Origin of the sequence: Paenibacillus massiliensis subsp. panacisoli DSM 21345 (assembly GCF_000426545.1) — a bacterium.
In the GTDB taxonomy this organism is placed as follows: domain Bacteria; phylum Bacillota; class Bacilli; order Paenibacillales; family Paenibacillaceae; genus Paenibacillus; species Paenibacillus panacisoli.
In genome coordinates, this window is sequence record NZ_AUFO01000031.1 from 1 (window position 1) to 57,671 (window position 57,671).

The following is a 57,671-nucleotide window of genomic DNA, read 5'->3' on the forward strand; positions in this document are numbered from 1 at the left end:
TATTAGCTACCGTTTCCGGTAGTTATCCCAGTCCAGAGGGCAGGTTGCCTACGTGTTACTCACCCGTCCGCCGCTAACTCTCAGGAGAGCAAGCTCTCCATCAAGTCCGCTCGACTTGCATGTATTAGGCACGCCGCCAGCGTTCGTCCTGAGCCAGGATCAAACTCTCCAATAAAGTTATTGAAAAGAGCGATAGCTCATTTTGAATCTGACGAGATTCATATCTCATTGTTTTGCTCCAGTTTTCATACAGTCAAAGACATGTACCAAAAACCTTCGCACTGGATTTTGCTTGACAAAATCCGCTCACTCGTTGTTCAGTTTTCAAAGATCAACTTTGTTTCCTTCACCAAGCAACTCTCGCTCAGCAACTTTTATATCTTATCATGCCCTTACCAAGTTTGCAAGCATTTATTTTAATTTCTTTTGGCTGTTAACCTTGGAAACTAAACACTGCTTTGCCGCTCTGATTTCTCAGTGCTTTCTTGGCCGGAATTAGAATATACCATGTGCATTAATTTAATGCAACACTTTTTTTCAAAAAAACTGCAACCCTTTTAATTATCATGTTTAACACCGATACATTCCCCTCATCAAATAACAAAAAAACCGCAAGCAACAATGCAGCTTCCCGTTGTTACCACGGGCTATTGCAGTGCTTACGGCTTTGATATAGAAGAACTCGCTCATAGCGAGCATTCCCATTACGTCCTTTAGCTATACCTTAATAACTTCTACTATTCAGCAGAATCACCCACTGCTCATTCCTTTCATGTTGCAGGTCAGGTCCGACTGATTATTACCCAATAATAATCCGGCCCTCAGGATGACGATACAGCTGCTTCTCTTTACGCGGACGAAGTGCATATGCGATTGTTAACGGCCCAATCCGGCCGACGAACATTGTGAAAGCGATAAGAATCTTTCCTATATTACTCAATTCCGTAGTTACCCCCACAGACAAGCCAACCGTACCAACCGCTGAGGCAGCCTCGAACATGAGCGACAGGAACGGCGCATCCTCAATCACTAGGAGCAGCATAACAACCACCATAAAGATCATGAGCGTAACCATGATAATGGTCAGGGCCCTCATTAGCAGATCCCGTGGAACACGATGACGGAAAAATACAATATCTCGATTGCCCCGAATCATCGCATATACTGCCCCGATCATGAGCAGGAAGGTTGTAGTCTTGATTCCACCGCCGGTAGAACCGGGTGAAGCCCCAATGAACATCAGCAGAATGAAGAAGAACTGAGTTGCCTGCCTAATCTCCGTAATATCAATGGTACTGGTACCCGATGAACGTGTGGACACAGACTGAAAGATCGAAGCATAGATCTTCTCGCTCCAGTTCAACGAGCCCAAGGTGTGAGGATTGGTGAATTCGAACACGAACAGAACTAGGGCTCCAATCCCGATCAACGCACCGGATACATAAAGCACGAGCTTGGAATGGAGTGACAGACGCCGGGTCTTGCGATACTCGAATAGATCATTCAACACTACAAAGCCTAACCCACCCGAGATAACCAGCACCGAGGCTACCAGATTGAACAGCCAGTCTCCCGTATAGAACTGAAAGCTATTCCCGAATAAATCAAAGCCACCATTATTGAATAAGGATACTGAATGGAACAGCCCGTAATATATCGCCTGACCCAATGGCATTTCTGTTGCCCACCGCAGCGCAAGTATGACAGCAGCAATACCTTCAATGGTAAATGAGAAGATCATAACCTTACGGACGATGCGGACGATCCCTTCCATGCTCTCTGCATTAATGGCCTCTTTCAGCAGCAGCCTGTCCCTGAGCGACAAACGCCGCCCTAGCACCAATGCAAACAGCGTAGCCATAGTCATGAACCCCAGACCGCCAATTTGCATCAACACGACGATTACGGTCTCTCCGAAGACGGTGAAGGTAGTCTCAACATCAACGACAACCAGTCCAGTCACACAAGCTGCTGAGGTCGCAGTAAAGAAGGCATCCACCCATTGGAGGGTTACTCCATCCTGGGTCGAGACAGGCAGCTTCAACAGCAATGTGCCAATAGCGATAGTTATGAGGAGCCCAAGCACCAGAATAATAGGCGGCGAGGCCCAGCGGGTAATTTTGACGGTGAGCTTCATAGCTGCCTTCTCTCCATCCATTTTTTCAAATCTATACTTCATTACATACGTTATTTAAGAAAAAAGAGGAACAGGGCATGGACGCGACCTGCCTGATCCTCTTCTTTTACATATCATACGAGTTACAGTAAGCATCTTTAATTATGCTACTCTACTCAGAGCTAATTATTCTACAGAACGATTACGCATATGCGGGAACAACAGCACATCGCGAATGGAAGCTGCATCCGTCAGCAGCATGACGAGTCGGTCAACACCGATACCGAGGCCACCTGTTGGCGGCATACCGTACTCAAGCGCACGGATGAAGTCATCATCCATTTCATGAGCCTCATCATTGCCTTGCTCACGCTCCACCAGTTGCGCCTCAAAGCGCTGACGCTGATCGATTGGATCATTCAGCTCTGTGAACGCATTAGCGTGCTCACGCGCTACAATGAACAACTCGAAACGATCCGTGAAGCGAGGGTCTTCCTCGTTCTTCTTTGCAAGCGGCGAAATTTCAACAGGATGTCCTGTAATGAACGTCGGCTGAATAAGAGTCTCCTCTACGAATTGCTCGAAGAAGGCATTCAGGATATGACCAAAAGTCATATGAGGCTCTACAGCCACCTTGTGCTCCTTAGCCAGTCGATGCGCCTCTTCATTCGTCATGTGCACTCCGAAGTCCACACCCGTGACTTCTTTGACCGCATCTACCATAGAGACACGACGCCATTGCGGAGTCAGATCAATCTCACGCCCCTGGTAGCTAATGTGCTGGGAGCCCAGAACCTCTTGTGCGATGTGAGCGATCATATTCTCAGTCAGCTGCATAATGTCTTTATAGTCCGCATAGGCTTCATACAGCTCAATCATCGTGAACTCAGGATTGTGACGTGTGGAGATTCCCTCGTTACGATATACGCGACCGATCTCGTATACCTTCTCCAATCCGCCGACGATCAGACGCTTCAAATGAAGCTCAATGGCGATCCGCATGTACAGCTGCATATCCAGCGCATTGTGATGCGTAATGAAAGGCTTCGCAGCAGCCCCACCAGCAATCGAATGCAGAGTTGGTGTCTCCACCTCCAGATACCCCAGTGAATCCAGATAACGACGCATGGACTGAATGATGCGGGAACGTGTAATAAAGGTCTTCTGAACCTCAGGATTCATAATCAGGTCTACATAGCGCTGGCGATAACGCAGCTCAACGTCCTTCAGACCGTGATACTTCTCAGGCAGTGGATAGAGGGACTTGGAGAGGACCTCCAGATCCTGCACCTTCACGGAAGTCTCGCCTGTCTTCGTCTTGAAGACAGTTCCCGTCACCCCGATGATATCCCCGAGATCCAGCATGGTGAACGCCTTGTACTTATGCTCAGGCACCGTATCGAGACGCACGTAGATCTGGATGCGTCCGCTCAGGTCCTGGATATGGGCGAAGCTAGCCTTACCCATTCCACGCTTGGCCATAATCCGTCCGGCAAGGCTCACTTCAATATGCTTCTCTTCCAGCTCTTCTTGTGTCAGGTCATTATACTTGGCAAGAATCTGCCCCGCTTCCTCTGTACGGACATACTTGCGCCCGAACGGGTCAATACCAAGTGCTCGTAGCTCGTCCAATTTGGCACGGCGAACCTGCAAGAGCTCACTGAGCTCTTCCCCGGTCTGCTGATTGTCCTGATTCTCCTGGTTCATGTTGTTGTCCTCTTGCATCGCTAGGTCAACTCCTTTATTTACTAGCGGTTCAGACCGCTTGTTATTCGATACGCTGTATGCCAGATCGTATGCCAGATCCCATCGTCCGCGGAGCTTCGTCTAATATCATCAAAGTATGTACTTCCCTGATATCATGAGAAAAAAAGCTTCCCTCAGGAAGCTTTTCGTAATTCCGAAGTTATGGTGTTACTTCTTAATATCCACAATCTTATATTGGATGACGCCTGCAGGAACAGTCACATCAACGACAGTCCCCTTTTTCTTGCCCAGAATGGCTTTACCTACCGGACTTTCGTTGGAAATCTTGTTCTGAAGTGGGTTGGATTCTGCCGTTCCCACAATCGTATATTCCATTACATCGCCAAATTCAAGGTCTTCCACAATAACTGTGGCACCGATCCCTACCGAGTCAGTATCAATCTCATCACTATTGATAATGCGTGCGTTGCGCAGCATTTTCTCCAGTGTAATAACGCGGCCTTCGATAAAAGCCTGTTCATTCTTCGCATCCTCGTACTCGGAGTTCTCACTGATGTCACCGTATCCGATGGCTACTTTGATCCGCTCCGCTACTTCGCGGCGCTTAACCGATTTCAGATTCTCAAGCTCTTCTTCCAGCTTCTTGAGACCTTCCTGTGTAAGAATGACTTCTTTATCGCTCATCAACCGATTCTCCTGTCATGGAAAAAGTTAAATGTGCAGCTCATGCACGTTTCGTAACACTATATGCCGTTCTGAGAAAATGAGAACATTCTCTGCAGATGTCTTACTTGAATTCCTCTTGTGGGCTCACCACATCAGAATTTTATACTGAAAGATTATATGGCAAGGTTTTCAAAAAGTCAATGAAGCCTATCAGGATACTTTCGCTTCTTCTTCCTCTGCCGTCTCCAGTCCTGCTACATATTGTTCCAAAATCTGAACCATCTCATCACGCTTTGTTTCCTCCATGATGATGTCCTTGACGCGCGCAGCTCCCTTGAGTCCCTTTAGATACCAGGCCATGTGCTTGCGCATCTCCCGTACAGCAACAGCCTCACCCTTGAGCGCCACGAGTCTGTCCATATGCAGAATGGCTACACGAATCTTCTCTTCCGCCGCTGGATCAGGTAGCAGCTCCCCAGTCTCAAGATATTGAATGGTACGGTAGAGCATCCACGGATTACCAAGCGCTCCACGTCCGATCATGACACCATCACAGTTCGTCTCATCCAGCATCCGGCGTGCATCCTCTGGCGTAGCGACATCACCATTGCCAATAACCGGAATGGATACCGCCTCTTTGGCCTGTTTGATGTAGCTCCAGTCAGCCGTTCCTGTATAGAGCTGCTCACGCGTCCGGCCATGCACACTTATAGCCTGTCCACCGGCGCGCTCAACCGCGCGGGCATTCTCTACCACGTAGATGTGCTCGTGATCCCAGCCGATACGCATCTTGACTGTTACGGGCTTCTGGACAGCATCCACTACTGCCGACACCATTTCATAAATTTTGTTAGGGTCCAGCAGCCAGCGTGCGCCAGCATCACACTTCGTTACCTTTGGTACAGGGCAACCCATATTGATATCTATAATATCGGCATTTGTCTCCTGATCCACAACCTTGGCTGCTTCAACCAGTGTCTCCCGATCACCGCCAAAAATCTGCAGACTGAGCGGCTTCTCACGCTCGTCGACGAACAGCATCTCACGCGTGCGCTTGTTGCCATGCATGATCGCCTTGTCGCTAACCATCTCAGCACAGACTAGTCCCGTTCCGAATTCCTTTGCGATCAAGCGAAAAGCCGGGTTGCAGACGCCGGCCATCGGAGCCAGCACAACCTGATTCTTCATTTCGATTGAGCCAATCTTCAGCATGTTGTCCTCTTTCACCCCTTTAGCTCATCTTCCGGATTCAGCTCCTGGCTACTAACGCCCAGAGCTGCCGCAATTTTATCAACGATCTGAGAAGTTGCCTTGCGATTACCTCTCTCAATGGACCCAATTAATACTAAGGATAGACCTGTCTTTTCAGCTAATTGCTGCTGCGTGTATCCCTTCAGCTTCCTGAAGGCTCGGATTCGATATGCGAGACGCATGTTTTCCACAGCCGGACGCCTCCCTTACCTTCCACTATCTCTAGGGCAGTCTGTACTAGATGATGGAGCACAGGCGTGTCAGCCGCAACAACATCCGCTAATGGAACGAGGACAAAAGCCCGTTCCTCCATTCGAGGATGGGGAAGCTCTAGTTCTTCCGTCTGAATACTCTGATCCTCCATCCACAGCAAATCCAAATCCACTGTGCGAGGGCCCCAACGAATGCTACGCTCGCGTCCCAGCTGCTGTTCTACTTGCAGCATACAGGCAAGCAGTGCCTGTGGAGACAACGTGGTAGTTACTGCAATGACCATATTTAGAAAAGCGGGCTGATCCAGATACCCCACAGGATCTGTCTCGTAGATTCCAGAACAGCGCAGTAGTTGAACCTCATCGTGCGCATCCAACAATGCAATCGCAGAGCGCAGCGTCTGTTCCCGATCTCCAAGATTAGCCCCCAAAGCAATATAAGCCTCTGATGATTCAGAGGTCGGATAAGCAGTCATGTACATGTCTCACTTTCTTGTACGATACAGCTCCACCGTCACACCTTGGAAATGGATATCAAAAGGCGGATGCGGCTTCGTGACCCTGACGGTCAGTGCATTGACACTAGTATAATTGTCCAGTAGGGAAGATGCAATACGTTCCCCCAAGGCTTCAATTAATTGGAACGACTCTTTCTCTACAATCGGCTTCACCAGTTCATGCACCTCGGCATAATTGACGGTCTGATTCAGATCATCCCTCTCACCAGCTGCCCGCAGATCAAGCTCCAGCTCCAGGTCAATATAGAAGCGCTGACCAAGCTTACGCTCCTCTGCGAATACACCATGATACCCATAATACTCCATGCCGCGGATTATGATTTTATCCATCTTAATGCCCCCTTAACTAGTTAACGATGTATGTCCAGTACCTCACTGCAGCTTCAGCTACACTACACACTCAGATCCTTCTCAAGTCTTGCGAGGCATACAGCATCGCATCACTCATACGGACTGTTCTCGCGATCTTGCCCACATCATGCACGCGTACAATCTGGCACCCCTGCGCAATACCGAAGGCCACCGTAGCAGCTGTCCCCTCCACCACATCATCAGCAGGCAGATCAAGCACCGTACGAATAAATCGTTTGCGTGATGTGCCCAACAACAGCGGGTATCCCATTTCGCCCAGTTTATATAGGGAGGCCATGACCTGCAGGTTCTCATCATGATTTTTGGCAAAGCCGATACCGGGGTCTAAAATAATCTGTTCAGGCTGCACACCAGCAGCTTCGGCAAGCTTGATGCTTTCCAGAAGATCTGCTTCCATATCGTGTATCAGATGGGTATACTCCCGATCATGTCGATTGTGCATGATAATTACGGGACACCCGGCCTCAGCTGCTACGCCAGCCATACCAGAATCAGCCTTCAACCCCCACACATCGTTGATGATATGGGCCCCTGCACGCAATGCCTGCTTGGCTACCTCAGCTTTGTATGTATCCACGGATAACGGAATATGCGGCGCCTCCCGCTGCAATAGCTCAATGACAGGCATAACGCGTGACAGCTCTTCGTCCAGTCCGACAGGATCATGGCCTGGACGCGTAGATTCACCGCCAATATCAATGATATCTGCCCCTTCCTCGACCAGTTGTAGTGCATGACGCAGAGCAAGCTCCGGGGTCTGATGACTCCCACCATCGGAGAAGGAGTCTGGGGTTACATTCAGTATGCCCATGATCATTGTGCTCTTCCCTAGCCTTAGCTCGGTTGGACCGCATGTGTAGCTTCGTTCATATATGACGGGTGTCATTTTACCCCCACGCTTTCTTCTGATAGTCTTCTAGCAGTTCTTCTGTCATCAGCCCTGGACGCCCGTTGCCGATCACATAAGTTCTCCCCTCCGGGTCAGAGAGTGAGGTCACAGGGCTAATCTCCTGAACTGAAGTCGTAAGAAAGACCTCCTCTGCCTCCATAAGCTCCTCCCAGGTGTACAATCCCTCATCCACTTGAATCCCTTTGGCACCTGCCAGTTCCATGACAAAGCCCCGTGTAATCCCTCCCAGTGCCCCCGTATCGAGAGATGGTGTACACAATCTGCCCTGCTTCACAAAAAAGACATTGCTCACGATCCCCTCGGCAACAATGCCCGCATCCGTAAGCATCAGACCTTCCGTCTGTAGACCATTCACTGCTACAGGGTACCGATTGAGCTCACGCTTCGCGAGAATATTATTCATATAATGCAACGATTTCAATCGCACGCCGCTTTCTGGTGTATTGCGCCGGGTATGCAGCAGGCATAGCGACTTAGCGCGAGCACTTGTTTCAGTAGGCACAGGTGGTAATGATTTTGCGAACAACACCTCATTCGGCTGCAGATAATCCGTTCCTGGCAAGCCTAAGGCGTACTCTCCTGCCGATACAGTGTATCTTACATAAGCATCCTGCAGGTCATTTGCGGCCATGAGCTGTGCAATGAGCCTCGATAGGGATGCTTCGTCACTAGTATAAGGAATACCCAACAGCTGACAGCCTTCCTCCAAGCGTCGCAAATGTCGATCCAGCAGGAAAGGGCGCCCTCTGTAGGTTCTAAACGTCTCAAATAGTCCCATGCCGTACAAAAAGCCGTGATCACTTACGTGAATCACGGCATCAGCGGCCTTTGTCAGGACACCGTTCAATCCAATCATCTGCATCGCTTAAACCCGAATACTACGCTGGAGGAAATTGCGCAAAATCTGGTGTCCATAATCGGTAATAATGGATTCGGGGTGGAATTGTACCCCCTCCACATCATACTCCTTATGGCGTAATCCCATAATTTCACCTTCAGCGGTCTCTGCGGTTATCTCCAGACAATCAGGCAAGCTGCTCCGCTCCACCAATAACGAATGGTATCTTGTTGCTGTGAACGGCGCAGGCAGCCCTTCAAATACCGACTGGTTCTGATGATGAATTGGTGACGTCTTGCCGTGCATAAGACGCTCTGCACGAATGACGTTGCCCCCAAAAGCCTGGCCGATGGCCTGATGCCCGAGACATACACCGAAAATCGGTATTTTCCCTTTAAAATGCTCAATCACATCAAGGGTTATCCCCGCTTCATTGGGTGTACAAGGTCCAGGCGATAACAGAATATGATCCGGTCCCAGCTCAGAAATCTGCTCCAGGCTGATCTCATCGTTACGCTTCACAACGATCTCTTGCCCCAGCTCACCCAAATACTGCACCAGATTGTAAGTGAATGAATCATAATTATCAATTACCAGAATCATCAGCAATTCCCTCCTAATTTATGCCTTTTGAATATTGGCATGCTCGACTTCACTGTTCTCAACTGCCTTCATCACTGCTCTAGCTTTACTACGGGACTCGCGGTATTCTCGGTAAGGATCAGAATCAATGACAATGCCAGCACCAGCTTGTACATAACCCATTCCGTCCTTGGCCACTAACGTTCTTATAATTATATTTAATTCCATATCACCGTTATAGTCAATCCATCCCATGGAGCCTGTGTAGGGACCACGACGAACGGGCTCCAGCTCCTCGATAATCTCCATCGTCCTGACCTTAGGCGCACCTGTAATTGTTCCACCTGGAAATGTTGCCGCAATCAGCTCATAGGCGCTATGTCCAGCTGCGAGACGCCCTTCTACTTGGGATACCAAATGCATCACATGCGAATAATATTCGATGGTCATTAGCTCCGGGACCTGTACCGAGCCATACGCCGCCACTCTCCCGATGTCATTACGCTCCAGATCCACCAGCATGATATGCTCGGCACGTTCCTTCTCATTGGTCCATAACTCTTCAGCCATCGCCTTGTCCAATTCAGCGGTCGATCCACGCCTGCGAGTACCTGCAATCGGTCGGGTACTGATCTTCTCACCGCTCAGCTTCACCAATAGCTCTGGCGACCCGCTTATCAGCTGGAAGTCTGGCGTGCGTAGCAGACCCATATAAGGGGATGGATTCATCAAGCGCAACCATTCATACACTTCCTCTGGCGCGGAATCCAGCTCGCGCTGTTGCCGTAACGAGAGGTTTACCTGAAAGACATCGCCTTGTGCAATATATTCTTGAATACGGGTTACCGCCTGCTCGAAATCCTGCTGCGGAAAGGGAGTAGCCCATTCTTCTGTTGCTACGTTATCCGTCTGATGTGTCTGATGTGTCTGTTGTGTCTGTTGTGTCTGCTGAGCTAGCCACGTCTCTCGTCTGGAACGCTGGGTCTGCTGTTCGACTGGCAATGTGGTAATGTCTTGCCATAGCTTCTGCATTCTCAAGGCCTGTTGCTGCGCGTTGGCATACATGGCCTCAAGCTGACTGTCAGACACCTCGCCCTCTGAATCCGATAGACATACGCTGACCGCACAGGTGATGACCTGCTGATGGTGATCGTAAATCCACACCTCATTCAAACGCATCCACAGATAATCAGGCAGTCCTAGATCGTCAGTGGCCTGCTCTGGAAGTCGCTCCAAGGAACGTACGACATCGTAGCTCAGGAATCCGACACAGCCTCCATGATAATAGGGCTCGTCCTTAAGCCGAGGAGCACGATACGGAGTCATCCACTGCTTAAGCACTTCAAGTGGTTGTCCCTCATTGACACTCTCCCCGTGGTGCACCAGATCCTTCAGCTGTGCATGTAATCCTTTGCCTGACAGGATCTCGACAGGCTGCAATCCCAAATACGTATACCGTCCGTCCTTGCCGCTCTCCAGCACAAATGCATAATCAGAAGCCTGCTCCCAGGCCCGACTCCAGGTGGAAGGGAGTGCCGCAGCCTCTGTCTTCAGCAGGAAGGGAAGTACATTAGTTCCTTCCTGCCACCATGTCCTCCACTGCTCCAGTGTAATTACATCCTGTATACTCATGAGTCATTCCTCAATTCCGCCATTCCGGCTCATCTGCTTATCTCTTTATATCATGAGCAACTGGTGGAAATCTATCATAAGAAAAACCCCCACCCCTGTCACTACAGCGGACAGAGATGAGGGTATGGCTACAGATCACTATGGAATTAAGCCTCGAAGTTGTATAGTGGCGTACTCAGGTAGCGTTCTCCGTTACTAGGGACAATGGCAACTACGCGCTTGCCCTTACCCAGCTCCTTGGCTACCTTGAGCGCAGCGAAGACCGCCGCACCGGAGGAAATACCGGACAGGATGCCTTCTTCCTTGGCTAGTTGACGCGCTGTCTCGAACGCTTCATCATTCTCGACATGAGTAATTACATCGTAGACTTCCTGATTCAGGATTTCTGGAATGAAGTTCGCGCCAATCCCTTGAATTTTGTGAGGGCCAGGCTTACCGCCTGCCAGGATCGGAGAAGCAGCTGGCTCGACAGCCACTACCTTCACCCCTGGGAATTCCTTCTTGAGCACCTCTCCTGCGCCTGTAATTGTACCACCAGTACCGATCCCTGCTACGAAAGCGTCAAGGCTACCCCCGATAGACTGTATAGCTTCTACAATCTCAGGACCTGTAGTCTCACGGTGGATTTTCACATTAGCCTTGTTCTTGAATTGCTCTGCTGCAAAGTATTCTGGATTCTCCTTCAGAATCTCCTCGGCCTTCTTGACAGCGCCGTTCATCCCCTCAGACCCCGGAGTAAGTACCAGCTCTGCACCGTAGGCGCGAAGCAGGTTGCGACGCTCCAAGCTCATCGTCTCTGGCATTACAATAATTGCTTTATAGCCTTTAGCAGAGGCCACCATCGCCAAGCCGATTCCCGTGTTACCGCTTGTTGCTTCTACGATCGTTCCGCCTGGTTTCAGAAGACCATCTTTCTCCGCTTCCTCTACCATGCTGACAGCGATCCGATCCTTAACACTCGCACCCGGATTCTGGAACTCCAGCTTCACGTAGATCTCTGCACTATCCTCCGGCACGATACGATTCAAGCGAACAAGCGGTGTTCCACCAATCAGTTCAGTTACGTTATTAACGACTTTCGGCATAATCATGGCCTCCTTGGCAATAAATATATAGCTGTGATATTAAGCTTGAATGAATGCTCCAACGCTTCTGTGTGTAAAGGATCAATTCCCGAGTAATCAGGTTGGTTTTGAGATAATCATAACAAAGTTACCGTTTTGTTGTCAACTGAGAGGAAGAAGAAAGTACGATATTATTTTCAAAATGAGAAAAAGCACACCAAATCGAATCATCGACCTCTTCAGTGCGCTTTGTACCCATCATCTTCATCTGTATTTGGCCAGGCTTGAGAAAAACAAACTTATAAACTCATGTTCAGTGCGGTGCTACAACGAAGGCTGATCATCAATCAGACGAGCCCCGTATTTGGCACGTAGACTCTCCTCCAATTGATCGAGTGGCCCAGCCTGCTGGAGTGCCAGCTCTTCACGGACGGCTTCACGAATCTTGTTCGGGTTCGTCTCACCATCGGTTCGGATACCCTTAACGTACACAATGGCGAATCCTTCATCCAATGTGATGGGTCCTGCAATATCACCAGGACTTAGTGACTTGACAGCCGACATGACCTGCTCCGATATGAAGGGATCGCCTTCATCTAGCCAACCCAGCTCCCCGCCGATATCCTTGCTGAATTCATCAACGGAATACGTCCCTGCCAGCTCCTCGAAGGACTGCCCTTGCTCTAACTTCGTCATCACTTGCTCGGCATCGGAAGCCTTGGATAGCTTGATCCACGACAGGTTCATCTGCTTGTGCGGTTGAAAATCAGCTGCATGTTCCTCTAGATACCGATCAATCTCCCGGTCATCCACCCGAATGTCCAGCGTAGCAATCTTCTCCAGGCTAAGCCGGTAAACAGCCTCAATCCTGAGATCATCACGCGAAAGACCGAACTGGTTCTGCATCTCACCATAATAAGCCTCTGGGGACTCGTACCCTTGCATCTGCCGACTCAGCTTGTCATCTATTTCATCCTGCGTAACCTGGATACCCCGCTGCTTGGCTTCCAGGGTGATGGCTTTTCGGTTCAGCATTTCCAGCAGCGTATTGGTACCGTACCGCTTCTTGAGCTCTTTAACCCATTCCTGTTCCGAAATGGATTCCCCACCGATTATAGCGGCTATGCGAGACATATCGTCCGTATTGTCCATTCCGGTCGTATCTGCATCATTCCGGGCAGGCTGGAACCCTCTATACACCATACTACCCAGCACCACAACACTGATGGTTAAGACAACGACAGCCGCTAACAACCCTTTTTCCTGTCTTGTCATCCCATTTGATCTCTCTTCCCGTAATTTATGCCTTGGCTTGAATCAATAGCTGTTGCAGCTCGTCTTTATCGAACTGGAAGGCTTCATTACAAAAATGGCACACGACCTCTACCTGCTCATCGTCCTCGATCATTTGCTCCAGTTCACTTTGTCCCAGACTGATCAGCGTAGCCTCTACGCGTTCTCGCGTACATTGGCATCGGAAGTGAATGTCCATCTCGTCCAGCACCTGAACATCTGGCAGCATCCGATGTAGCATCTCTTCCAGCTCCAATCCCTCATCCAACAGGGAAGTGACTGGCGGGAGTGCTCCTACAGCATGTTCAATGGCCGTAATCTCCGCATCGTTCAACCCAGGGAGCAATTGAATGATAAAACCACCAGCGACAATCACCGAATTATCCTCGTTCACCAGCACACCCAGCCCCACTGCCGATGGCGTCTGCTCAGATTTGGCAAAGTAATACGTAAAGTCCTCCCCCAGCTCTCCCGAAACAATCGGAATGCTTCCACGGTAAGGCTCCTTCAGCCCCAGATCCTTGGTAATGTTAATGAATCCAGTAGTACCGACTGCACCTGCAACATCAAGCTTACCCAAATGATTGCTAGGAAGATGCACATGTGGTTCATTGACATAGCCCCGGACCTCACCCTTGGCATTGGCATCCGCCACGACCTGACCAATGGGTCCGTCTCCCTTCACCTGAACGGTTAGCTTCTCCTCACCCTTGAGCATAGCGCCCATCATGGCAGCGGCCGTGACCGTCCGCCCTAATGCAGCAGTAGCTGTAGGAAAGGTATCGTGTCTTCTCCGCAACTCCTCTACCAGCTCGGTAGTTCGGATCGCAAAAGCACGCACCCGTCCTTCCATCGCCGTGCCCCGGATCAACCGATCTTGCTTCTTCTCCATACCTGTACAGCTCCTTCTCTATGCACAAATGAAATTCATTGTATATGTCTCTAGTTTGTACTCATTATAGACGAAAAACACCACCAAGGCCAAACCAGACAACACTGGTCAGGCGTGGCGGCTCGGTGATGGAGATGCTGTTAGCATCTCAAGCGGTTCTTAGTCCCGATTGCGTTCAAATATAATACGCAGCCCATCCAGCGTCAGCAACGGAGCAATCTCCTGAATGCTGGTCGTTTCCCCTGCAATCAGCTCGGCAAGGCCACCCGTGGCAATCACGGTTGGCTCAGCTTGCATCTCTTGACGGATACGAGCTACGATACCATCTACCTGACCTGCATAGCCGTAGATAATACCGGACTGCATCGCACTGATAGTATTGCGCCCAATCACCTTCTTGGGCTTCTCCAGCTCAATACGCGGTAGCTTCGAAGCACGCTGATACAACGCCTCCGTCGAAATTCCAATGCCAGGCACAATGACACCACCCAGATAATTGCGCTGATCATCAATGCAATCGAAGGTAGTCGCTGTACCGAAATCCACGACAACCAGCGGTCCACCATACTGCTCCACAGCCGCTACAGCATTTACGATCCGATCCGCACCAATCTCACGCGGGTTCTCATAGCGGAGGTTAAGTCCGGTACGAATGCCAGGCCCTACGATAAGTGGGGTTTTACCAATATATTTGGTACACATCTGCTCCAGGACCTTGACCAATGGAGGAACGACAGATGAGATAATTACACCTTCAATATCCTGAAAGGATATGCCCTTCATACCAAATAAATTATGGATAAGGACTCCGTATTCATCCTCGGTAGACTGCCTGGATGTCAGAATTCGATAGTGATGTAGAAGCTCACGATTATGATAAATACCCAGCACGATATTTGTATTGCCTATATCTACTACAAGAATCAATGGGGTACCTTCTTTCTTTCATGTTAATATCCAATTGCAACCATGCTGAATCAGCTTAAGCCTATCATGCCATGATGTCAATATGATACCACAACTCATATTTGGTACATCCTTTCAAATGTACACAACGTAACCGTGCGTGTCAATTTTTAAATCACAAAGGATTTTGCGTATACGAGCAACCTCTCGACGAAGTCGTACGTAAAAGCCACTAAGATAGAATGATGAAATTGCGTGATTTATATTATGGAGGCATAAGCAAGGGAGGATATTATGGATTCACGAGAGAGACTGAATCAGGAGCTGGATATCATCAAGAGATGGGAACAGGAGCAAAAGGATACTGTATGGTGGGACAAGCTGGGGAGACTGCCTTTTGCCCTGCTCGACCGGGTTCTACCGAAGGGCTTGAAGGACAAGCTTGCCACAGCCTTGAATGAGGTTGGGAAGTTCGTACAGGATGGTGGGAAATATCTCGTACAGCCCTCGCAAATCGTCAAGCTGCTGCAGGAAGAGGCTGCCAAGGCAGGCTACCTGAATTCTTCAACCGATTCTTCAGAAGATCAACCAGCGGAGCATTCGACAGAGCATTCAACAGAGCATCCAGTGGATTCTTCAGCAGTTCTTTCAGCAGACTACTCTTTCGCAACCGAACAGAGAGGGAAGAAGGTCAACAGCTCTCAGGAAATAGTACAGCAGCTCCCACTTGATGTGCTCGACCAAGCAGCTCAGCATATCACGGAACGCAGAGTAAAGTTCGCCGCAGCTCAAGGGGCCACTACAGGGATTGGCGGGGCCGTGACCATGATCGCCGATATTCCACTTGTCTTGGGATTGTCTCTGAAGGTTCTGCAAGAAATGGCCCTGTGCTACGGCTTTGACCCTGATGAACCACAGGAGCGTGTCTTTATCGTGAAGTGCCTCCAGTACTCTTCTGCAGACATCGTTGGCAAACAGGCGATTCTTGAAGAACTAGTGGACTATGACAACCCTGAGCGACAGGTACAAATTATCTCGCAAATTCAAGGATGGAGAGAGGTTGTGCTGTCCTATCAAGAATCCTTTGGTTGGAAAAAGCTGTTCCAGCTTGTCCCCATTGCAGGTATGTGGTTCGGCTCGGTCAGCAATCGAAATACGATCCGTGATGTTGCAGAGGCTGGACAGATGCTCTATAAGAAGCGTTTGATACTTCAGCGCTTGGATGAAGCTAATTCCTGATGTCGCATGACGATGATTGCATGGTGCTGAATAAATGAATATAGCCCCTGATGCTCTCACTCCGTGCATAGAGACCAATAATAAAAAACAAGGCAGCCTCATTACTGAGACTGCCTTGTACTATTTATTTCAACTTAAGCATTCGTTGGTGGTGTTCCGCCTGAGTTGTTGGAGTTGCCATCTTCGTCATCAGACTTCTTCAGCAGATCTCCAGAACTTTGCGTTCCTTGATTCTCTTCGTCCTTGCCCTGAATACGGACACGAACATCTCCGATGTTATCAATCGTAGGCTCTCCTTGCTCTGAGCCTGGATCGCTACTGGAGGACGAATCAAGGGAACCTGTCTCGATCAGCTGCTTGATCTGATCGAGCTCCAATGTCTCCTGCTCAAGCAGCGTCTGTGCAATGAGATGGACTTCCTTGGAACGTTCGGTCAAGAGGTTCTTCGCCCGCTCATAAGACTCAGTGATGAAGCGGTTCATCTCCTGATCAATCTCATAAGCGATCTGATCACTGTAGTTCTGCTCATGACCGATGTCACGGCCCAGGAACACCTGACCCTGTGAGCTTCCGAACTGCATTGGACCAAGTCTCTCACTCATACCGTATTCCACGATCATGCTTCTTACAATACCTGTTGCTTGCTGGAAGTCGCTATAAGCGCCTGTTCCGATCTCACCGATGAACAGCTCCTCCGCAACACGTCCGCCTAGGAGTCCCGTTACTTTATCGAGGAGCTCTTGCTTCGTAGTCAGCATGCGGTCTTCCTTCGGCAGCATGATGACATATCCGCCAGCACGCCCACGAGGAATAATTGTTACCTTATGCACCATATCGGCATGCTCCAGGAAGTATCCCAGAATCGTATGACCCGCTTCATGGTAGGCCACAATGCGTTTCTCACGATCACTAATGACACGACTGCGCTTCTCGGTACCGACAATGACACGGTCAATGGCTTCGTCCACTTCCAGCATGGAGATGTCCTTGCGGTTACGGCGAGCAGCGAGCAACGCAGCTTCGTTCAGGAGGTTCTCAAGGTCCGCTCCTGTAAATCCTGTCGTACGCTTCGCAATTACATTCAGCTTGACGTCCTTGGTCAGCGGCTTGTTGCGGGCATGTACCTTCAGTACCGCTTCACGGCCTTTGACGTCTGGACGGTCTACTGTAATCTGACGGTCAAAACGTCCTGGACGAAGCAAGGCTGGGTCCAGAATATCTGGACGGTTCGTCGCCGCAATGATGATAATGCCTTCATTCGGACCGAATCCATCCATTTCGACGAGCAACTGGTTCAGCGTCTGCTCACGCTCGTCATGGCCACCGCCAAGACCCGCGCCACGCTGACGACCAACCGCGTCAATCTCATCAATGAAGATGATGCAAGAGGAGTTTTTCTTCGCATTTTCGAACAGATCCCGCACACGGGATGCACCGACACCGACGAACATTTCAACGAAGTCGGAACCAGAGATACTGAAGAACGGTACTCCAGCTTCACCAGCTACTGCTCTCGCCAGCAAAGTCTTACCTGTTCCCGGAGGGCCCACAAGGAGTACCCCTTTAGGAATGCGAGCGCCCACAGCTGCGAACTTGCGAGGGTCCTTGAGGAATTCCACGACTTCGACAAGCTCCTGCTTCTCTTCGTCAGCTCCTGCTACATCCTCAAAGGTAATGCGTTTCTTCTCTTCGTTATACAGACGGGCTTTGCTCTTGCCAAAGTTCATCACTTTGCCGCCGCCACCCTGGGCCTGATTGAACAAGAAGAAGAACAAGATAAACATAATAATCAACGGAACAATGGAGGTCAGGAACGTGAGCCAAATGCTCTGCCCTTCCATCTTCTTCTGCTGATAATCAAATCCATTATTCTCGCTGTATGCGACAAATTCATTAATCGCTGCATCCGTTGGTGGAATATACAGTGAGAAGTCTTCCGATTTCGCCTCACTCGGCTTCTGCTTGTAAGTACCTGTTACTAGAAATGAGAAACCTTCGTACTGAACGGTAACACTCTTGATGTTGTTAGCCTTCAGTTCGCTGCGAATTTCGTTATAACTAGGGAGATCGGCAGTTTCATTACCTCGAATTACAAATTGAGAAATGCCCACCACGACTAAGAAAAGTATCAAATAAAAACCAGAATTCCGGATGAACCGATTCATCCCCTACCTCCTCTCAAAACACTCAAGTTATTTTACCATAGCCTGTAAGATGTTCTCAACACACATACTAGTACAGTCCTAGGACTGTAGTACGGGATGTTAGGTGGTGTAAATCTCTGGCTTCAATACCCCTATGTATGGAAGGTTGCGGTAGTGCTCACCATAGTCCAGACCATATCCGACCACAAAGGCATCAGGCAGTGTAAATCCTGTGAAATCAGCCTCCAGATTGACCGTGCGGCGAGCAGGCTTGTCAAAAAGGGTTACAACCGTAACCGAGCTTGCATTCCGGCTCTTCAGGAGTTCGATCAGATGACTGAGCGTCAGGCCACTGTCAATAATATCTTCGACAATCAGCACCTCACGTCCTTCGACGGATTGATCCAGATCCTTAATGATTTTGACTACACCCGACGACTTTGTCGAAGCTCCATAGCTGGATACAGCCATGAAATCAAGCTCAAGAGGGACTGTAATATTCTTAACCAAATCAGCCATGAAGATAAAAGCACCTTTCAGCACACAGATCACCAGCGGATTCTTTCCCTCATAGCGTTCGCTAAGAATGCCGCCTAGTTCCTTGATTTTTGCCTGAATTTCTTCCTCGCTGATCAACACTTCCTGAATATCGTTATACAACTGAGTGAACCTCCTAAATATATACTATGAACGCAGCAACCGGGCGATTACCGATTCACTTTCCGCTCTTGCGGGCGCTCCCTGTACGCCATGACATATATATAACCGAAGATGTGCTTTCTTGCACCGGGGCATGAATCGAGCGCCGGATACCTGGAAGCCACACAATTGTACCCGAACCGTCGCATACCACAGGAATGGAGGATCTTACGGAAGGAGGAATTTTGGCATCTATAAAAATATCTTTAACCTTTTTTCTTCCTTTTAACCCCATAACCTGTATGGAATCTCCCGGTCTTCGTGTACGAATCGTCAACGGAAATATGAGCTGCTCCGCATCAAACACAGCATCATCGGCATTAAAAGGTACTTGTATACCCTTCTCCTGCTCGCGCAAAAACCATGATAAACTGCTCTTCTGCGGTAATTCCAGGGTTCCCTCAGCTTGATTGAGCTGAATCTTGTAATTATATTCGGTACAGGAGCTTAATGGTTCGCTGTAAAAGCTGGCTGTATCGTATTCCCGGATACATACTGCCATACCTCCCAAATCCAGACTCCATGTCGTAGGCTTATCTTGAATAAAGCCCCGCCGCACGGCTTCAACTTTGTGAAAATCTGCATTTTCATGATCTGAAGGCAGGTAGTTTAATATTAATTTAATCACTCTCCGTTGTAAAGCGAGGGTTAAGCGCCGAAAGGCCGGAAGATCAATGGTCATTTTGTCTGGCTCCCGCCTCACCAGGTCCGAAAATACACGTTCAGCCTCTTCCCCCATATGGTCGTCCTCAGCACGCAGTACCTCTGCAAGCCGGTTCAGGGACTCTGTCAGTTGAATATTATATTGCCCCAAATAAGGAAGTACATCCATACGGATTGCATTTCGTCTGTATTTGTTATGCTCATTGCTGCTGTCCACTACATACGAGATATGCTTCTGCTCACAGGCACTGACCAATTCCGTCTTGTACATACGAAGCAGTGGACGAATCAGTTGCACATTCTTCTCCATGCGCACAGGCCGCATTCCAGCAAGCCCTGTCGTACCACTCCCTCGTAGTAGATGCAGCATCACGGTCTCAGCCTGATCGTCGCCATGATGAGCCAGCGCAATGCTTTTGGCCCCGTACTGCATGGCAGTCTCATGGAGGAAACGATATCGTAGCACACGCGCTGCCTCCTGTGGTCCCTTGCCTGAGCTCTTCATGTAAGCCGGCACCTCCAGCCTAGACATGACGAAAGGGATATTCAGCTGATTCGCAAGCTTGCGCACAACTTCAGCCTCTTCATCTGACTCCTCTGGCCGAAAGCCATGATGAGCATGTGCACAGATGAGACGCAGTGGCGTATGCAGCCTTGAGACCTCCTCTAATGCATGCAAAAGAGCCACAGAATCCGGTCCCCCGGACACTGCGACTACTATACTGTCTCCAGGTGCCCACATCGCATGCTCAGCCGAGGACCTAAGCACATGCTCCACAATGCTATCCCACATTCGTCCTTCCATAGATCGTCCTCTTTTCTATACCTGATCTAACATCAACCAGAAATACGTTGGAATTCGTTATGTATACTCCCGCTGGCTGCCTTCATTTCTGACATGACAACAGACGTTACGCTACGCTGTCGATTTCCAATTGTCCACTCGTACTAGCGCAACGCCAGCCAGATCGCTCCTGCCAGCAGGGAAAGTGATACCGTAAATGCATAGCCCAGCCACCGTGCCTTATATCTCTTCCTGGTCCCGGGGCTCTTGGCGTGAGCAGCCGCCAGCTGCGACCAGGTTCTCGCTGCCTGTCGAGTGTCCTGGTGCTCACCACGTACTGCAGATATAAGCCACGCTGCATAGGGTCTCAGCACCTGGCTATGCGCAACAATGGAGGTGAGATCAGATATGCTCCTTAACTGTGGCAGCTTGCCTGCCGCTACCTTAAGAGCATCCGCCTCCATAATATGAATGCCCAGCAGAGCGAATGAGAACAAATCATATTGCGGATCAGCATTGCGCCCTCCTGCGTTCCAGAAGCCTCGATCATACCACTCGGTAAATTGCTTCACACTGCGGCCTGCACGAGTAACGCCTCCATAATCAATGAGCTCTGCTTGTCCATATGGACTCACCAGAATATTCTGAGGCTTCAGATCACCAAAGATCCATCCCTCATTATGAAGCTCGGCCAATTGCTTCAAGACACCAGCCGCTGCCACCCCATACCATGTAACCCCTCGCTGGGCCACAAAACGATGAAGCGGCTCGCCCTTTACATATTTCATCACATAAAAGGGAACATCACCGTTCATCCTTGGATAATCATCTACTTCAAATAAATAGGAAGGAACGCCGTTCGAATGCAGTGCTCCGCCCTCCGACTGGAGCGTGGTTAGCACATTGATCTCGGACTGGATATCCATGGGATCCCTCCCGAGCTTCAGAGCATAGTGCCGATTCCCCCCGGCTTCCTTCACCAAATACACAGTTCCATTGGCTCCACGTCCCAGCATGCGCTGGACGACATAGCTGCTTCGCTTCCACCTGCCTGTGATGGTAGTCCCCGGCGCAAGACCGGGATCAGACGACGTAGTCACCAAGCATCCCTTCTCCTTTGCCGTAAGTTTCTTCCAAATGCTGTTGTCCCTCTAGTGTATCATATCGGAAATAATCAATCACTTCTAAAATGGCCGGTCCGGTCGGTGTCGCCCCCTTCATCTGCAGCTTGCCAAATATCGTCTTGAGAGCGGCGGGGTCTGAGGTCCACTCCACGGTTCGAACTACATCCTGCCCCGATCGCTGTCCAGGAAAATGAAATACGGAAATTCGGCTACTTCCCATTCTAGCCTGCAGGCTCAAATTCAGATCACGAATCGCCTCCTCCACCGCTGCCAGCTTCGGCTTCATACTCGCGCTGGCATCAATCAGCAAAGCCACCTCCAGATTGCTCGTCTCGGTCAGCTGATCCACCACCTCTACTACTTTGGCACGCTCTGGTGGTGGCAGCTCTTCTATACTGCCAGGTCCATTTTCACCGAGAATATGTCTAAGCTCTTTATTCACAGCGTGCTGAATGGTCTGAACCACCGTCTTGCGAGTCATCATCTGGATTGTCTGCGCAAGCTGCCTGGTGCCCACAATTCGACTGAACCCACCTCCTGCCTTGGCAATCTCCTCAATCTCTACACTTCCCAGCTCACCAATAGTTCCATAGTCAATGACTCCTGCAACGTTGACCGTAATTCCTTGCTGTAGTGCATGAGCCGCTGCCATAACCGGACTTGCTCCTACGTTGGAGCATCCGTCTGTAATCAACAAAATTTGTCTCATACTCTTCACCTCCGCTATGATCTAGCATGAATCTATCTATCATCTAGTATTCCCGAATGATCGATAGTTCAAACTTGGTAGCTTAGTGAAGTTTCGTGAAGGCTTCATGACGAAGCCAAGGACTGGCATGACGACGCAAAGGTAGTACAGAACGCGCAAGCTCTTCTAGTGCCACTCTAGCTCACCGTGCGTGGTCGCTCCATTCGGCTCAGACCAGGCATATGCAGGGTTGCCCATTCCGGTCGGTAATGATCTACCTGACTGACGACGACCGTCATGTCATCTATGATCTGATTTTGTTGATAGCGAATAACCCTCTCTAATAGCAGGTCTGCCATACGCTGCGGATCATCGTCCTCCAGCTCCATAATGAGCCGTTTCATCCACAGCTCTTTATTGACCGCATAGCCTGGAGCGTCGTAGATCCCATCAGTCATCATAATCAGAGTATCTCCTGCCTGGAGTTGAACCGAGATGAGATCGACCTCAATATCCTGAATAATCCCGATCGGCAGATTGCTAGCCGAAATAGGGATGACCTCATTGCCCCTCTTGATAAAGCTCGGCGTAGAGCCAATCTTCATAAAGGTGGTCTTCGCGGTATACTGATCAATCAATGCCATATCGACAGTTGCATACATTTCCTCAGGAGATCGCAGCAGCAGTACGGAATTGACCGATTTGATCGCAAGACGCTCGTCCATTCCTGATTGCAGCAATTGCTCCAGTATATTTAAGGCTGCGCTGCTCTCCTGTCTGGCTCGCTCACCATTCCCCATTCCATCACTGAGTGACACCGCATACGTGCCATTCCCTAGCTCAGAAGCATTGAAGCTGTCCCCGGACAGAATATCCCCTCCCTTGGCCGCAGAAGCAATGCCCGTAGTAATCTCAAACGTCTTGGCCGAGCCAAAGGTTACCGTAGCCAGCCCCTGCCTGGCGTCGGTCATGGATTCCCCCAGCACAGCTATATGCTCATCCAGAATATCGGACAGCAACGGTGCGATCATCTTCCTACATTCATCAAAGCCCTGTGTATAGGCATGAACAATCTCAATCTCTACCTGTCCCGCATCCAGATTAATGATCTCAATACTGCAAATGGAGAGTCCCAGCTTGTCCAGCGCATCCCGTATTTGCTCCTCTTGGCGGTACATGGCCTGTGTCTCCCGCTGAATCTCGCGTGCCAGATCATCCATCACCTGCGATACGCCTGACAGCTGCTCCGCTACGAGCTGACGACTATCGAATACCTGGCGCTTCCACTGCATATTATGCTGATATAGACCGTATTGCTGCTTCATCACCTGAAGCACAGCTTCTGTCTTGGCGCAGCTTCGGCTCCACTTGGCAGGCATATCCGCAGGCTGTATATCCGGTTGATCCTCAATGGTACCCATCATCTCTGTCATGAATTGATAGGTCTGCATGAACTTCCGGTCCCAGCACTGCTCCCGCTTGAAGCAGGAGGCACAGGTGCTGTCGGCTACAGCGCTCATGAAGTGCTCCATCTCATCCTCTCGCTGGGTTTGATCTGCCGCGGTAATCTGATGGAAGCTCCGTGCCAGCTGGCGGAACACCTCGGAGAAGCGACTGACGCGTTCCGCCGTCAGATCGCGGATTCGCTTGGCATATTCATGCTGCGAGCGGGCGTGATCCTGGGTACCGGGGACATATTTAGCGATGGCAGAGAATAGACTCTTTGGCGTCAGGAGGAAACATAGGATGGCAATACCACTCTCCCATGTTGATGTAATGACATCACTAGTGCCGTCCAGGTAGACAGTCAATATAGAGGAGCCGAGTAAGAGTCCGACCGCCACCCCAATCTTGCGCCCTTCACGGAGCATCCCTGCAAGCAGCCCCGATAATGCCAGTAGACTCATCTGGACGATCGCTGATATGTTGGCCAGACTCAGGATCAGACCCATTATGACCCCGACAGACGCTCCCAAGGGCGCTCCACCAACCAAGGCAAATACTAATATAAGATATCTGGACAGCACATGGTCCAGGGATACGGAGTATACGCTCCAGCCGACGGCTCCCGTCATGACGGAAGCTAGCAGAATAATCAGGCATAGAATCTCTTCATTCTTCAGCTGTGCAACCTTCTTGCGATAGGTGAAGAGTGGAATTGCCTGAATGAACACCAATGTCAGCATGAAACTGAGGATGGCGTCGGTCGTCATCATCATGAAGGCATACCATGACATGGACGGACCGATAACGACGTGGAACAGATTCACCATGAAGACAGATACGAAGACCATGATCGGAATATAGGACAGATCCGGCTTGCCGTAAGTGCTGATTCCTTTATTGAGGAGGAAGAAGATAAGCAGCTGGAGCGCCACTACCCACACGGCTGGATAAGGAGCGAACAGACTACCAAGTAGCAGAGACATGCCCACTGGTATCATCAAGTCACGCCGCATAAAGAGAATAACCCCGAAGTAAGCTGCTGCAAAAGGGGATAGCTCATCCAGAATTGTAGCCCTTCCGAGCAAGAAGCCCATAGCCGAGAGTAAGAGTGTCCATTTCTGCGCATCCAGTGCCTGTATGATCTTGAAGGAGTAGAGCCAATCTACCAAGCGGCTGGTTAGTTCAGTTCCGCTTTTTTTATTTTTGGCTTTGCTTGTTCTCAATCCTGGAAATTGAAGCACATTCCACTTGTTCATCATTTTCAGGCACCCCATTCAACAATTTGATGGTTCCTATCTTAACCGGGACAAGCTGTGAAAGTTTGTCAGAAACTCTCCATGATGCCAAAGAAATTTCCGACAAAAAAAAGACGCATGCGAAACAAGGAGAAAAGCCCGCTGATCCCCTACGCTTGCGTTCTCTTCCTTCCCCTGCCGATCATGATCAAGCCAGTGAATGGCGCTTTCTGCGGCGTCGGCACAGGCGAGTCGACTGGATTTTGCCCAGACTTATCTGGATTACCGTTGTATGATGTCGGACATTTCTATAGACACGACAAAAAAACCGCAGTAGCCGATGGGCTCTGCGGTTCTTCTATATTGATCGGTTTGTGTGCTGTGATGAACGCCATACTTAACGCGGTTATACGCGCTTCGCTCCGCGCCCTCCACGTTTTCCTTCGGTGTTCTTTTTGAGCGAGGAAATACGTTCTTCACTATCCTTCAGGAAGCGTGACATTTTATCCTCAAATGAAGGTTTACCCGCTGCAGGCTTGAACGACCGTCCCCCACGATCACGGTTAAATCCGCCACCGCCACCGCTACGTCCTTGCCCTTGACCACCACCGCCAAAACGTTCTCCTGGACCGCGGTCCGGTCTTGGGGCTCGTGGTGGTGGAGATTCGGAAGCCGGTTTATCTACAGCCTGCTTGATGGAAAGTCCGATTTTCCCGTCCTTGTCAACATTAATGACCTTCACCGTCACGACATCATTAATCTTCAGGTGGTCGTTGACATCCTTAACATAGTTATCGGCGATTTCCGAGATGTGAACGAGACCCGTGACACCTCCAGACAAATCCACAAATGCTCCAAAATGCGTGATGCCTGTCACTTTGCCCTCTAACTTGGTGCCCACTTCAATTGCCATAGAATAAAATGATCCTCCCTTAAATATATGCAACCGATTTTTTCAAAATCACGCTGTGGTGATTTGATTATACAAAATGGCTTAACTTAGGTCAACTAAGCAATGCCTATAATGGCGCCTATTTCTGTTCATTTAGAATGGGTGTTTCCTCAGGCTTGTACAGTCCATATCTGCTTCTTGCAAGCTCGCCGATGAATTCAGGGTCCTGAAGTCGATTCACCTCATATTTCAGTTGATTCTCAGCAGCCTGTGCAGCCTGTTGTGCAGCAAGCTTCTGCTGCAGTGCACTATTCTGCTCCTGCATACTGAACGACTGAGAGAAAAAGGTGAATATCGTCCACCCGGCAAACAATACTACTGCCGTCAACCAGATCATGATTCGTCTGCGTGCACCAGTGTGCGACTTGGATGCTGATGAAGATGAAGTTGTGCCGACAGACGAATGTCTCATGGATTGTACCTCCTTCTGCGCATTAGTAATATAATCATGTTCTTGTCCACCATTGCTGTAGCCAGTTCCATACCCGAAGCAGCCATCGTGGCTTGGGGAATTTGGTCTGAATCAGTACGACCAGCGGACGAATGATCCACCACCCTAGCTTAATGAAAGGCCGAAGCAGCACAACCATAGCTCGACCGATCAGGATAACCAGTCGCCACAGTCCGATGACTAGCGCTCGCGTCAAGCGATATATCCCCAACAGTGGCTGTATAATCAATACATTAAATATTCTGCACAGTATATAAATAAACCTGTTGATGACCTCTATTAACATTACCACAAATCGCTGAGTCGTAACACTTAACAGCCAAAAATAGAAGCAAACTCCTAAAACTAGTCCTAAAAATACATAAAACCTCAATTGTCCCCTGTTACTCTCATACAGCATGTAGAAAATAAACAGCGCAGACAGTATCCAATACAGCAGATCCAGGATATGCACCGTCCACCTGGCGAAGCGGAAGCGACCAGACAGCACCCGGTAGCTGTCGAACACGGCTCCCATAGCTGCTCCAGATAGGGTCATCCAGATCAAGGTAATCCACTGTGTGTAAGGACTCATTTAAATAGCTTGCCGATCAGGCTTTTGTTGCTCTTGGGGCGAGAACCGGGATCCAGATAGACAATGGAGTTAATCGTGCCCTCGATCGACAAAAGCCCTTCCTCTAGGCTGAGGTTTTTGATATGTAAATTTTGCCCGCGAATAGTTAAGTGACCAAGCTCAGTCTGGAGCAAGAATTCCTCGCTGTCAAAGCTCTCTACGTTGCTGACTCCCGTCAGGTCCAGTAGCTTGCGGTTCTGCATGTGCAGATCATGCTTTTTCGGCTTGCTGTGTTCCATCATGGCATGTACCCCTCCTTCTGTTGATAGCTTATGGAAGGGGGGCTGCAAATAGAACCAATATTATATGTCGGCTATAATCTTGACGTTTTATAGGGACTGGTAGAACCTAATTCAGCGAACAGGTTTTGCATCAATACGAAAAAGAAGCATTCCTCTTTGTGCAATGAACTTGCAACGAAGGAATGCTTCTCCTTACCAATCGATTCCGTTATCCTTGGCAATCGGTTCTTCTTTAATCAGCGTGTACATCCCTGCCGCCTCATCCTTGCGTGTCGTATCCGCAAGTCGTTCCACTCGCACCGTGACCAGCTTCTGTCCAAATTGGACCGTAAGCTCATCACCTACCTTGATGGAGCTGCTGGGCTTGGCTTCACGACCATTCACCATCACTCGTCCCTGTTCTGAGACGTCCTTGGCAACGGTACGGCGCTTGATGAGCCGGGATACTTTCAGGAATTTATCAAGACGCATTAATTCACTGCTTCTTTAAGCTTGTTACCAGCTTTGAATGCAGGAACCGTGGATTCAGGAATTTCGATGGTGTTACCCGTTTGTGGGTTACGGCCTGTACGACCAGCACGTTTGCGAGTCTCGAATGTGCCAAAGCCAATCAATTGAACTTTGTCACCGCTTGCGAGCGCGTCTGTAATTTCTCCAAGAAAACCGTTCAGTACGGTTTCAACATCACGTTTAGTCAGTCCGCTTTTGCTGGAAATGTTGTTGATCAGATCTGTCTTGTTCATAGATTAAGAGCCTCCTAGAATTAAAAAGAAATAGATTCAGCCTGGTAGCAGGTTGTACGTCTTCCCTGTCGGGAGGATTTCCAAACCAAGCCTGCTTGGAACCTTGTAAACTGAACAATCGGCAGCCTGGGATACGTCCAGGAGCACTGAATGTTTAGAATTACTAAGATCAAGTATTCTTGATGTCTTACCGAATTCCTGCAACACGATATTACTTTTTTTTACGAGACGGGTCAACAATAGCGTATTTTTTTAGGTATTTTTCAGTATATCCGTTCCCATCTTTTACATACATTGATAGCTAACGCCGCTAATTGTCAGATGACAGAGCCCGCTTTGCTTCCTCCCAATAACGGTCCATTTCCTCCAGTGTGCTTCGCTGAGGAGTCTTTCCCTGCTCCTGCAGACGGCGCTCAATATAGCGGAATCGTTGGGTGAATTTGAGGTTCGTACGTGCCAGTGCCTCCTCCGGATCGGCGTCTATGAACCTTGAAGCATTTACTGCAGCGAACAGCAGATCGCCAAGCTCCAGCATCTGCTCTTCAGCAGTCTGCCCTTCCTGCACCGCTCCCCGCAGTTCTTCCAGTTCTTCTCTTATTTTGGAAAAAACATCCTCAATTTGCTCCCAATCAAAGCCGACCTTTGCCGCTTTCTTCTGCAGCTTATAGGACTTCATCAAGGCAGGGAGGTCCTTAGGAATGCCATCCAGTAACGAGGCCTCCTGTACATCTGTTCCCTTCAGTCGCTTCTCCTCAGCCTTCATTTGCTCCCAGCTCTGCAAGGCCTCTTCAGCATTGTCCGCGGTCTGCTCGCCAAAAACATGCGGATGGCGGAAGATTAGCTTGTCGTGTAGACCTGCAATTACGTCATATACACTGAAGGTTCCCACTTCCTCCTCCATCTGGGCATGAAGAAGAATCTGCAGCAATAGATCGCCAAGCTCCTCCTTCATGTGCTCTGGATCATCCTCATCGATCGTCTCCAGTACTTCATACGTCTCTTCGATCAGGTTTTTGCGAATGGAAGTATGTGTCTGCTCTCGATCCCAAGGGCACCCCTCAGGGCTCCGCAGGATGTCCACAATCTCGTGCAGTCGCTCAAAGGAATGTCTCCGCAGAAACGTATCCTCACTCCGTGGAATGAAGACAACCGACAGATTGCCATATCCCTGCACCCGATCCAACTCGTACAGTGGTATTCTGTGGATCTGCTCCTCACCGCTTACACCAAGGGCGTGTCCCACGATGACTGGATAATCATCCGGATAACGCTCCATAAGGCATAGTTTGACGTCTGAGGCGGTGAAGCTGTCATAGACCTGTCCAATCAGCGTATGTAGACGCGGCTGAAGCCAGCTGGCATCCATACTGCCTGCGTCCAGAAGCTGGAACCCTTCAATCGGGTCAAAGCCGAGTCTCACGAAGGCTTCGTCCAAGAAGCTCTCCCCACCCAGAACATGCAGCTCAATACCTTGAGCCGGACAACGCTCTCTCAGTAGCTGTACAGCCGCCTCCGCCACCATCGGATGACCAGGAACAGCATAGACGATGCTGCTACCCTCAGCCCCTTGTGAGGCTTGTGTGATTAAGCGCTGTGCTATCTCCTCATATACCTCAGGGAAAGAATCCTTGGCCTCATAGACGTCGTCAAAGGATTCAGACTTAATGTTGTAGTCTTCCAGAACGGCGGTCACCGGGTGCTCCTTGGTACGGAGATACAGGGTATCCGCTTGTTTCAGTCGATTCAGGATGCCGATCGTAAGCTGGTCAGGGTCACCTGAGCCAAGACCGACTATTGTCAGGGTACTGCTCATGGCCATCCTCCTATTCGCCTAAGCAATTTTTAGCTGAGCATGTTACATAAAACCAAAGAACGTAGTCAGCAGGATATTGATCGAAACGATTTTATCCATCCATATTTTGTATTGAAAAAATGACTGAAATCGAAAGGCTAAGCTAAATATTTCAGTCGTATAAAAGGCTTTGCATATCATCAAGTATCACGTCTGAAACAGAACTCGTGTGACTATTATCTTACCACATGTGGCTTCAAGCTTGTCTTGCATCGCCTTTAAGCCTTTCATTGGCTGAGGCGGGTGACCAGCCTCAGCTCAGCATCCGCAGGCCGCGCAGCAGCTTCACCAGCGGAGAGCCGAGCTTCGGCAGCTGCAGAAGCTCAGCCTCGGTCAGTAGCCGCAATCGAACAGCGGCTAGCATGAACCCGGCGGTGCCTGCGGCTACGCCCAGCAGGCTCTTCGCCATCGCGGCCGTTCGGCTGTCGGCCGCATAGCCCAGGGCACCCAGCGCTGCGCCGGTGCCCCAGGAGACCGAGGCCGCCGCGAGCACCATGGCGGCCAGCATGACCGCCGGCTTCAGCACACCGGCGGACCAAGACGTACGCAGCCCAGCCAGGCGGGCCAGCTGCGCAGTGTTGAGCGCAGCCGCCAGCGTATAGGCGGCTGCGCCTGCAATGGCGGCGCCTGTCGTACCCCAGATGGGCACGAGCAGCACATTCAGCGCCGCCTTCACCGCGGCGGCGGCCAGCAGGTGCAGCGCCGGCGCACGGACGGCACCCAGCCCTTGCAGCAGCGCCGCCGAGATGATGCTGGCTGTCCCGCCGGCTGCGGACAGCGCGAGCCAGCTCATGACATCGCTGCCCGTGGCATCCTTGTACAGCATCTGGTTAATGGGCTCTGCCAGGATAGCCAGACCCGCCGCAGCAGCCAAGCCGAGCAGCCAGGACCAGCGCAGCGCCAGACCGCTCTGACGTCGGATCAGCTTATCATCACCCCTGAATTTGGCCTCGGCCAAGGCCGGGATGAACAACGCCGTCAGGCTTGTCGCCAGCATCATGACCAGCTGTACCAGAGGCAGACCCCGATTATAGATACCGAAGGCAACCATAACCTCCGCTTCTCCCAATCCCTCCTGCTTGAGCAGACGCGGGACCGTGAATGTATCAACCATCAAGATGAGCGGAATCGCAAGGCTACCTAGGCATACGGGGAGCGCATAGCGCATTAGTGACCGCAGAAGCTTGAGGGCCCCTGGCCGGGACAACTCTGATCCAGGCAGCTTCTCAATTTGTTCATACTCTGGCTGAGCATAGCCACGCTCTCCGAACCTCGATACGCGCCCTCTGAGCCCTGCATGCCCTCTGGTTCCCGATACGTTCTCTTGAGCAGCCTTATCCATATCCCTATCAGAGTGGCCTGTACGCTCTGACTGATACTTATGCTTGTCAGCTAACCCCACTTCTGAGGTAGCCGCCACCTCCGGCGAATAAGGTGGTCTCGTCGTACGAGAACGGCCATGACTGACCCGCAACCAGTAGAACAGCATAATACAGAGGCCTGCAGCGCCGCCAGCCGCAGAGCCCAGCATGGCTCCAGCTGCAATCCAGTCCGGGGAGAAGCCCTGACCGATCATATACAGCAGCAGCACAATCATCACTGTCACGCGGATCAATTGCTCCGTCACCTGAGACACAGCAGTAGGGATCATATTCTGCAGTCCCTGAAAATATCCACGCATCGCAGCCATGATCGGGATGAACAGGCAAGCTGCCGAAGCCGCCCGAATGGAAGGAATGACGTGTGCATTATCAATCCATTTACCCAGGAGTGGAGCAGACACATACGTCAGCATTCCCAGGACCAGACCGATTGTACCTAACACCATGTAAGCTAGTCTGGCTACCCTTTTCCCTCCTTGCTCGTCCCCGGCTGCTTCGTATTCTGCTACGAACTTGGAGATGGCTACCGGGAAGCCAGCAGCAGCTATGGTAATCAGCACGGTATAGAACGGATAGACCGTATTGTAAATGCCAAATACTCCATCGCCGCCAATATTCTGCAAGGGAATCTTCTGCAGTGCACCGATGAGCTTGGTGACTATGGCAGCCACTGTCAAAATCAGCGCTCCTTGCAGCAGCTTTCCTGCCTTATCGTTCTTGCCCATGACGGCCTCCTACTTGCAAGGTTATAACTGAACTTTGCATGAATATACCCTGCTCATACTCTGGATTTTGCTTCCTAGCCTGTTGCACTTTTCTTAGCCATCCATTTCTATGCTTGTCGTACTATGTAAGAATCACAATCGCTACTGTCCCTAACTAGCAGCTACACCCCTCTTATTATAGCGTCTTCCGTAGACATACAAAACTCCCGAAAGACTAGAGGCCTCCGGGAGCGCTACAGTTGCTTCATTTTGTTATTGTTCCATCTGCTTGCCAAGGAATGCAGCAGCTGTCTCTGCCATTTTGGTCTCCATCTGTGCCATGGTCACATTCTCGTCCTTATTAAGCAGGATTACGGCTCCAATGGGGTCACCCCCGGAAATAATCGGCGCTGCCACAAATGACGAGATCTGCTCCGTGTTATCCTTCGCGATCTCATAGGCGCCAGCTGAGGTCTCCAGCAGCGTCTTGCGATTCTCCATGCATTCCTCAATTAGCGTACTTATGGACTTGTCCAGGTATTCCTTCTTGGATCCACCAGCAACGGCAATGAAGCTGTCACGGTCTGATATCATCGTAATATGACCTGTACTTTCGTACAATGATTCCGCATACTCCTTCGCAAAATCACCCAGTTCTCCAATTGGCGAATACTTCTTCAGAATTACTTCTCCATCCCGATCCACGAAAATCTCGAGCGGATCTCCTTCGCGGATACGCAGTGTTCTGCGAATCTCCTTCGGAATGACTACCCGACCCAAATCGTCTATGCGTCGAACAATGCCAGTAGCTTTCATGTACATGTTGCCCCACTTTCTAGGAAGATTAATTACTACGGCCCTGCCTCAAAACGGTAATTATTGAAGTCTAACCATAGTATTCATCCGCTCCCAATTCATTATACATGCGATTCAAGAACTGGCCCCGAATAGGAAAAGGCGCGGGTTTCCGCGCCTTTCTTGTCCAAATGATCACCAGGTGTGGTTGCTAGGTGTTGCGTAGACCTACCGAGTGGGTATTATTTCCCTTCTGTTGCATCCTTAGCACCATCATTGGCTGCATTGCTTCCATCCGTCGCGTTGCCGCCTGCACCTGCATCACCAGGTTTATTCTCGGTGCTGCCTTCAGGAGTAGTAGCACCACTGTTCTCTGGCTGCCCCTCAGTTCCTTCTGCTGCCGGAGCCTTAGGAAGATCGATGCTCTTGATTTTTCCTTCCAGTTCGGTGCTCATGAAGTTCGTGATCGTGTCAGAAGCCAGCTTGTTCTTCAGACCATCTTTCTGCTCTGCAGTCAGCTTGTCGAAGCTCGCCTCATTCCGGGATTCCACCTTGATGATGTGGTAGCCGTACTCTGTCTCTACTGGCTCACCGATCTCGCCCACTTTTTGTGTCTTAGCTGCTTCCTTGAAGGCCTCTACCCATTGTCCCACTGGCGAATTTTCATACAATCCGCCGTTCTCAGCAGAGCCTGGGTCCTCAGAGTATTTCTTGGCAATCTCCGCAAAGTCTGCCCCATTATCGAGCTTGTCCTTCACTTCTTTTGCCAGCTTGAGCGCTTCTTCCTTCGGACGCTCTTTATTGGTCTTCGGATCTGTGAAATTAATCAGTACATGGCGCACAGATGCAGTTGTGAACTGGTCGATGTTGGTCTCGAATTCCTTTTTCACCTGCTCGTCCGTCACCTTGTTCGTCTCACTCTTGATTACAGTCATGATCCGTGTCATATAATTCTTCACATCTTGCTCGCTCAGCTTCTGATCCGTCAGCATCTTCTGGAATTGCTCTTCACCGACCGAATTTTTGAAATTCGCGAACTGCTCTTCCGCGCTCTTGGCTCCATCCTGCTGCGCTTTTTCATCTGCTTGACCTGCAAGATACTTATACGCAATCTCTTGCTTCACGATAGTCTCGCGGAACTCATCCATAGCCAGCATTTGTTCATACTCTGGATACAGCATCTTCATCATGCCCAGCTCCAGATTGAATTCATTTTCGGTAATTTGACCACCGTCATAAGTGGCAACCACCTTGCTGTTATCCTGCTGCTCCTGTGTCTGATCACCCTTCTGTCCACAAGCAGCTAGCAGCGATACCGCCGCTACTACTGCAAGCGTCAGCAGCAACGTCCTCCAGGATTTCAGTCTATTTGACAACATCCAAAAGTTCCCCCTTTAAATTAAAAGCTTCCTTCATGGAGCTTAGGAATTCCTCAAGCAGTTCCATAAGCTGACGATCGCCTAGACCCGCGCCTTTTATAGCAACGGTCATAGGAACCCCTTGATCAAATTGTACACGTCTTTCGAAGCGATTGCCAATCTGGGCAATTCCGGAAGGCTGAATCGCCTTTTCCTGCCCTTCATAGAAGCGCAAGACCATCTGATCAGCACGCTGAGTAAGTGACTCGATTCCATAAGCTCTTCCGTACACCTTGATCCTTGCGACTGCCAGTAGATTCACCACCGCCTCCGGCAAGTCCCCGAAACGGTCCACCAGCTCCTCCTCCAGCTCTGTCGCCTCCTGGAAGCTACTGATTGCTGCTACCTTCTTATAGATCTCAATCTTCTGAATACTATCGTAGATATAATCGCCAGGGAGATACGCATCAATGCTCAGATCAATGCTGGTCTTCCAATGCTGTGTCTGCTCAGGCTCTTCCCCGAACATAGTGACCTTACGTTTATTAATCTCTTCAGCAAGCATCTGTGAATATAGATCAAAGCCGACAGAAGCAATGAATCCGTGCTGCTCTGCTCCAAGCAGATTACCCGCTCCACGTATAGAGAGGTCCCGCATCGCAATCTTGAAGCCTGAACCGAGCTCTGTGAACTCCTTGATCGACTGCAGACGCTTCTCTGCAACCTCTGTCAGTACCTTGTCCCGCTGGTAGGTGAAATACGCATATGCAATCCGATTCGATCTGCCCACGCGGCCACGAAGCTGATACAGCTGAGACAAGCCCATCTTGTCAGCATCATGCACGATAAGGGTATTCACATTAGGAATATCTACACCAGTCTCAATAATGCTGGTACTCACCAGCACATCATATTCACCATCCAGGAAGTCCAGAATGGTCTTCTCAAGCTCCGACTCCGACATCTGTCCATGACCGATTCCCACGCGGGCCTCAGGAACCAGAGCATTGATCTCGGCAGCCATTTCCTGAATGCCTTGAACACGGTTGTACAGGTAATACACTTGACCGCCGCGAGCCAGCTCCCGTTCAATAGCCTCACGTACCAGCGCCTGGCTGTGCTCGACAACATATGTCTGGACCGGGAAACGATTCTCTGGTGGTGTCTCAATGACCGACAGATCACGCACTCCCAGCATAGACATATGAAGCGTACGTGGAATCGGTGTAGCCGTCAGCGTCAGCACGTCCACATTGGTCTTGAGCCGTTTCAGCTTCTCCTTATGAGTTACACCAAAGCGTTGCTCCTCATCCACAATCAACAGACCTAGATCCTTGAAGATCAGGTCCTGCGACAGCAGGCGATGCGTACCGATAACAATATCAACGGTACCCTGCTTCACACCTTTGATCGTCTCATTCTGCTCCTTGCGTGAGCGGAAGCGGCTGAGCACCTGGATATTGAACGGGTAGCCGGCGAACCGCTCTACGAACGTCTCATGATGCTGTTGAGCCAGAATAGTAGTCGGTACAAGCACAGCGACCTGCTTGCCCTCGATAGCCGACTTGAAGGCTGCCCGAATGGCAACCTCTGTCTTGCCATAGCCTACATCACCGCACAGCAGACGATCCATGGGACGACTCATTTCCATATCCTTCTTGATCTCTTCAATTGCACGAATCTGATCACGAGTCTCGTCATAAGGGAACATGCCCTCGAATTCATGCTGCTCTGGTGTATCCTTCTCGAAGCCATAGCCAGGTGAGGACTGGCGATCAGCATAGAGCTTAATGAGGTCATCAGCAATATCCTGAACGGAGCTGCGCACTTTATTCTTGACTCTCGTCCACTCGTTGCCACCGAGCTTGTAGATCTTGGGCTCCTTCTCCTCCGAACCCACATACTTCTGGATCAGGTCAATCTGCTCAATCGGTACCGACAGCTTGTCACCGCCTGCATACAGAATGTGCATGTAATCCTTGTGTATGCCACCGACCTCTAGCGTGCCGATGCCAAGATACTTACCAATCCCGTGATTCTGGTGAACGACATAATCGCCGATCTTCAGCTCGCTATAGCTCTTGATCCGCTCAGCATTGTCTACATGGCGTCCTTGCTTGCGCGCCTTACGCTGCTTCTGCGAGAACATCTCACCCTCAGTAATGACCGCCAGATGTATGGACGGCATTTCAAAGCCGCTCTGCAGGTTGCCGATCAGCATCGTTGGTTCTGGAATATCATAATCCTGCAGCACACGGCGAATCCGATCAAGCCGGTCCTCTCCGTTAGCCAACATAATGACCTTGGTACCCGCCTTGATCCAACGCTCCATCTCCGACTTCAGGACGTTCATCTGTCCATGAAAATCCTGCATGGCACGGCTGATGAAGTTCAGAATATTCTGCGGCTGCGTATGCGGCACCTGGCGCAGGAACAGGGACATGAACAACGTCTGGAAGCGGCGTTGATACAATATGGTATCGCTAGATGCCCCTAATTCAAACTGGGGTAGCGTCTTGCCGTTCTGCAATAGATGCAGATTCCACTCCGATTCATCACGCTCCAGCTGCTTGGCCGTCTCCAGCATCCGTGCTGGCTCGTCAATGACCAGAATCGTGTCCTCAGGCATGTAATCCAACAGCGTCTTATGCTCTGGATATAGAAGAGAGGCATATTTATATATTTCATCAAAATACACCCGCTCCCGTAGCAGCTCAATCTCCTTCTGGATTTCCTCCTTCAGACGTTGCTTCGCTTGCCGGTCCGTCGTCTTCTCGATCTGCTCTCCCAGTAGCAGTGCGGCCTGATCAGCTGCACGATTCATTCGAGCCGGATCAGCAATAAGCTCCCTGCACGGAGCTACCGTAATGGCCTGTACACGCTCAATAGAGCGTTGGTCTCCCGGATCGAAGGTACGAATCGAATCAATCTCGTCATCGAACAGCTCGATCCGATAGGCTAACGGAGTCGTCATTGGATAGAAGTCGATAATTCCTCCACGCACACTCATTTCGCCTCGGGATTCCACCCGTTCTACCCGTTGATAGCCTAATTCCACCATACGCAGCAAGAACGAATCTAGCTGTACGCTCTCTCCCTCTTTCAGCTCAATCCTAGCCGACGCCACAGCCTCTGGCACAGGAAGATAACGGCGAATACCCGAATAGGGAGCTACAACTACGCCACGAAAGCCTTGAGCACATTTCATCAGCACATCGATTCGCTGGGACAATGTCTCAGGACTGGATACGGCAGCTTCAGCAGCTACCAGCTCATTGGCTGGGTACAGCAGTACTTGATCAGATGAAAGCGCTTCCTGCAAATCATCCATGATTTTTTGTGCAGCGAACATATTATGCGTCATAATAAGGACTGGCCGCTTCGTCTCATAAGCTAGTGCTGCAATGAGCAGCTGACGAGCAGACCCGGATAGACCAGAAATAAGCTGCTCCTTCATTCCTGATGAAAGTCCGGCAGCAACTGATCCAAAATCGCTATCATTGGAAAAATCCTGAATAAGTGCTTGTAACAAAAAAGGCACCCCTTTTTACATTCATTTCATTCATACTCATCAATATCACTTGGAGGCATATGTATACGCCAGAACATATAAAACTCAAAAGAAGCCTCGGCAGCGCTGCCAAGGCTCCACAAGGCCAAGCTCATCTTGCCATGGTCAGGAAGACGGGGCCATCATTGTGCCATTTGGTTCTTATTGTAGCGGGTTGGCTAGGAGGCTCAGCTCCGGATGATCCTCGAGATTCTCCCTACAGTAATCGCAAGTGATACGAACCGTAATCTCGCCGCTTGAATTATAGGCTATTATATCTCGCCGCTCGGACGGGGTCAAGAAATGGAAGCCGAGCCGTTCCTCTGATATATCGGGAGCATCAATTCGTCCAATGAACGTCCGGCAATGTCTGCATACATAATTAACTGCCATACATCTATATGCCTCCTGAAAGTCTTTTATACTGAACATGCCACATTCATGAATGATGTAGCCATGCCCATACTCTCAGTATGCCCGGAAAATGCCAATTTAGCCCTACCCGGTCATTGTGATGATCCCTCTCATTCTTACTCTCTGTTAATCGTCCTATTTGTTGAGCATTTACTTGTTGAATTTGGCCATCGTTCTTTCAAACGTCTCATTCAGACTGAATTCCAGAGCATCACAGGTCTCTTCAATCATGGAATCCAGTTGCTCCTTCTCTTTCTTGGGGAAGGTGGAGAGCACATAATCCACAATGGCATAACCAGGCTCTGGGCGCGAGATCCCCATCCGAATGCGGTTGAACTGCTGAGTACCTGTGTGCAGAATAATCGACTTGATTCCGTTATGTCCGCCTGCACTGCCTTGGTAGCGAAGACGAATCTTGCCGATTTCGGTGTCCAGATCATCGTATACGACGATTAAATCATCAAGCGAAGCCTTATAATAATCCATATAGGCTCTGATGGACTCTCCAGACAGATTCATGTAGGTCATTGGCTTGATGATGACCGTCTTCACCCCGCCAATCATTCCTTCACCCACCAAGGCCTTGCATTTACTCTGATTAACAGCAATGCCGTGGCGTGCAGCCAGCCTGTCCAATGCCATGAAGCCGACATTGTGTCTAGTTTTCTCGTATTGTGGACCTGGGTTCCCTAATCCGACAATCCATTTCATTGCGGCTTCGCCTCTCTTTGCAGTTATTATTTTTTTGATACAATAGTCTGTAATCTGTATATTGAATATATTGCATATTCCAGCTCTGAATAGGAAGGTGACAGCACATTCGAGACCCGTCAGATACACTATCATATGACAGCCATTTTCTGTACCATCTGAAGAACGCCGTTCCTGTCCAGGTATATGATGACACAGGTAAGCATGTTGAACTTGGGCTCATAGCCCGGTTCAACGAATATTTCGTGGAGATTGGCGGCACTCTCTATCACCGCAAGCGATTCGTCTTTATCTCACGTCCTGGCTTTTGATCAAGCGGATAATCCAGCATCACATATTCACCATGCTAGCCGCACCATACATGTATTACCTGCAATCCTATGAGACACGCCGATAGGGGTTACTTTTTCCTGAATGGAAAAGTAACCCCTACGTCATACCCCGGTCTTCTTATTCGATTTCAAACAGCTTACTAATGGACAGTTCTTCATGAACACGGATAATGGCTTCACCCATTAACGGCGCCACGGAGAGGACCTTTAACTTACTCGTCGGATTCGGATGAATGATAGGAATCGTATCGGTTACCACCACTTCTTTGAGTGGAGCATTCTCAAGACGTTCCATAGCTGGACCCGATAGCACGGGATGGGTACAGCACGCGTAGACTTCCTTCACGCCGCCTTCCTTGAGTGCATTCGCTCCAAGAACAATTGTACCAGCCGTATCAATAATGTCATCGATCAGGATGGCTGTCTTGCCCTCAATGTTACCGATGATATTCATCACTTCACTTACGTTGGGCTCTGGACGACGCTTGTCAATGATTGCGAGCGGGGCATTCAGGAAATCAGCCAGCTTGCGCGCCCGGACTACACCACCGTGGTCAGGAGATACGACAATGGGATTCTCAATCTGCTTAGAGCGGAAGTATTGAGCCAGAATAGGTACACCCAGCATATGGTCAACCGGAATATCGAAGAAGCCTTGAATTTGCATGGCATGCAAATCCATTGTTATGACACGGTGTGCACCGGCTTTCTCGATCAGGTTGGCCACCAGCTTGGCCGTAATCGGATCACGTGAACGTGCCTTACGGTCTTGTCGGGCATAACCATAGTAAGGAATAACAACGTTGATGCTCTTGGCAGAGGCACGCTTGAGTGCATCTACCATAACCAGCAATTCCATCAGGTTATCGTTGACTGGATTACAGGTGGATTGCACGATGTAGACGTGACATCCACGTACACTCTCTGACAATTTGACTTGAATCTCCCCATCACTAAATGAGGTGGTGTGGGACTCACCCATTGGAATGCCGATATAATCTGCGATCTGATGGGCTAGCTTAGGATTAGAGTTACAGGTGAAAATCTTTAATTTGGAATCACAATAAGTCATTAATATAAACCCTCCGTGCTGGTTCATTCATTGGAATCTGATACACACTGTATTCATCTGCTGATTTTCAAATAACAACCGGGAAATGATGCCTAATATCACTGAATCAACTAGTGTATAACTGTCTATTTAGATGAATTGCCGCGTTCCTTTTTGGCTTTCGCCTGATTGCGAATTCTGTCCGCGTAGCCAGACTTGTTCTCTTGACGGCTGCGAGCAATCGCTAGGTCGTTGTCAGGAACGTCCGAGGTGATCGTGGAGCCTGCCACGACATATGCGCCCTTGCCGATGTGGACTGGAGCGATCAGATTCACGTTGCTGCCAATGAATGCATCGTCTTCAATCTCTGTAATGGATTTATTATATCCATCGTAATTCACCGTTATTGCACCGCATCCTATATTGACATTCTTACCCACTTTCGCATCCCCTATATAGCTAAGATGCGACACTTTGGAGTTGTCATCAATTGTTGCATTCTTGACCTCTACGAAATCGCCAACCTTGACGTGCTCGCCCAAACGAGAGCCAGGACGCAAATAAGCGAATGGACCGACAGATGTACGCTGTCCAACCTCTGCATCATCCAGAACGGAATAGCGAATTTCCACATGATCATGCACAATCGTATTTGTCAGATTCGCATTCGGTCCAACGACGCAAAACTCACCGATACGAGTGGTGCCTGTGAGAATCGTCCCTGGATGAAGTACGGTATCTGCTCCAATCTCCACCTCACTACCAATATACGTGGAAGCCGGATCAATGACTGTTACTCCGCCTAGCATATGGCGACGAACGATGCGCTCCTTCATGTAACGCTCAGCTTCTGACAGAGCTACTCGGTCATTCACACCGATGGACTCGGCCGGATCATGGGCCAAATACCCCTCGACGGCTTCACCTTCACCGCGCAAAATGCCAATCACATCCGTCAGGTAGTACTCTTGCTGCGCATTTTGATTCGTGACCTGTTCGAGAGCCTTGAACAACTTGGCATTATCAAAGCAGTACGTACCCGTGTTGATTTCACTAATAGCATTTTCTTCTGCCGAGCAATCCTTTTGCTCTACGATTTTAATGACAGAACCTGCCTTGTCGCGTACGACACGCCCATAACCATGCGGATCTGGCAATTCAGCTGTCAGTACAGTAGCCGCAGCACCCTTGCTCTCGTGATGAGCAATAAGCCCCTCTACCGTCTCCGGTGTAACGAGTGGCGTATCTCCGCAGATAATGATGGTAGTACCTTTTTCTTCACCCAAGAGGGCCTTAGCCTGCTTGACTGCATGACCAGTACCCAGTTGCTCCTGCTGCAGAGCATACTCCGCCTTGTCTCCCAAATATCCCTGTACGGCTTCTGCGCCGTGGCCTACAATCACGACTGTGCGTGTCACGCCAGCTTCACGAATTGTATCATGAACGTGGCCGACCATTGGCTTGCCGCATACGGGATGCAGCACTTTGTAGAGCTTGGACTTCATACGCTTTCCTTGCCCTGCGGCAAGAATCACAGCCATCCTTTTCAAGTGCTTATCCTCCAATCCTTTAGCTCAACCTTTTTGCTGCATTCAGCTATATTTCACATTACAGGAATCCAATACTTGATGGTTGCTTCATCGAATTTGCTCAAGATATGCTCCCTCAAGATTAGCCCTTCATGCTGTTGCCTATAGTCAATACCATAAAGATTATATTTTATATTAGACAAAAAGAAAAGAGAGCCACAGTTCGTGGCTCTCTTTTCTTCAAAACCCCAATCGCGTCCAAGTTGTATCTTAGGCGCCTTCTTCGATTACTTCTTCTTCCTCCACGGCTGCCCGCTCATACTCTGCCAGGACTGCAGCCTGGATTTTCTCACGGGTACCAGAGGAGATTGGGTGGGCAATATCGCGGAACTCCCCGTCCGGGGTGCGCTTGCTTGGCATAGCCACGAACATTCCATTGTTACCATCAATGACACGAATGTCATGCACGACAAACTCTCCATCGATCGTAATGGAAGCAATCGCCTTCATTCTCCCTTCCGAGTTCACGCGGCGAAGTCTTACATCCGTAATTTGCATGTGTTGTATTCACCACCTTTTTCCAATAAGGACTTGGTGTATAATTCCACACGCCGGAGCAAATTCCTTCTTTTTTTGTACAATTTGTATCCTGAAATCAGGAAAATTTTTCAATACCCTCAATTTTTACCTGTTACAAGGGCATTTTTATGGAATATGACAATTTAATGTCAGCTGAAGTAATTGCCAAGCTGCACGTTAATTTGCTTGCTACGTGCATCCACCGCCGTCAGACGGGCCAATGATACATAATCGTGCAACAGCCGTTCCTCACTATGCACCTCACCAGACTCGACCAGCACGCCAACACCCGCTACCGTAGCATTGAATTCTTGCAGCAGGTCAACCATACCCTGGATCGTGCCGCCTGCCTTCATGAAATCATCTACGATCAGTACGCGTGACTTCTCGCGGAGGGCTCGACGGGATAGAGACATCGTATGTAGACTCTTCTGAGAGCCGGATACATAGTTGATGCTTACCGCTGAACCTTCTGTCACCTGATGATCCCTTCTTACAAGGACTACCGGAAGATTCAGCTGCGCGCCTGTAGCATATGCCAGTGGAATCCCCTTCGTCTCGACAGTCATGACTACATCAATACTCTTCTCTGCGAAGGCTGTGGCAAAGATCTTGCCAGCTTCATTCATCATTGCGGGCTGACCCAACAAGTCGGACATATACAGATAGCCCCCAGGCAGAATCCGGTCAGGCTGCTCCAATTGCTTACACAGTTCCTCTGCAAAGGTCAGGGCATGCTCCGTGGACAGTCTTGGAATCAGCTTCACTCCACCTGCAGCTCCAGCCAATGTCAGCAGCTCTCCCGTGCCATCGTCCTCAAATACTTCCTTGATAATCGCCAAGTCCTCGCTAATCGATGACTTCGCAGCTCCATAACGATCCGCGAAATAAGTGAGGGGCACAAGTGTGTGCGGTCTAGCAAGCAGGAACTGGGTCATCTCAACTAAGCGTGCGCTTCTTTTTAATTTTTTCACGTGAGATTCCTCGCTATCTTAGCATCCTTGCTGGGTCAGGGTCACATATCCCGTATGACGAACCCTTTCACAGGCATAAATGTTGCTGGTTTTCATTAAAATCCGAATATTTATATTAAAATATAACATTTTTGTACGTGTATACACAAGTTAATCTGCAAAATCTTGTACAAGCCTTTACTGATCAATACACAATTCACTCTAATCAGGTCAACAATCTAACCGCATGAACATCTTTACAGAAGCCTCGTAGCCCATTATAGATCCTCGGGATCTTCGCTTCCTTCGATACCAGACCAAACACTGTTGGTCCGCTACCCGACATCAGCACCCCATCTGCTCCCAGGCGAACCATAGCTTCCTTCAGGTGCCTCACCTCCGGGTGCAGGTTCAGCGTTACATCCTCAAGTACATTGCCAAGCTCGTTACATATATCATGAAATGAGCCTGTGCGCAGGGCAGCTTCCATCCGTGCTGCAGAGGGATGATGCTGTATCCGGTCCGCACGCACGCGTCCATATACCTCCGCAGTAGACACATTAATCGGTGGCTTGGCGAGGACAATCCAGCACTGAGGAGGGTTCGGCAGAGGCGTCAATAGCTCCCCGCGACCTGTCGCAAGGGCCGTGCCTCCCGTAATGCAGAACGGTATATCAGAGCCCAGCTGTGCTCCCAGCTCTCTCAGCTCCTGATCCGGTATGCCGAGCTTCCATAACCGATTCAGACCGCGCAGCGTAGCTGCAGCATCACTGCTGCCACCTGCCAGACCTGCTGCCACCGGAATCTTTTTATCCAAATGTATGTATACCCCAGTCTTTACATCATAACGTTCCTTGATTAACCTTGCTGCTTGGAATGCCAGGTTCTTCTCATCCAGCGGAATATAGCCAGCTTGGCTGGAGATCATGATCGTATCCCGTGGAAGCTCATGCATTTCCAATCGGTCTGCCAGATCAACCATTGTCATGATCATCTCAACTTCATGATATCCGTCATCCCTTTTACGCAGTACATCAAGCATCAAGTTAATTTTAGCTGGAGCTTTTTCGTATATTTTCAAGGCGTTCACCCGTCCTCACCTTTCCATCAAGACAACTTAACATATTATATCAGAACATAGCTGTCAAGCATAGAAGAGGCAGCACGGCACTGAGTAATCGCTTACATTATAATAAATACCTTCATTTCTACTATCACGCTTAAGTTCACAATATAATCTTATCCTTACTTCTACGGGCATTTACAACGGAAGAAGACTCCGGGTATTTCACCGGAGCCTTCCCACCTATACTTTATGGCTTGCGGGCAGCAGCCTGTTCTGCCAGTTGAATCGCTCGCTTGACCATATTGCCAGCATCCTTGGCCTTAATGCCACCCCAACCCTCCTGTTGCACTGTCTCATAGAAGCCCAGATCCTTCGCTAACTCATACTTTAGCTCCTCAGACATCACGCTACGTCTTCTCCGGCTCATGAAGGCACCTCCCTCAGTAATATGAAAATCAAGAGTACGGGATCTTCCCGACGTTAGTATGCCTGCTCATGAACGGAGCTATACAGACCAAAGGTGATTATGAAGTGCAGCGTAGGAAACCTAAGAGGAGTAGCTGTGACCAAATCACAAAATACAAAATAAATGCTCATCCATAATCGAGGAAAGAAAAAACTGCACCCCTTAGGGATGCAGTTCTCTCTATACGATACACAACCAACAAAGGTTATGCTTGAGAATATTCAATGGCGATCTCGCCTTCAGGATCATAAATGCTTACTTCCACCGACTCCGTCAGGATATCGGCATAGCTGTAGGACACACGCTTGAAGGTCTGCTGCTCCTGATCCAGCTTTACAATAAATACAGAAGGGTACGTTTCTTCCAAGACACCAGTTCGTTCAACGGTCTTACGGCGTCCGCCGTTAGCCCGTAGCAAAATCTTTTGCCCAACATGTGCATCGAGACTGCGTTTGATATCCAATAGCGAGTTTTTTGCCATTGCTAACGACCACCTCTTTCCTTGTCCATTATAACAAAGAAGATAACCGATGTCAAATCAAAACAATAATTATAACAACTGCAAAAATATATTGTCAATTGTTTTTTTTGCACAAAAAATAAAAGCCCCCATATGGAGCTTTTATCTTCACCATTTTGCCTATTATTCGATTAGACTTTTGTTTGAGTACAGAGCAAATAACAGGCTTAATCATTCGTTCTGTGCTGTCCTGATTATCTAGTTGGAGTCCATTTGTGCATGTATGGCAAAATGCTTAGATGGCTGACGGCGTAACCTTCAAGGTAGATAGATCCTCAAGCCTTGGCAGCCCGACACGATAACTGCCTCTTGTCTCGATTCCACCGACACCCTGGCTACCACTAATCGTATGATGGAAAATATCCGACATGCTAACCGTCTCCCGAATCGAGGTAAATGACGCCTTAGCTGCAATATAGACCGGGTCTAGCGCATGAATGAGCACCCGACCGGGGGAACTGGCAAAATTAGCTCCAGAGCGAATAAGTGCCTCAAAATGAGACTGACATGCACCTGCTACGATCGTAAGCCCATCCAGATTCTTCTCATACTGCCGCGCTACCTGGATGGCAGCTACGAAATTCTGCGAATTTTTATAGCTGGACAGATTGCTCAGATCATAGGGAACTCTTTGCTTCAGCACGCCGTCGTGCCCGGTAATGACTACGATGCTGGGCCTTGAGCGTGGAAGTAGACGATACAGGGTATCGGCCATGGCCGACTCATGCACATGATATCCCTCTGCGGGCACACGCAGCTGCTTATACAGATTCAGGCTTTTATTCAGATAGTTCGCATCGCCATCTAGATGCAGCACCTTCCCCGGCAGCTCGAAGTAGGATATATGCGAATCTTGACTTTGCTCCGACAATATCGAACGACTTCTCTCCATCTGGTGCTGTCGATCCTGCTGCAGATGGGACAGTGATTGATTCGCCTTGATGTATGCCTTTCTCGTTTTGTCGCTCATAGATGCAGCCGGGACCTTGACCAGGTCGTTCACGGGGGAATCGGCAAGCAATCGAAATTCTGTCCCCTTGATAATGGCCTTATCTTGCCGGATACCCTCTACGCGAAATGTCACATCTCCGCCATACGATCTCCGAACGACCAAGTCTCCTAATGTCATCACACTGTATCACCCCTCCTTCATGGTATGGGGCAGTTGCCCGATTGGTTACCATCCGGAGGATTATTATTAGCGAATGCCTGCTTCCAGCAAGACATCGCTCAGACGGGCAAATTCCGCTATGCTGAGTGTCTCACCACGTCTTGTAGGATCAATATCCGCCTTGCCAAGTAGCGGTTCAAGCTCGTCCCTGTTCTCCTTCGTGAAGAACTTGCTCTTCAGGTTGTTCGCAATCGTCTTGCGACGCTGGGCGAAGCAAGCATGAATAACCTCGAAGAAATGCTGCTCGTCCATAACCTCTACTGGCGGCTTCTCTCGCACACGTAGACGAATGACGGCAGACTCTACATTAGGCTGCGGGATGAATACCGTATGGGGCACAATACATACCATTTCCGGGATGCTGTAGTATTGTACAGCTATGCTCAGGCTACCATAGTCCTTCGTCCCTGGTGAAGCGGCCATCCGCTGTGCCACTTCCTTCTGAATCATGACTACAATGTTCTCCAGCGGGAGCTTCTCCTCCAGCAGCTTCATCAGGATCGGTGTGGTTACGTAATAAGGCAAATTAGCCACAACACTAACCCGCTCTACCTCGGCAAAATCCTCAGCAAATACCGTCTTCAGATCAAGCTGTAGCACATCTCCGTGACGAACCTTCACGTGGCTATAAGGCTCCAATACCTCAGACAGAATCGGTAGCAGGCGCTGGTCAATCTCAACAGCCGTGACACGCTTGGCGGTCTGTGCCAGCTTTTCGGTGAGCGCCCCAATGCCTGGACCAATCTCCAAGGCTCCCTTAGTATCATCCAGTTCGGCGGCCGCGACAATATTTCTCAGAATATTCTGATCAATCAGAAAGTTCTGCCCCAGACTTTTCTTGAAGGAAAAGCCATGGCGCTGAATGATCTCCTTCGTACGCCGGGGTGTTGCGATATCTTCAAATCCTTTCATGCCATCACAGTCCTTCACCTTCAATTTTACTTAATGCATCCAGGAACTCCTCCCGGCTAATCTGAAATACCGTTAGCCGCTTATGGAGCTGCTTTCCGTTACAATATCCGATCCCTAATTCGTTACCCAGTGCCATCCGTCTGGCTGAGGCCCGGGGATGGGTGATCAAGCCTGCCTCAATCAGATCGCTCCAAGCGATCGTTGGCTCCGCCTCGTCCACCGTCGTGCGCACACGCTCCAGCGCGTGACGAATGGCTTCGGGAGAGGCATTCTCCACTCCAATATCTCCCTTGTGCGTCGCCTCGGACTCGGGGATGAACGCCTGCTTACAGCCAGGCACCTTGGAGGTAATAATCTTGCGGATACGTTCTCCCGCATGATCCGGGTCCGTCAGCACAATAACGCCTCTGCGTTGCTGGGCAAGGGCTATTTTTCGTATGGTCATCGCATTAATGGCGGAGCCTCCGGTCTCGATCGTATCCGCCTCTACTGCCCGCTTGATGGCTACTGTATCATCCCGTCCCTCCACCACGATAACTTCCTTAATCATCTCGTGTCTTCCTTCCTGAATAGGCGCCACGGCACGAAATGCATTCGTATGGGCTCCTACGTACATATGAACAAACAAAAAATAAGAAGAGAGTATTCACCCTCTTCTTAAGTATACATAATCTTGCTCTTATACTATCCTAATGGACACCTGTAATACAAGCTATGTCCAGAAGACACTAGTTCAGTTCTGGCTTCACAGGTCCGATGACATATACGGTAATACCTGACTTGCGCCCGAAGTTCAGCGCGTGGTTCAGATTATCGTAGTACACGTCAATCTTGTTGCCTTTAATGGCTCCGCCCGTATCCTCTGCACGACGGAAGCCTAATCCCTCAATATAGACCCACCAGCCGATCGGTACTACATTCGGGTCTACTGCAATCGTGCGGCCCTCGGTTACGCGTGTACCGGAAGCCGTACGTGTACCAATGCCAGGCTCCTGAGAGGAGTACGCTGTCATGGATACATTGTTGAGTACCTTTTTATATTTAAAATCAATTCCAGCTTTACTTACGACATTATTGCCCGTGCTTGCTACGCTAGCACTTGCCGTCTTGGCATTAGCTGGTCCCGTGGAGGCTGCGAGCACCACTGGCTTCTTCGTGCCGACTGCAACCACTCTGTCGACCCGATTCGTGGCTACCTCTTTGCTGACCATCCGTTTGGAGATGAGTACACCGTCATGGTACTCCTTCTCGATATTCTGAATCATAACTCCAGCCTTGCCGCTACGAAGGACGCGATTGTCCCCCTTGAACAAGCTTGGGTCGGCTGTCTTAATGACCTGAAACGGAATCTCGGCTTCCTGCTCAAGCGATTGCGTCGTTACCCGAACGATTTTTATATCCATGTTAGACGAAACTTGGGTATCGAGTGCCGGGGTGACAATGTCCTTGGAGGACACTTTATAACCCAGAGATTTCACTGCATCCCCAACTGTCTTCTCAGTGGTGTATAGTGTCTTGCTCTGATGATCAGCCGTGATTTGCACAGGTGCAGCACGCTTAATCACCACTTCGTCCCCATCCTGAATTGCCCCATTCAGTGGCATGGAGATCATGTCATGCGGTTCGAGAGTAATATTTTCTTTCTGCAGCAATTCATGCAGCAGCGCTTCGCGTGTCTCCAAGGTGACAGCCTCACCATCAATAACGAGAGACACCTGCTTCTTGTCTTGAATGTACACCAGAATAGAGATCATGGTAATTAATGCGACTAGAAAAAGTGCAACCAGCGTAGTCCGATTGATTTTTCCATACTTCCATCGCAACGCGTAAGACATGCTGGATGAGCGTGACTCATGGGTCTCCCCTTTTTGGAAAATGCCCACTTCTCCGTCCCTCCTTACATAGCCTCGCCGTCTGGAATGATGCAAACTTGAAATAGACGCGACTATACCAGATTTTCTACAGGACCACCTCGGAACTTCCCGATGTCCTGCATCATGTTCCCGTCTTCGCAGCATGCGCCATCTACATCAACTTCAAGACTGTAGATTGGACATCACTCCCGAACATAGGCCACAAGCAAAAAAAGCCAAAAAAAGAGCAAGAGAGCTCTTTCGTGGCTTCCACCGATGACTGATGCGGAAATTCATGCACGAGGTTGCTTCTCTCTTGTTACGCTTACGGGGTTAGCTGTCGGGTTCGGACGTAGAGATCGCCCTAGTTCCAGTTATCCGCTCATGGCGGACACCTTCACATTCACCCCGAAGACCCAAAAAAGAAATCGATGCACAACTGACAGACAGCGTGCGATTCGGTTCCCCCGTTCTCCAGGTTGGAGACTCAGCGAGACTGGTTCACGAAGTGAGTTGCTTCGATCACGACTTAGGACCTAAATCGCGAACAACAATTCACTGTTGAAATGATATCCTGTTTGTAACCATGTTGTAAAGCGGCTTTCAAGTGTGTTTTTCTAAATAATCGGTTAAAATATTGTAATATTCTCGATTTTACTGCAACAAATTCATGATTGTCTTCGTCTATCTCTTTTTTTCAGCTTGTTTTCTCTTCCTTGCTCACAATGCCAAATCGTTCCAGTCCATTTTTGGTAGTAATTTCAGCCAATTCCTCCAGTGAAATCCCCTTAATGTCAGCTGCTGCTTCAGCCACATATTTTACATATGCGCTTTCGTTTCGCTTTCCTCGGAACGGATGTGGAGTCAGGTATGGAGCATCCGTCTCGATCAGTAAGCGATCCAGTGGTACCTTTTCTAACACTTCCTTCGGTTGACGTGCATTCTTGAATGTAATCGGTCCCCCGAAGGAGAGATGAAAGCCCATGTCGAGGCACAGCTTCGCGGTCTCCCAGCTACCAGAGAAGGAGTGCATGATTCCGCCGACATCTCCTGCCTTCTCTTCGCGAAGAATTTTGACAATATCCTCATGTGCATCCCGATTATGAATGACAATTGGCATGCTAAGTTCACGGGCCAGTCCAATCTGCCGACGGAGCACCTGCTGCTGAACGTCCTTCGGGGAAGTATCCCAGTAGTAATCCAGCCCAATCTCACCGATAGCTACTACCTTATCATGCCTGCACAGCTCCGCGATCCACTCCAGATCGCCATCCTTCATATCAATAGCATCGACAGGATGCCATCCAATAGCGGCGTAAATGAAATCGTACTTTTCGACAAGCTCCATAGTCGTTGGGATCGTCTCACGATTAAAACCGACATTAACCATACGGGTGACACCAGCCTCGACAGCCCGTGCAATGACTTGCTCTTGATCCTCTTTGAATTGGGAAGCATCTAAATGTGTATGTGTGTCGAATAATTGCATGACTGACTCCTTTCCATATTACAGCACAGCACTTACAGCAAAGCGCTCAAATATTCAGACAAGACTCATCGTATTTTTTCTTTTTTTCAATAATTTGCAATAATCAGTTTTAGGCATGGCCGTTTACAATTTATAGACAAATGGGTGATCATTTAACAAATAGCTTTTGAATATCATGCGGTAACCGATCTTTGACGGCTTCCAGCTTCATATGCGGGTAATACAGATGGTACTTGCCGCGATGAATGCCGCTGATGGAGCGTACAATATCAGACACCTCCGATATTTCTCTTACGGTGTCTTCTCTGCCCAGCAGCAGAATTTGATTCTCGGTCGAGCCATTCTTTCTGAACACATCATAAGGAAGATCGGTCGGAAAATCAATTTCCAGGTCATAATCGGGGTTCAGCCCTACATCACGTAATGCTTCACGAATATGATCGACCTTATCCATATCCAGACATTCCAGCTGTATATATTTATACAGTCTGCGATCCAGGAACCGGCTGCACAGATCACTAAGAATCGGGTCATCCTCGAATCTCCATTGGTTAAAGGTCGTCTGGATTAACGCCTCATCGAGCATTAAATATTGCTGCACGGTCACATGACCATCAATGAGCTGCGGAATCGGCTCCAGCATGAACTTGAAGCGGTAGTCCTGATAGCGTAGCTCCTTCAGTCTTCTGAAGATTTGACGCAACAGTATTTCAGAGCTACGGGTCACTGGATGAAAATAGATCTGCCAGTACATCTGGTATCTGGACATGAGATAATCCTCAACCGCATGCATTCCTGACTCCTTGACAACAATCCTGCCCTGATGAGGACGAAGAAGCCTCAGGATACGATCCAGATCGATCGTTCCATAATTGACACCTGTCATATGGGCGTCTCGCAGCAGATAATCCATCCGATCGGCATCCAGTGGACTCGTGACAAGGTTCACGACGATGGGCTTATCGTAATCCTTAGAAATGACGGCTGCTACCTTCTCGGGGAAATCAGGAGCTATATCCTTCAGAACTTTATTGATCTCTGTATCGCCGAGTACAATCCGACATGTCCAATCCTCATGATGCATCTGAAAAGCTTCTTCTATAGAATGCGAGAATGGACCATGTCCCACATCATGGAGCAATGCGGCACACAGAGCTACTAGCTTCTCTTCCTTGGGCCAGTCCGGATAATCACCGCGTTCGAATTGGGAGATAATCCGCCGTGTAATCTCATATACCCCTAAAGAGTGTGAGAATCGGCTATGCTCGGCACCGTGGAAGGTCAGGTAGGAGGTTCCTAGCTGTCTTACACGGCGAAGCCTTTGGAATTCAGGTGTGTTAATAAGCCTCCATATGGCCACTTCCTGAACGTAAATGTAATTATGTACAGGGTCCTTGAATACTTTTTCTTCTGTCAGAGGGTTTTGGAATCCACTCATGAGGTATCCACTCCTTTAACTCTATTTTATTCCAAAAACTTGATTACACAACATTCACCTGTTTTATCACTATTTTCTTGTCAATTTCGACATAGGATGTCGAATAGTGTCGAATTATAGATTTTTCTTGTTTCCAAATCGACAAATTCAGCAAACTGCGATTTTAACTGTTTTTTCTGCCTATTCAGCGAATTTTCAGTTGTTTTATTAGAAATTTTAACCTTTGTCGTTATTTTATAGGTTGACTGTTTTGGGAATGGTTGGTATAGTGTATATCATAAAAGATAAAATAATGTCGAAACTTGACACTTATACTTTTGATACGGCGAGAGGAGCCTGATGATCTATGATGAAATCTACGGGTATTGTGAGAAAAGTTGATGAGCTTGGACGCGTTGTAATTCCAATCGAGTTGCGTCGTACGTTGGGTATTGGGGAGAAGGACGCTCTGGAAATCTATGTAGATGGAGAGCGCATTATGCTCAAAAAATACGAGCCTGCCTGTATCTTCTGCGGCAATGCCGAGAACGTTACATATTTCAAGGGTAAAATCGTATGTAATGAATGTATTTCTGAAATTCCAACACCTGTGACAAAATAAGATTTATAGTATATAATTAAATTATACCTATTGTTAATTCTAACCTTTTCATATCTCCTTGTTGCCTTCCACGGGTAAGAACCCACTCGTGGAAGGCCTTTTTTTGTCTAAGGAGCATTTGGGGGTTGGATAACTGCCCTGAATCATAGCAATCGTACAAATTCCCCTCGTTCACGATAGAGTGCCCTCAGTGTAGACTCTTCATTTCACACATTCCTGTCACCGGATTACAGCAGTGCATTGTATACGTCTCGCTTGGAGATCGATCGGTCTGAAGCTGTACGCTTCATGGCCTCTTTCCGGTTCAGCCCTTGCTGCTCATATTGCGCCACATGCTCAGCCAAGCTCAGCTCCTGCCACCAGGCCTGGCGCTCTTGCTCCTCGGCTTCCTCACTCTTCCCCTCCAGCACCAGGCAATATTCGCCCAGTGGTGGATGCTCTTCCAGCCACTGTAGACATTCCTCGGCTGTTCCTCGCAGCCATTCCTCATGTCTTTTCGTAAGTTCACGTGCTAATACGACTTTTCTTGCACCAAGCGTCTCCTGAATCACTCCAAGTGTCTTGGCAACTCGATGCGGGGATTCGTAAAAGAGGACCGTACCGTGGGAGGCTCCAAAGGACTGCAGTAGCTCCTGAAGTTCCTTGCGTTCACGAGGGGGGAATCCAGCAAAAGTAAACCGATCTGTATCAAGCCCTGAGGCAATCAATGCAGACAATGCCGCATTCGCTCCGGGTATCGGTACGACCGAGATTCCAGCATCTAAGGCCAGCTTCACCAGATCCGCTCCTGGATCAGAAATCGCTGGTAGCCCGGCATCACTCACAAGGGCCAAATTTTTTCCTTCTATTATATATCTAATTAGTTCAGGCCCACTTGTTGCCTTATTATGCTCGTGATAGCTGAATAGCATCTCTGGTGATATGTCAAAATGTGTAAGCAGCTTTCGTGTCTGCCTCGTGTCCTCCGCCGCAATAATATGACATTCCTTCAACACCTTCACCGCTCGAAATGTCATATCATCCAGATTGCCGATCGGGGTGGCCACAAGATAGAGTATTCCCTGACCCTGTTCCCCATCCAAAAAGCTTTTTTGCACCGTAGCAGCCATACCTATTCCTCCTTCTGCCCTGTATAGATCTCCAGCATCTCTGGTGTGTACTGATTTCTGCCCTCACCTTCATACGCAATGAGTGGCGGAAGCAGCCGTACATCTGGCTTGCCATCCCGTAATGCCTCGATCAAGACGATATTTGCCTCTGCCTGAGGCCGAGGATGCACGAATCGAATTCGTTTGGGCTCCAGACGATACTCACGCATTAAGGAGATGATCTCCCCCAGCCGCTGTGGTCGATGTACCATTGTTACTTTTCCACCCGTACGAACCAGCCTTGTACAAGCCTGGATGACTTCCTCGAGGGTACAGTGCAGCTCATGGCGTGCGATGGCTTCATAGATATTAACCTTGAGATCGCTACCATTCAAAGGCATGTAAGGCGGATTCACCGTAATCGCATCATACACACCATGTCCGGTAACCTCGACTAGCTGACGAAGATCACCTTCACGAATCGTTATTACATTCTCTAGTCCGTTCAGAGCTACACTCCGACGGGCCATATCTGCAAGTCGTGGTTGAATCTCGATGCCTTCAATCTGTGCCTGTGTTCGAGTCGTTAATAAGAGCGGCACAACCCCGTTGCCTGTACACAGGTCGAGAATCTTCCCTCTCTTCGGAATACCTGCAAATCTCGCTAGGAGTACAGCATCCATAGAGAAGCTGAATACTTCCTCACTCTGTATGATTCGAAGATCATGTGTCAGCAAATCATCAATTCGTTCAGAGTCGTTAAGCGGCTCATTCATCATCAAACGTTCCCTTCCTTTTCTGCAATCCTCATGCAATATGTCTAGTGCAATTGTTCTGTTTCCTTACAAAAAAACCGTAGGCACGTGTCCTACGGCTTGATGTTATTTATTCAAAAATGACAGACAGAATAGGCAGTCGCCCTCGGTTCGTAAATGTCCGTAATAAACATTGCATATATGAAAGCCTTCATGATACAGTCTCGCCAGATTATCGTACCCCTCACCAACGACTTCTCCTTGCACTTCCTCTGTTTTGATCAGGTGTGCCGGATGGTCCGATGTTGTTATACGTTCTGGTTCCTCCGTATGTGTATGGTCTCTCAGCATCTTACGCAGCTGTTCGTTTTCAATCGTCAGTCGCTGATTCTCTTCAAGCAGCTCTTTTACGGCCAGCTTCAATTCACCAAGATCACTGTACATTTGCCCCATTTGCGTCTCCAACTCGAGAATACGCTCGAAAACATTTATTTTTTCCAAGATTCCACCCCGAAGCCACCTAATGGTTTACTTGATGACTACATCATCCATTGGAAGTTCCTTGACTTTACTAATCTCAAAAAGCTGTACGTGAACAGTTCGATGACCTGCATTAATACCTACTACTTTACCTTCTCCCATGGAAGTTACGACGAGCTTGCCGACTTGAGGAAGCTCTTCCTTCGCACTCTCATAATTATCATGCTCAAACTTGAGGCAACACATCAGCCTTCCACAAAGACCGGATATTTTGGTTGGATTCAAGGACAAGCTCTGATCCTTCGCCATCTTGATGGATACAGGCTCAAAGTCGCCAAGCCAGGAGGAGCAGCACAGAATACGTCCGCAAGGCCCAATCCCGCCCAGCATCTTAGCTTCATCCCGCACACCAATCTGTCTTAGCTCGATCCGTGTACGGAAAATGCTAGCCAAATCCTTGACCAGCTCCCGAAAGTCAACACGCCCCTCAGCCGTAAAGTAGAAAATAATCTTGTTGCGGTCAAAGGTGAATTCCACGTCCACGAGCTTCATTTTGAGTCCATGATCCTTGATCTTATGAAGACAAGTTCCGAAGGCTTCCTTGGCAGCCTGTCTATTCTCCTCTACAATCTGTGCATCCGCTTCGCCAGCTAGCCGAATGACCTTCTTCAGGGGAAGCACGACATCGGAGTCATTCACTTCCTTCTTGCCTACAACAACCTTACCATATTCGATACCGCGCGCCGTCTCAACAATTACACAGTTATCTTTTTCCAGCGGAAGCTCGAGCGGATCGAAATAATACGTTTTGCCCGCTTTTTTGAAGCGAACACCCACTACACTGTACAAAAATAAACCCCCTTGTGTGCCACTAGAACCTTGCTTGGGGACATCTTAGCTGAACGTGCCACGGGCACAATCTCCCATATTCGGTATGCGAGGGACAGGCCTTGCTCATGCATAACCTGCCCGTAGCGCAGTCTCGGACCATCGGCGCTGGATCTGTCTCATGATGGGGACAGACCGATCATCAGCTGCTCTACACAAAGCTGACCGTTTACATGGAAACGGAGCTTTCTTCTGCACTCCGCGGCCAAATCCATATAAGAGACCCATTGTTCGGTACTGCGGGTGATTGCCAATTTGGAGATCATCTCCAATTGATCTATGAACACAATGCTATCGTGCCTTCCATACTGGAAGTGCAGCATATCCTTGAACTGCAGGTGAAACAAATGAAACAGGATGTCAAGATGCTCGCCGAGCCCGGCCTTGAACACCTTCTGTTGAGCCAAAATGACGGAGGAACTCCCTCTACTCAACGACTCCTTTACTAATTGTAACATTACATTTCTAATTTCTGCAAACCAATTCTGCTGGAGAATTTCTCTACTTGTTTCCAATCCAGAAGCAATATGAACCGCACATCTGACAAGACTTGCTGAATAGCCCTCCCCTGTCAGTATTTGCTGCATAAGGTGCGGATTCAGAGCAGAGAACGGTACATGCTGGGTCCGTGAATGTAGCGTAGGGAGTACGGCTTGTCCATTGTCGGTCAGCAAAATACCCACCGTAGGCAGCTGTGGTTCCTCCAGAAATTTCAGCAGACTGTTTGCAGCCTGTGTCGTTAACAGATCCGCCTGCTGAATGATATACACCTTCGGATGCTTGCTTTCCGAGCGATACGAAAACGAACGCTGCAGCTCTCGAACCTGATCGATCTTGATGCTGTTGCCATCTGGAGCAATGATGTGCAGGTCGGGGTGATTGCCATGCTCTACCTTTCTGCATTCCAGACACTCACCGCAAGCATCATCGCTTAATCGCTCGCAGAACAACGCTTTGGCGAAGGCCATGGCCATCTGCAGCTGTCCGCTGCCTGCTGGACCATGGAACAGATAAGCATGACTAACCGCTCCTTTGCGAAGCGCGTGCTGCAGCATACTCTTCGGCAACTCTTGACCTATTATATCCTGAAAAGACATATTGCCTCACTTTCCAAACCACGAATCGTTATGATTTTACCTGTGAAAACCTATAACTCAAATTATCTTAAAAAACAATCTGCCGACTGTAAAGTCGACAGATTATATTATGGGTCGCTATTTGCTTAGGTTATTATACACTTGAGGTCTGTTGCTTTACTCAAAAAGTCAGATTAATCAGCATACCACGAATTTCCCCAACACCCTGAAGGAGCTCAATCTTCCCCTGCTCTGTATCTAGCAGCTCCTCTGCCATCCGCAGCAGAATAGAGTCTACTTCATCAATGAGCTTATAACGCTTGCTGCGACCGCGACGATCCCAGCCCTTGGTATCCTTCATGGATACCCCTCGGCGTACAGTCTCCTCCAGAAATCTCTTCACCAATACTTTGTAGGCCTTCAATTCACGCACAGTCATGGAGCGGGCAAGCCGATCTCCTTGCATCTGAATTTCCTTGAATTGTCGACTTAATTCTTCTTGTGAGGCTCGCTCTCCACTATGCTTCATCATATCTGAGAAGCTCTTGCTTTGAACGGGCTTGGTATTCGTATCACTTGGAGCGATACCGCTTTGTAATGGGCGATAGCCCGGATTAATTTTCATAATGAACCTGCTTTCTCCTGCTCGGCTCATCGAGGTATCTGCAGGCTAACC

General features: G+C 49.2%; 55 protein-coding genes, 1 rRNA gene and 1 riboswitch. Of the genes, 2 read left to right on the top strand and 54 right to left on the bottom strand.

The annotated features are described in order from the left end of the window. From K331_RS0119875 to K331_RS0119950, 16 genes are all read right to left on the bottom strand, one after another. Window positions 1-175, bottom strand: a 16S ribosomal RNA gene (locus K331_RS0119875); the annotation flags it as partial. A gap of 624 nt (window positions 176-799) precedes the next feature. Continuing rightward, window positions 800-2,137 (bottom strand): TrkH family potassium uptake protein, encoded by a 1,338-nt coding sequence (locus K331_RS0119880; RefSeq protein ID WP_028591660.1) that lies wholly within the window; start codon window positions 2,135-2,137, stop codon window positions 800-802. 165 nt (window positions 2,138-2,302) lie between these two features. Beyond that, a complete protein-coding gene (lysS, locus tag K331_RS0119885) occupies window positions 2,303-3,841 on the bottom strand; it encodes a lysine--tRNA ligase (protein ID WP_018888012.1) in 1,539 nt (512 codons plus the stop codon). Between the two features lie 189 nt (window positions 3,842-4,030). Beyond that, window positions 4,031-4,507: a transcription elongation factor GreA gene (greA, locus tag K331_RS0119890; protein ID WP_018888013.1), complete on the bottom strand. Its 477-nt coding sequence runs from the start codon at window positions 4,505-4,507 to the stop codon at window positions 4,031-4,033. Between the two features lie 192 nt (window positions 4,508-4,699). After that, complete coding sequence (dusB, locus tag K331_RS0119895) at window positions 4,700-5,701, bottom strand: tRNA dihydrouridine synthase DusB (protein WP_018888014.1); 1,002 nt, start codon at window positions 5,699-5,701, stop codon at window positions 4,700-4,702. 11 nt (window positions 5,702-5,712) lie between these two features. After that, window positions 5,713-5,931 carry a helix-turn-helix domain-containing protein gene (locus tag K331_RS0119900; RefSeq protein ID WP_026281389.1) on the bottom strand — a complete coding sequence of 73 codons (219 nt, stop codon included), beginning with the start codon at window positions 5,929-5,931 and terminating at the stop codon, window positions 5,713-5,715. Continuing rightward, window positions 5,883-6,428 carry a 2-amino-4-hydroxy-6-hydroxymethyldihydropteridine diphosphokinase gene (gene folK / locus K331_RS0119905; protein ID WP_025678977.1) on the bottom strand — a complete coding sequence of 182 codons (546 nt, stop codon included), beginning with the start codon at window positions 6,426-6,428 and terminating at the stop codon, window positions 5,883-5,885. Before folK ends, K331_RS0119900 begins: the two co-directional genes overlap by 49 nt. A 9-nt stretch (window positions 6,429-6,437) precedes the next feature. Next, window positions 6,438-6,800, bottom strand: coding sequence for a dihydroneopterin aldolase (gene folB, locus K331_RS0119910; protein WP_025678976.1), 363 nt, complete (start codon window positions 6,798-6,800; stop codon window positions 6,438-6,440). 70 nt (window positions 6,801-6,870) lie between these two features. After that, complete coding sequence (folP, locus tag K331_RS0119915; protein WP_028591661.1) at window positions 6,871-7,728, bottom strand: dihydropteroate synthase; 858 nt, start codon at window positions 7,726-7,728, stop codon at window positions 6,871-6,873. 1 nt (window position 7,729) lies between these two features. Continuing rightward, window positions 7,730-8,614 carry an aminotransferase class IV gene (locus K331_RS0119920; protein ID WP_018888019.1) on the bottom strand — a complete coding sequence of 295 codons (885 nt, stop codon included), beginning with the start codon at window positions 8,612-8,614 and terminating at the stop codon, window positions 7,730-7,732. 3 nt (window positions 8,615-8,617) lie between these two features. Further along, window positions 8,618-9,193: an aminodeoxychorismate/anthranilate synthase component II gene (gene pabA / locus K331_RS0119925; protein ID WP_025678971.1), complete on the bottom strand. Its 576-nt coding sequence runs from the start codon at window positions 9,191-9,193 to the stop codon at window positions 8,618-8,620. A gap of 18 nt (window positions 9,194-9,211) precedes the next feature. Further along, entirely contained in the window at window positions 9,212-10,804 is a 1,593-nt protein-coding gene (locus tag K331_RS0119930; protein WP_028591662.1) for an anthranilate synthase component I family protein, read from the bottom strand. Window positions 10,805-10,950: 146 nt separating this feature from the next. After that, window positions 10,951-11,889 (bottom strand): cysteine synthase A, encoded by a 939-nt coding sequence (gene cysK, locus K331_RS0119935; RefSeq protein WP_018888022.1) that lies wholly within the window; start codon window positions 11,887-11,889, stop codon window positions 10,951-10,953. 303 nt (window positions 11,890-12,192) lie between these two features. Beyond that, complete coding sequence (locus K331_RS0119940; protein ID WP_028591663.1) at window positions 12,193-13,143, bottom strand: peptidylprolyl isomerase; 951 nt, start codon at window positions 13,141-13,143, stop codon at window positions 12,193-12,195. Between the two features lie 25 nt (window positions 13,144-13,168). After that, window positions 13,169-14,053: an Hsp33 family molecular chaperone HslO gene (hslO, locus tag K331_RS0119945; RefSeq protein WP_025678966.1), complete on the bottom strand. Its 885-nt coding sequence runs from the start codon at window positions 14,051-14,053 to the stop codon at window positions 13,169-13,171. 159 nt (window positions 14,054-14,212) lie between these two features. Continuing rightward, window positions 14,213-14,980 (bottom strand): type III pantothenate kinase, encoded by a 768-nt coding sequence (locus K331_RS0119950; RefSeq protein ID WP_025678965.1) that lies wholly within the window; start codon window positions 14,978-14,980, stop codon window positions 14,213-14,215. Between the two features lie 273 nt (window positions 14,981-15,253). Between K331_RS0119950 and K331_RS0119955 the strand changes: the two genes are divergently transcribed. After that, on the top strand, window positions 15,254-16,198 hold the full coding sequence (locus K331_RS0119955) for an EcsC family protein (RefSeq protein WP_025678963.1): 945 nt from the start codon (window positions 15,254-15,256) through the stop codon (window positions 16,196-16,198). A 134-nt stretch (window positions 16,199-16,332) separates the two neighbouring features. Here the strand turns inward: K331_RS0119955 and ftsH are convergent, their stop codons facing one another. From ftsH to K331_RS0120115, 32 genes are all read right to left on the bottom strand, one after another. Next, window positions 16,333-18,363: an ATP-dependent zinc metalloprotease FtsH gene (ftsH, locus tag K331_RS0119960; RefSeq protein WP_028591664.1), complete on the bottom strand. Its 2,031-nt coding sequence runs from the start codon at window positions 18,361-18,363 to the stop codon at window positions 16,333-16,335. Window positions 18,364-18,462: 99 nt separating this feature from the next. Beyond that, on the bottom strand, window positions 18,463-19,002 hold the full coding sequence (hpt, locus tag K331_RS0119965; RefSeq protein ID WP_018888028.1) for a hypoxanthine phosphoribosyltransferase: 540 nt from the start codon (window positions 19,000-19,002) through the stop codon (window positions 18,463-18,465). 55 nt (window positions 19,003-19,057) lie between these two features. Beyond that, window positions 19,058-20,509 carry a tRNA lysidine(34) synthetase TilS gene (gene tilS, locus K331_RS0119970; RefSeq protein ID WP_028591665.1) on the bottom strand — a complete coding sequence of 484 codons (1,452 nt, stop codon included), beginning with the start codon at window positions 20,507-20,509 and terminating at the stop codon, window positions 19,058-19,060. A 143-nt stretch (window positions 20,510-20,652) separates the two neighbouring features. Beyond that, window positions 20,653-21,588: a protein kinase domain-containing protein gene (locus tag K331_RS0119975; RefSeq protein WP_028591666.1), complete on the bottom strand. Its 936-nt coding sequence runs from the start codon at window positions 21,586-21,588 to the stop codon at window positions 20,653-20,655. After that, window positions 21,572-22,321 carry a vWA domain-containing protein gene (locus tag K331_RS0119980; RefSeq protein WP_028591667.1) on the bottom strand — a complete coding sequence of 250 codons (750 nt, stop codon included), beginning with the start codon at window positions 22,319-22,321 and terminating at the stop codon, window positions 21,572-21,574. The genes K331_RS0119975 and K331_RS0119980 overlap by 17 nt, the downstream gene beginning before the upstream one ends. A 176-nt stretch (window positions 22,322-22,497) precedes the next feature. Further along, entirely contained in the window at window positions 22,498-25,005 is a 2,508-nt protein-coding gene (spoIIE, locus tag K331_RS0119985; protein WP_028591668.1) for a stage II sporulation protein E, read from the bottom strand. Between the two features lie 382 nt (window positions 25,006-25,387). Next, window positions 25,388-25,894 carry a S1 domain-containing RNA-binding protein gene (locus K331_RS0119990; protein WP_018888033.1) on the bottom strand — a complete coding sequence of 169 codons (507 nt, stop codon included), beginning with the start codon at window positions 25,892-25,894 and terminating at the stop codon, window positions 25,388-25,390. Window positions 25,895-26,012: 118 nt separating this feature from the next. After that, window positions 26,013-26,345 carry an FtsB family cell division protein gene (locus tag K331_RS0119995; protein WP_028591669.1) on the bottom strand — a complete coding sequence of 111 codons (333 nt, stop codon included), beginning with the start codon at window positions 26,343-26,345 and terminating at the stop codon, window positions 26,013-26,015. Between the two features lie 34 nt (window positions 26,346-26,379). After that, window positions 26,380-26,958 carry a spore cortex biosynthesis protein YabQ gene (gene yabQ / locus K331_RS0120000; protein ID WP_028591670.1) on the bottom strand — a complete coding sequence of 193 codons (579 nt, stop codon included), beginning with the start codon at window positions 26,956-26,958 and terminating at the stop codon, window positions 26,380-26,382. Further along, on the bottom strand, window positions 26,955-27,239 hold the full coding sequence (gene yabP / locus K331_RS0120005) for a sporulation protein YabP (protein WP_028591671.1): 285 nt from the start codon (window positions 27,237-27,239) through the stop codon (window positions 26,955-26,957). Before yabP ends, yabQ begins: the two co-directional genes overlap by 4 nt. A 192-nt stretch (window positions 27,240-27,431) precedes the next feature. Next, window positions 27,432-27,710 (bottom strand): RNA-binding S4 domain-containing protein, encoded by a 279-nt coding sequence (locus tag K331_RS0120010; RefSeq protein WP_028591672.1) that lies wholly within the window; start codon window positions 27,708-27,710, stop codon window positions 27,432-27,434. Next, window positions 27,710-27,982 carry an HU family DNA-binding protein gene (locus K331_RS0120015; RefSeq protein WP_018888038.1) on the bottom strand — a complete coding sequence of 91 codons (273 nt, stop codon included), beginning with the start codon at window positions 27,980-27,982 and terminating at the stop codon, window positions 27,710-27,712. The genes K331_RS0120010 and K331_RS0120015 overlap by 1 nt, the downstream gene beginning before the upstream one ends. A gap of 310 nt (window positions 27,983-28,292) precedes the next feature. Then, window positions 28,293-29,795 (bottom strand): bifunctional methyltransferase/pyrophosphohydrolase YabN, encoded by a 1,503-nt coding sequence (gene yabN, locus K331_RS0120020; RefSeq protein WP_028591673.1) that lies wholly within the window; start codon window positions 29,793-29,795, stop codon window positions 28,293-28,295. 292 nt (window positions 29,796-30,087) lie between these two features. Further along, entirely contained in the window at window positions 30,088-31,941 is a 1,854-nt protein-coding gene (locus K331_RS0120025; protein ID WP_028591674.1) for a putative polysaccharide biosynthesis protein, read from the bottom strand. 252 nt (window positions 31,942-32,193) lie between these two features. After that, on the bottom strand, window positions 32,194-32,736 hold the full coding sequence (gene spoVT, locus K331_RS0120030; RefSeq protein WP_025680805.1) for a stage V sporulation protein T: 543 nt from the start codon (window positions 32,734-32,736) through the stop codon (window positions 32,194-32,196). Between the two features lie 221 nt (window positions 32,737-32,957). Beyond that, window positions 32,958-34,094: a peptidylprolyl isomerase gene (locus tag K331_RS0120035; RefSeq protein ID WP_028591675.1), complete on the bottom strand. Its 1,137-nt coding sequence runs from the start codon at window positions 34,092-34,094 to the stop codon at window positions 32,958-32,960. Further along, window positions 34,081-37,605, bottom strand: a complete 3,525-nt coding sequence (mfd, locus tag K331_RS0120040) for a transcription-repair coupling factor (RefSeq protein ID WP_028591676.1) — start codon at window positions 37,603-37,605, stop codon at window positions 34,081-34,083. Before mfd ends, K331_RS0120035 begins: the two co-directional genes overlap by 14 nt. 180 nt (window positions 37,606-37,785) lie before the next feature. Next, window positions 37,786-38,016, bottom strand: a complete 231-nt coding sequence (locus K331_RS0120045; protein ID WP_018888044.1) for an anti-sigma-F factor Fin family protein — start codon at window positions 38,014-38,016, stop codon at window positions 37,786-37,788. Between the two features lie 171 nt (window positions 38,017-38,187). Continuing rightward, window positions 38,188-38,748: an aminoacyl-tRNA hydrolase gene (gene pth, locus K331_RS0120050; RefSeq protein WP_028591677.1), complete on the bottom strand. Its 561-nt coding sequence runs from the start codon at window positions 38,746-38,748 to the stop codon at window positions 38,188-38,190. A gap of 450 nt (window positions 38,749-39,198) precedes the next feature. Further along, window positions 39,199-40,152, bottom strand: a complete 954-nt coding sequence (locus K331_RS0120055; RefSeq protein ID WP_018888047.1) for a ribose-phosphate diphosphokinase — start codon at window positions 40,150-40,152, stop codon at window positions 39,199-39,201. A gap of 125 nt (window positions 40,153-40,277) precedes the next feature. Then, a complete protein-coding gene (gene glmU / locus K331_RS0120060) occupies window positions 40,278-41,681 on the bottom strand; it encodes a bifunctional UDP-N-acetylglucosamine diphosphorylase/glucosamine-1-phosphate N-acetyltransferase GlmU (RefSeq protein ID WP_018888048.1) in 1,404 nt (467 codons plus the stop codon). A gap of 249 nt (window positions 41,682-41,930) precedes the next feature. After that, window positions 41,931-42,218: a septation regulator SpoVG gene (gene spoVG / locus K331_RS0120065; protein WP_018888049.1), complete on the bottom strand. Its 288-nt coding sequence runs from the start codon at window positions 42,216-42,218 to the stop codon at window positions 41,931-41,933. A gap of 170 nt (window positions 42,219-42,388) precedes the next feature. Beyond that, a complete protein-coding gene (gene purR, locus K331_RS0120070) occupies window positions 42,389-43,213 on the bottom strand; it encodes a pur operon repressor (protein ID WP_025680809.1) in 825 nt (274 codons plus the stop codon). Between the two features lie 205 nt (window positions 43,214-43,418). After that, entirely contained in the window at window positions 43,419-44,273 is an 855-nt protein-coding gene (gene ispE / locus K331_RS0120075; RefSeq protein ID WP_028591678.1) for a 4-(cytidine 5'-diphospho)-2-C-methyl-D-erythritol kinase, read from the bottom strand. Window positions 44,274-44,505: 232 nt separating this feature from the next. Further along, on the bottom strand, window positions 44,506-44,685 hold the full coding sequence (locus K331_RS0120080; protein WP_018888052.1) for a small, acid-soluble spore protein, alpha/beta type: 180 nt from the start codon (window positions 44,683-44,685) through the stop codon (window positions 44,506-44,508). 244 nt (window positions 44,686-44,929) lie between these two features. Then, on the bottom strand, window positions 44,930-45,205 hold the full coding sequence (veg, locus tag K331_RS0120085) for a biofilm formation stimulator Veg (RefSeq protein WP_018888053.1): 276 nt from the start codon (window positions 45,203-45,205) through the stop codon (window positions 44,930-44,932). Window positions 45,206-45,479: 274 nt separating this feature from the next. Further along, complete coding sequence (gene yabG, locus K331_RS0120090; protein WP_028591679.1) at window positions 45,480-46,373, bottom strand: sporulation peptidase YabG; 894 nt, start codon at window positions 46,371-46,373, stop codon at window positions 45,480-45,482. Between the two features lie 69 nt (window positions 46,374-46,442). Beyond that, complete coding sequence (gene rsmA, locus K331_RS0120095; RefSeq protein ID WP_028591680.1) at window positions 46,443-47,327, bottom strand: 16S rRNA (adenine(1518)-N(6)/adenine(1519)-N(6))-dimethyltransferase RsmA; 885 nt, start codon at window positions 47,325-47,327, stop codon at window positions 46,443-46,445. 4 nt (window positions 47,328-47,331) lie between these two features. Beyond that, window positions 47,332-47,877: a ribonuclease M5 gene (rnmV, locus tag K331_RS0120100; RefSeq protein WP_028591681.1), complete on the bottom strand. Its 546-nt coding sequence runs from the start codon at window positions 47,875-47,877 to the stop codon at window positions 47,332-47,334. 178 nt (window positions 47,878-48,055) lie between these two features. Further along, window positions 48,056-49,210 carry a 3D domain-containing protein gene (locus K331_RS0120105; RefSeq protein ID WP_028591682.1) on the bottom strand — a complete coding sequence of 385 codons (1,155 nt, stop codon included), beginning with the start codon at window positions 49,208-49,210 and terminating at the stop codon, window positions 48,056-48,058. Window positions 49,211-49,486: 276 nt separating this feature from the next. Continuing rightward, window positions 49,487-49,683: riboswitch (cyclic di-AMP (ydaO/yuaA leader) on the bottom strand. A gap of 194 nt (window positions 49,684-49,877) precedes the next feature. Then, on the bottom strand, window positions 49,878-50,669 hold the full coding sequence (locus K331_RS0120110) for a TatD family hydrolase (RefSeq protein ID WP_028591683.1): 792 nt from the start codon (window positions 50,667-50,669) through the stop codon (window positions 49,878-49,880). A 148-nt stretch (window positions 50,670-50,817) separates the two neighbouring features. Then, the gene (locus K331_RS0120115) at window positions 50,818-52,107 is read right to left on the bottom strand and encodes an HD domain-containing protein (RefSeq protein ID WP_028591684.1); all 1,290 of its coding nucleotides are present in this window, start codon (window positions 52,105-52,107) and stop codon (window positions 50,818-50,820) included. A gap of 346 nt (window positions 52,108-52,453) precedes the next feature. On the opposite strand from K331_RS0120115, the gene K331_RS0120120 reads away from it, so the two are divergent. Continuing rightward, complete coding sequence (locus tag K331_RS0120120) at window positions 52,454-52,708, top strand: AbrB/MazE/SpoVT family DNA-binding domain-containing protein (protein WP_018888060.1); 255 nt, start codon at window positions 52,454-52,456, stop codon at window positions 52,706-52,708. A gap of 227 nt (window positions 52,709-52,935) precedes the next feature. Here the strand turns inward: K331_RS0120120 and rsmI are convergent, their stop codons facing one another. The 6 genes from rsmI to K331_RS0120150 all read right to left on the bottom strand — a co-directional run bounded on the left by rsmI (window position 52,936) and on the right by K331_RS0120150 (window position 57,620). Then, entirely contained in the window at window positions 52,936-53,817 is an 882-nt protein-coding gene (gene rsmI / locus K331_RS0120125) for a 16S rRNA (cytidine(1402)-2'-O)-methyltransferase (protein WP_028591685.1), read from the bottom strand. A gap of 2 nt (window positions 53,818-53,819) precedes the next feature. Next, window positions 53,820-54,575: a tRNA1(Val) (adenine(37)-N6)-methyltransferase gene (locus K331_RS0120130; protein WP_211237348.1), complete on the bottom strand. Its 756-nt coding sequence runs from the start codon at window positions 54,573-54,575 to the stop codon at window positions 53,820-53,822. 102 nt (window positions 54,576-54,677) lie between these two features. Further along, window positions 54,678-55,052, bottom strand: coding sequence for a DNA replication initiation control protein YabA (yabA, locus tag K331_RS0120135; protein WP_028591687.1), 375 nt, complete (start codon window positions 55,050-55,052; stop codon window positions 54,678-54,680). A gap of 27 nt (window positions 55,053-55,079) precedes the next feature. Then, window positions 55,080-55,880 (bottom strand): PSP1 domain-containing protein, encoded by an 801-nt coding sequence (locus tag K331_RS0120140; protein WP_028591688.1) that lies wholly within the window; start codon window positions 55,878-55,880, stop codon window positions 55,080-55,082. Window positions 55,881-56,038: 158 nt separating this feature from the next. Continuing rightward, window positions 56,039-57,016: a DNA polymerase III subunit delta' gene (gene holB, locus K331_RS0120145; protein WP_028591689.1), complete on the bottom strand. Its 978-nt coding sequence runs from the start codon at window positions 57,014-57,016 to the stop codon at window positions 56,039-56,041. Window positions 57,017-57,176: 160 nt separating this feature from the next. Then, window positions 57,177-57,620 carry a YaaR family protein gene (locus K331_RS0120150; RefSeq protein ID WP_028591690.1) on the bottom strand — a complete coding sequence of 148 codons (444 nt, stop codon included), beginning with the start codon at window positions 57,618-57,620 and terminating at the stop codon, window positions 57,177-57,179. Between the last annotated feature and the right edge of the window lie 51 nt (window positions 57,621-57,671).

Excerpts from the sequence above, each read along its gene's own strand:
- K331_RS0119880 (WP_028591660.1), bottom strand. The coding sequence starts at position 2,137 with ATGAAGCTCACCGTCAAAATTACCCGCTGGGCCTCGCCGCCTATTATT.
- lysS (WP_018888012.1), bottom strand. The coding sequence starts at position 3,841 with ATGCAAGAGGACAACAACATGAACCAGGAGAATCAGGACAATCAGCAG.
- greA (WP_018888013.1), bottom strand. The coding sequence starts at position 4,507 with ATGAGCGATAAAGAAGTCATTCTTACACAGGAAGGTCTCAAGAAGCTG.
- dusB (WP_018888014.1), bottom strand. The coding sequence starts at position 5,701 with ATGCTGAAGATTGGCTCAATCGAAATGAAGAATCAGGTTGTGCTGGCT.
- folK (WP_025678977.1), bottom strand. The coding sequence starts at position 6,428 with ATGACTGCTTATCCGACCTCTGAATCATCAGAGGCTTATATTGCTTTG.
- folB (WP_025678976.1), bottom strand. The coding sequence starts at position 6,800 with ATGGATAAAATCATAATCCGCGGCATGGAGTATTATGGGTATCATGGT.
- folP (WP_028591661.1), bottom strand. The coding sequence starts at position 7,728 with ATGACACCCGTCATATATGAACGAAGCTACACATGCGGTCCAACCGAG.
- K331_RS0119920 (WP_018888019.1), bottom strand. The coding sequence starts at position 8,614 with ATGCAGATGATTGGATTGAACGGTGTCCTGACAAAGGCCGCTGATGCC.
- pabA (WP_025678971.1), bottom strand. The coding sequence starts at position 9,193 with ATGATTCTGGTAATTGATAATTATGATTCATTCACTTACAATCTGGTG.
- K331_RS0119930 (WP_028591662.1), bottom strand. The coding sequence starts at position 10,804 with ATGAGTATACAGGATGTAATTACACTGGAGCAGTGGAGGACATGGTGG.
- cysK (WP_018888022.1), bottom strand. The coding sequence starts at position 11,889 with ATGCCGAAAGTCGTTAATAACGTAACTGAACTGATTGGTGGAACACCG.
- K331_RS0119940 (WP_028591663.1), bottom strand. The coding sequence starts at position 13,143 with ATGACAAGACAGGAAAAAGGGTTGTTAGCGGCTGTCGTTGTCTTAACC.
- hslO (WP_025678966.1), bottom strand. The coding sequence starts at position 14,053 with ATGGAGAAGAAGCAAGATCGGTTGATCCGGGGCACGGCGATGGAAGGA.
- K331_RS0119955 (WP_025678963.1), top strand. The coding sequence starts at position 15,254 with ATGGATTCACGAGAGAGACTGAATCAGGAGCTGGATATCATCAAGAGA.
- ftsH (WP_028591664.1), bottom strand. The coding sequence starts at position 18,363 with ATGAATCGGTTCATCCGGAATTCTGGTTTTTATTTGATACTTTTCTTA.
- tilS (WP_028591665.1), bottom strand. The coding sequence starts at position 20,509 with ATGGAAGGACGAATGTGGGATAGCATTGTGGAGCATGTGCTTAGGTCC.
- K331_RS0119980 (WP_028591667.1), bottom strand. The coding sequence starts at position 22,321 with ATGAGACAAATTTTGTTGATTACAGACGGATGCTCCAACGTAGGAGCA.
- spoIIE (WP_028591668.1), bottom strand. The coding sequence starts at position 25,005 with ATGATGAACAAGTGGAATGTGCTTCAATTTCCAGGATTGAGAACAAGC.
- K331_RS0119990 (WP_018888033.1), bottom strand. The coding sequence starts at position 25,894 with ATGGCAATTGAAGTGGGCACCAAGTTAGAGGGCAAAGTGACAGGCATC.
- K331_RS0119995 (WP_028591669.1), bottom strand. The coding sequence starts at position 26,345 with ATGAGACATTCGTCTGTCGGCACAACTTCATCTTCATCAGCATCCAAG.
- yabQ (WP_028591670.1), bottom strand. The coding sequence starts at position 26,958 with ATGAGTCCTTACACACAGTGGATTACCTTGATCTGGATGACCCTATCT.
- yabP (WP_028591671.1), bottom strand. The coding sequence starts at position 27,239 with ATGATGGAACACAGCAAGCCGAAAAAGCATGATCTGCACATGCAGAAC.
- K331_RS0120010 (WP_028591672.1), bottom strand. The coding sequence starts at position 27,710 with ATGCGTCTTGATAAATTCCTGAAAGTATCCCGGCTCATCAAGCGCCGT.
- K331_RS0120015 (WP_018888038.1), bottom strand. The coding sequence starts at position 27,982 with ATGAACAAGACAGATCTGATCAACAACATTTCCAGCAAAAGCGGACTG.
- yabN (WP_028591673.1), bottom strand. The coding sequence starts at position 29,795 with ATGAGCAGTACCCTGACAATAGTCGGTCTTGGCTCAGGTGACCCTGAC.
- K331_RS0120025 (WP_028591674.1), bottom strand. The coding sequence starts at position 31,941 with ATGGGCAAGAACGATAAGGCAGGAAAGCTGCTGCAAGGAGCGCTGATT.
- spoVT (WP_025680805.1), bottom strand. The coding sequence starts at position 32,736 with ATGAAAGCTACTGGCATTGTTCGACGCATAGACGATTTGGGTCGGGTA.
- K331_RS0120035 (WP_028591675.1), bottom strand. The coding sequence starts at position 34,094 with ATGTTGTCAAATAGACTGAAATCCTGGAGGACGTTGCTGCTGACGCTT.
- K331_RS0120045 (WP_018888044.1), bottom strand. The coding sequence starts at position 38,016 with ATGGCAGTTAATTATGTATGCAGACATTGCCGGACGTTCATTGGACGA.
- pth (WP_028591677.1), bottom strand. The coding sequence starts at position 38,748 with ATGAAATGGATTGTCGGATTAGGGAACCCAGGTCCACAATACGAGAAA.
- K331_RS0120055 (WP_018888047.1), bottom strand. The coding sequence starts at position 40,152 with ATGACTTATTGTGATTCCAAATTAAAGATTTTCACCTGTAACTCTAAT.
- spoVG (WP_018888049.1), bottom strand. The coding sequence starts at position 42,218 with ATGCAAATTACGGATGTAAGACTTCGCCGCGTGAACTCGGAAGGGAGA.
- K331_RS0120080 (WP_018888052.1), bottom strand. The coding sequence starts at position 44,685 with ATGAGCCGGAGAAGACGTAGCGTGATGTCTGAGGAGCTAAAGTATGAG.
- veg (WP_018888053.1), bottom strand. The coding sequence starts at position 45,205 with ATGGCAAAAAACTCGCTATTGGATATCAAACGCAGTCTCGATGCACAT.
- yabG (WP_028591679.1), bottom strand. The coding sequence starts at position 46,373 with ATGACATTAGGAGACTTGGTCGTTCGGAGATCGTATGGCGGAGATGTG.
- rsmA (WP_028591680.1), bottom strand. The coding sequence starts at position 47,327 with ATGAAAGGATTTGAAGATATCGCAACACCCCGGCGTACGAAGGAGATC.
- rnmV (WP_028591681.1), bottom strand. The coding sequence starts at position 47,877 with ATGATTAAGGAAGTTATCGTGGTGGAGGGACGGGATGATACAGTAGCC.
- K331_RS0120110 (WP_028591683.1), bottom strand. The coding sequence starts at position 50,669 with ATGCAATTATTCGACACACATACACATTTAGATGCTTCCCAATTCAAA.
- K331_RS0120115 (WP_028591684.1), bottom strand. The coding sequence starts at position 52,107 with ATGAGTGGATTCCAAAACCCTCTGACAGAAGAAAAAGTATTCAAGGAC.
- K331_RS0120120 (WP_018888060.1), top strand. The coding sequence starts at position 52,454 with ATGATGAAATCTACGGGTATTGTGAGAAAAGTTGATGAGCTTGGACGC.
- rsmI (WP_028591685.1), bottom strand. The coding sequence starts at position 53,817 with ATGGCTGCTACGGTGCAAAAAAGCTTTTTGGATGGGGAACAGGGTCAG.
- K331_RS0120130 (WP_211237348.1), bottom strand. The coding sequence starts at position 54,575 with ATGATGAATGAGCCGCTTAACGACTCTGAACGAATTGATGATTTGCTG.
- holB (WP_028591689.1), bottom strand. The coding sequence starts at position 57,016 with ATGTCTTTTCAGGATATAATAGGTCAAGAGTTGCCGAAGAGTATGCTG.
- K331_RS0120150 (WP_028591690.1), bottom strand. The coding sequence starts at position 57,620 with ATGAAAATTAATCCGGGCTATCGCCCATTACAAAGCGGTATCGCTCCA.